Genomic DNA, 56553 nt, shown 5'->3' with positions numbered 1-56553 from the left:
CCGATATGTCCAGGCCCCGCTTCAGGGCCAGGGTTTCGATTTTGTCGAATCGTTCCAGAAATTTTTTGTTCGCCCTGCTCAAGCAGGTGTTGGCCTTGAGATTGTGCCTGCGGCCGTATTCCGTGAGGGTAAAGAGGTAATCCCCGAACTCCTCTTCCATCTGCTCAACGTTTCCAGCCTGTTTTGCCTCGATCCATTCCTGCCATTCTTCTGCTAGCTTTGTTTCCTGGTCCTCGTCCGTGTCCCAGGTGAATCCGATCCGGGCTGCCTTTGAATTGATCCGATAGGCCCGCAAGAGCGGAGGCAGGGAGGCGGGCAGGGAGGCAAAGACCTTTTTGGAACCGTTTGTTTTCTCGGCTTTTTCCTGTTTCTTGATCGCCTCCCAGGTGGCGTAGAGCTCCGAGGTGGTTGTGATGTCCTGATCACCGAAGACATGGGGATGCCTGCGGATCATCTTGGCGGCGTTTTCCTGCCAGACCTGGTCCAGGGAAAACGATCCTGCGCGGCCATACCATTGGCCGATGAACAGGAGGAGAAAAAAGACATCGCCGAGCTCTTCCCTGATTTCATCGATGTCCCTGTCCCGAATGGCCTCCACAAGTTCGAAACATTCCTCGATCAGATAATCGCACAGAGTTTCCGGGGTCTGCTTCTTGTCCCAGGGGCAGCCGTCCGGGGCGACCAGCCGCTCGATGACATCGAGAATGGGTTGGATGGTGGTATTACTGTTTTTCACGCAATTGATCCTGTTTGTCTTTTAATTTGTCCATCCAGTCGGCGTGCCAGAGTTCTTTGAGCGAAGAGCTCTTGGACTCGAATTCCTCCTGCATGTTTTCGGGGAGAAAGCCTGCCACGGCTTCGTTGACCATGCCGATATACGGAGCGACCCTGGATTCTGTGAGGATGGAGGCCTTGGATGAGAGAAAGGTGGTCAGAACGATGAGAATGACACTGCACAACAGCAACCCCTTGGCAAATCCCAGTCCTCCGCCGCCAATCCGATCGAGCCAGCCGAGCATGATCAGCTTGAGGAATTGTCGGAGCAGGGTGGAGATGATAAAGACTCCGAGCATGACACCGAAAAAGATGGCCAGATAGGCCACGGCCCGGGCATATCCGGGTGTTTCGATAAATTTTTGGACGGAGGGCAGCAGTTGAGCGTGAAAGGCGTTGGCCAGAACAAATGCGAGTACCAGCCCGAGAATCGAGGCGATCTCCCTGACCATGCCTCTGAAAATACCCCGCATACAAAGGATGCCCAGAATGATGATAAAAATGATGTCCAATGTATTCATGCGTTCCTCCTGAAAATGGCAAAATTGAAAGCCTGGCCGGGATTCTGCTCATCCAGAGCCATGAGCTGGTGAGGGCGTGAATCCTGATGGCAGGTGGTTTTGGGACACGGGATCGGAGATCGGGATGGGTAGAGGATTCCGGTGGCCACAACCAAAATCGGCCTTTAGTACGGAGTGATGCAAATGTACAGTCGATACCTTGAACATTGAAGGTGTGATTGGTTCTCAGGGCGTATCTGTCCTGGCGATCATCGGGGAGGATGGAAGATAGCGATGTGCGGACCGGGTTTTCCTGTGGCCACGGGATGTTTTGACGGTGCCGGAGGGTGACTCATTCTTGACTTGTTCCGTTCCATGTTTATATAGATTATTGGTTTGGCATAACAACCAACAATCATGCCCCGGATATGACTCTCGGGCAGCGAGATCGGTTCGTCTCGCTTCCACCTGCAACCAGAGGTAGTACATATGCTCAAAATACACGATTTGCATGTCAAAATCGGAGACAAGGAGGTCCTCAAGGGGATCAACCTGAACATAGAGGACGGGGAGACCTTTATTCTGTTCGGCCCCAACGGGTCGGGCAAGACAAGCCTTCTCATGACCATTATGGGCTTTGGCGGTTACCAAGTCACAGATGGTCAGATTATCTTCAGAGGCGAGGACATAACCCGTATGCCCACCTACGAGCGGGCCAGGCTCGGGATAGGCATGTCCTTCCAGCGTCCCCCCACCATTCACGGGTTGAAGACCAAGGATCTTGTTCGTCTCTGTGCCCGGGGCAGTGAATTCGATGTTCCGGCCATGGCCAGATCCGTGAATTTCGAGTCTTTTCTGGAGCGGGATATCAATGCGGGTTTTTCCGGAGGCGAGATCAAGCGTTCGGAACTTCTTCAGCTCATGGCCCAGGATCCGCGATTGGTCTTGTTTGACGAACCCGAGTCGGGGGTGGATCTGGAAAACATGGCCCTTGTCGGCAAGACCGCCCGCAAACTTCTGGATGGACCCTTGGAGCCTTCTCCCTTTGAAACCATGCGCGATCGCAAGGCGCGTCACACAACCTCGGGACTGATCATTACCCATACCGGACATATTCTGGATTATGTCAATGCCGATCGTGGTCAGGTCATGTATGACGGCAGATTGTGCTGTGATTCCAGGCCGAATCGTCCCCGGGATATTCTCGATCATATCAGTGAGTACGGTTACAAGGAGTGTGTCAGATGTCTGAACTAAAAACGAATCAGGAAAAGATCGAGGTGGATCTTGACCGGTATGCCTTTACCGGTGGTGAAGACGATGTCATCAGCGGTCTGGACAGGATCACGCCCGAAGAGCGTGAACAGCTGCTCATGGCCGGGGTGGATGTCTCCAGGCAGGGGCGCAGCGGAACCTTTTTGCAATTCGATCACGCCAAGGTTCATTGTTCATCGTGTCAGCAAGGGGTCGAAGTGCTCGGGATCAACGACGCGTTGGCCAAATACGACGGATTGCCCGAATATTTCTGGAAGGCCGTGGACAAGGATCAGGACGAATTCACCCGGGCCTCGGCTGATCAAAAGACCCAGGGCGGGTATTTTATCCGCACGGAAAAGGGTGCAAAGGTCACGGAACCGGTCCAGTCCTGTCTGTTCATCAAAGGCGAAAATACCGGGCAGAATGTGCACAATGTCGTGGTCGTGGAAGAGGATTCCGAGGTCCATATCATCACCGGGTGTGCCACGTCCCATGATGTGGTTTCGGCCATGCATCTGGGTATTTCCGAATTTTATATCAAGAAGGGCGGCAAGCTGACCTTCACCATGATCCACAATTGGGGAGAGGATGTGGTAGTCAGGCCCAGAACCGTGGGGATCGTGGAGGAAGACGGGGTCTTCCTGAACAATTACATCCTGCTGAAAAAGGTCAAATCCGTTCAATCCTATCCTACCATTCATCTCAACGGCCGTGGTGCCGTGGCCCGGTTCAATGCGGTCATTGTCACCCCGACCGGTTCCCACGTGGACACGGGCAACCGGATCATCCTCAATGCCCCGGATACCCGCGGAGAGATCATCTCCCGGACCATCACCACCGGCGGCATGAATATCGCCCGGGGTGAGATCGTGGGCAATGCGGTGCCTGCCAAAGGGCATCTCGAGTGCAAGGGGCTCATCCTGGGAGACGGGGTGATTCACGCCATCCCCGAACTCAAAGGGACCCGCACCGGGGTGGAGCTCTCCCACGAGGCCGCTGTGGGCAAGATCGCCCAGGAAGAGATCGAATACCTCATGGCCCGGGGGCTTGATGAGGACGAGGCTACCTCGACCATTGTTCGCGGATTTTTGAATGTGGACATCATGGGGTTGCCCAAGGAACTCAAGGAAAGCATCGATCGGACCATTGCCGAGCATGAGGGGGAAATGTTTTAGGATCTGACAGACAAAACAGTATCGCGCAGAGGCGCAGTGACGCAGAGAAAAACAAAAAACGTCATCTCGGGGTATCGGGATGACGTTTTTTTGAAGGTGCACAGCAATTTTCAGGAGGAAGACGTATGCCGGGATATCGGGGGCATTTGGCAGGGGGATTGATTCTGGGGGGTGGCACATTGGCCGGGTTGATCTGGTTCGGGGTGTATCAGCCGGATATCGAGGTGGCCCTGCTTCTGGTGAGCATCGTTCTGGCCGGAGCCCTTTTTCCGGATGTGGATACGGATTCCAAGGGGCAGAATCTTTTTTATTCCGTCCTTGCAGTGGTTGATCTGGCCCTCATGATCCAGGAAGAGTATAAATGGGCGGCCATCCTCGGATTCTGCGCCCTGCTGCCCGCCGTGGGGCATCACCGGGGCTGGACCCATACCTGGTGGGCCATGCTGGTCATTCCTCTGCCCATCCTGGTTCTGCCGATCCTTTTTTATCAGACCCCGTGGCAGCGGTTGCTCCCCTTTTATCTGGCAGCGGTGCTCGGCTATTTTTCGCATCTTTTGCTGGACAGGAAATTTTAGAAAACGCCGACAACCGAGAACGAAAAAAGGGATCATGCTTGCACATGATCCCTTGTTTTCTTGTGGCGGGGCCGATGGGACTCGAACCCACGGCCTCCGGCGTGACAGGCCGGCGTTATAACCAGCTTAACTACGACCCCGCGTGATGCATCCGTTTATTCAGACAGGTAGAGCTTGTCAAGTGTTTCTGTTTGGCGGGGCCGATGGGACTCGAACCCACGGCCTCCGGCGTGACAGGCCGGCGTTATAACCAGCTTAACTACGACCCCGCAAACAAACTTCCTGGTGGGCGGTACAGGGCTCGAACCTGTGACCCTCGGCTTGTAAGGCCGATGCTCTCCCAGCTGAGCTAACCGCCCTTTCGAACAACGGAGACCGCTTTCTATAGAAGCGGGGTGTGGGTGTCAACCCAAAAAACATCCTTTTCTCCATTTTTCCAGAGAAAATGAAAATGAGGGGGTTTCAACAGGTTAGGACTTTTGTTCGGGAATGAGAGCCTTTTGATCGCCAGGGGCTTGAAACCCTGTCGTATCGTGCTTAGTTATCCATATACGCAGACGACATCTTGAATGATACGGAAGGTCGATGAATCCGGATCATCCGGGTCCATGAAGGCAGAATCAGAAATGGAGGGAAGCAATGGAAGGTGGATTGTTTGATTCGTTGTCCGGGATTTTGGTCCTGGTATTTGTGGTCTTTATCCTGTTCAGAATTCTCACCGGCAAGGGTGGCTGAGGCATTGGTAGCGACAGCTGCTCCCTGGACGGGAGAAAGAAGAAGAACAAGAAATAAGGGCAAGTATTCTGGTCGAAAACTGGCTGCTTCGATCCAACGAAATGCAGGTGTGTTGATAAGCATCTGGAAATTTTTGAAAAATCTAAGAAATTGAAGAACGTTAAGAGCGTTAAGCGACTCAAGACGTTTTGAGGGAGGATGACCCCTGGAAGGATATGTGATCACGAGGGTACATTTTCCACAGAGGCCGACCATCTGGTCGGCCTCTGTGCGTGGTGCAAGGGGGCTGTTCCGACGATTCGGTCTGCATCGGGTGTGCAGGGTTTTTGACGGCACGTCGGTGGATCGCCGGGCATCTGTTTGGCGATCCCCGAGGCTTTTATGATCAGGAGCTTTGCGGGATGATGATTGTGAAGATATCCGCCCCGGATCGGTCTTCACCCATGCGTTGCCAGGATCACGGAAATCTGGCACCGCTTGCCCATGCGCGCTTTGGCTGTTCCCTTTACCGGGATCTCTCCGGCATCTTCCAGGGTGCTTGTCCGTTCCGGCACTGTTCTGACCATGTCCCCGCGTCTGGGTACCATTGACCAGGGCGGGGTGGTCGTTGCCCTGAACGGAGAAACCCCGCCCATGATCGAAGAGGTGGGCAGGGCCGTGGATCTTCAGCGCGGCCGTGATCTGCCGGTGATCGATTGCCGGGACGCACTGCTCATTCCCGGATTGATCAATTGTCATACCCATCTTGAATTATCCGCGCTTGCCGGGCGGACATGTCCTCATCAGGGATTTACTGCCTGGGCCAACAGTCTGCACCCCCTGTTGAAGGAGCGCATGGATGTGACGGCTATTGCCCATGCCCTGGAACGGATATGGGAAACCGGGACGGTCATGGCCGCGGACATGGGGGGATACGATGCCCCCCGGGTGGCCAGGGCCCTGGAGAGTGATCCCCGGATCGATCTGTTTTTCATGATCCAGCGAATGGGTTTTTCCAGGCCGAAGAATGATGTTTTGCGTCCCTATGCCTTTGCCAGGGATATTGCGGATGGCTATCTTTCCCGGCAGAGGTTTGCCTATGCCGGTCATGCCCTCTACTCCACCCATCCCAGGACCCTTCAATTGACCAAAGCGTGGTGCGACGCACACAACATGCCCTTTGCCATCCATCTTGCCGAGTCCCGGGATGAAGTGGAACTTTTGCGCGATGGTTCCGGCCCCCTTGCAGCAACACTTCGAGGATCCGGCCTCCTTCCCTCGGGATTTACTCGGCTGGGTTGCTCGCCCATTGTCTATGCCCATGAGTTGGGACTGCTTGGTCCGAGCACCCTGGCCATCCATTGCGTTCAGGCGAGTGACCGGGATATCGAGCTGCTGGCCGCGACCCAAACCTCGGTCTGTGTGTGTCCCTGCAGCAACGCCTATATCGGCGTGGGCGCGGCACCGGTGAACGCCATGCGCCAGGCCGGGATCAACCTCTGTCTGGGGACCGACGGACTCAGCTCCAACCATGATCTGGACCTCAGCCGGGATATGGATATGCTGCTGGCCATGGGCCACGATCTGGACATGGAAACGGTGGTCTCCATGGGAACGAAGAACGGTGCACGCATCCTGGGAGTTTCGGACCAATACGGCACCATCGAGCCGGGAAAACGAGCCGCTCTGGCAATGATTGCGTCCTCACAGGTTGAACCAGCGAGCAGGAAGAGGACAATGACTGCGTCCGGTGTGCATGGTCAGAAATCGTCTTGAAGGATGTGGTTGGTGCGGGTTGGGCTGATCGTCAATGATCGGGCCCTGGTTGGTATTCGCGAGCATGACAGGCTGTCCTGATTCGGCCTGGTGGGTATCCAGATCTCAAAAAGCCCCTGGTCACGGAAGTGACCTGGGGCTTTTTGAGATGGTGACCGTACCTATTGGTGACATGATGGGCGGTTGAAGCGCTTACATCCGTCAGCGGTGATCTATTCCGTGATGATCCGGGCGTTGAGGATGACCACAGGTTTGGCCGGGACATCCCTGTATCCCGACCGGGTCGTGGTGACCACCTCTTCGATGGCATCGACCACGTCCGCACCCCGGTAGACCTTGCCGAACACGGCATATCCCCATTTGGCTCCCTTGGTGTCCAGAAATCCGTTGTCGGCTGTGTTGATGAAGAATTGGGAGCTTGCAGAGTGAGGATTGTTTGTCCGGGCCATGGCAACGGTGTATTTGGTGTTTTTCAAGCCGTTTCTGCCCTCGTTCTTGATGGCGGAATCGGTGTCTTTGGGCTGCATGGCTGTATCGAGACCGCCGCCCTGGATCATGAATCCTTCAATGACCCGGTGGAAGATGGTTCCCTTGTAAAAATCTTTGCGCACATAGCCCAGGAAATTTTCCACACTGTGGGGGGCGTTTTCCCGGTCGAGTTCAAGGACAAAGGTTCCCTTGGTCGTTTCCAGTTCGACCAGGGGATTGTCCTGTGCCTGGAGGGTGCAGGGAATAAGCAGAAGAAGCAGGGAGATGATCCAGCGCATGATGCCTCCGAAAAGATGTGATATGAAGGTTGATTGTGATTTTTTTTTGAACGTCTAGCCGGATACTCGACCGTTATCAAGAGGATGGGGATCGCTTGCAGGGTGATCCAGTCATGATATGCCCGTCGCAGGGATGCGAACAACTTTGCCTCGGGTTCCCTTGACGTGGGCCGGGAAAAAACCTAAGGAGTCTTTCTGCATAGCAACTGTCTGCTTCCACCCCAGCCCATCGAGTAAAGAATGTCCAACCTGTCAGGAAACAAAAATGCAACCGTGTGGCCCTCCGTCGCCCTGCTTCTGGCCGTGTTTTTATGGGGAAGTTCCTACTCGGCCATGAAGGTGGTCGTGGCCTTTTTCGGCCCCATGGCCACGGTATGGGCCAGGATGGTCGTGGCCAGCATTCTGTTTGCCGCTATTGGATGGAAAGAGCTCCGTCGGATTCGGCTGGGGTCTGACTGGAAGTGGCTGGCCCTGCTCTTTCTCTGCCAGCCCTGCATGTATTTTCTGTGCGAAGGGTTTGCCGTCAAGCTGACCTCATCGGCACAGGCCGGGATGATTTCGGCCATTCTGCCCCTCATGGTCATGTTGGGGGCGTATAGTTTTCTCGGGGAAAAAAGCGGTCTCAACGTCTGGCTGGGGTGTTTGCTTTCTCTGGTCGGTGTTGTCTGGCTCACCTTTGAATCCGTTCCCACCGAGGCCGCTCCCCAGCCATTGCTGGGAAATCTCCTCGAGGTCGCAGCCATGTGTTTCGGGGCCGGGTACATGCTTCTGGTCAGAAAACTTTCAGGGTATTATCATCCCTTTGTGCTCACAGGGATGCAATTCATGGTTGGAAGCCTGTTTTTTCTCCCCGGAGTCATGGCCAGCGATATTGTATGGGAGGCCCCGATATGGGTGTATCTGCTGCTTATCTATCTTGGTTCTTTGGTCACATTGGGTGCCTTTGGGTTGTATAATTGGGGCATATCTCGCGTGCCTGCGGGACGGGCCTCGGTGTTCGTCAATCTCGTGCCGGTGATCGCATTGAGTCTCGGGGTGCTGTTTATGGATGAAACCATGAATGTCGCCCAGACCATGGCCTGTGTGGTCGTCTTTTCCGGAGTGCTTCTCTCCCAGGTGCGTCCCTTGAGGCCCAAACCTGGATCAACGGTCATGGCCTCCAGCGAGGTGAGTTGATCGGGATGGTGTGCATTTTGTTTTTCGATTTTCTGTTGGCCACCAAAAAAGGCAGACGCAATGCGCGTCTGCCTTTTTTGGTGGCCAACAGAATTTGACCTGCTGCTTTATTTGCCAAAAGAACGGACAAAAAGATCCTCGATGGCCTGCTTGCCGTTTGCCTCGAGAAATCGTGTTCCCGTGCAGGAGATATGGTGATGGCTGATGACCGGAGGTTCGGCCGCGAGCCAGGCATTCTTGGCCCATTTGAACCAGGCATTTTTTTTCTGCCCAAACACGAAGAGCGGCTTGTTGCAGATCTTGGCGTATTCCGCTCCCCAACCGGTTCCGCCCTTGACAGTCCCGTCTTCCTGGATGGTTCCAACGACATAGATTTCATGTCCGCTTGCGATCTGCCAGCAGATGGACTGAAGGACCTTGCGAAAAATAGGGGCCCGTGAATAATCGCGGTTCATGAGTTTGGAGACATAGGAGAGGCTGACGTCCTTTTTGGCAAGTTCTTCGGACGTGAGAATCCGACGACCGCGTTCCCGGGCTATCTTATGACCTTCAAAGGAGAAATTGACTTCCTGGAGACCGTATTTTTCGGCCATGATGCCGAAGGATGCTTCGGCCCCTTGAGCTCCGCCGCTGTAGACAATGCAATTCTTTGGATCGAGCATGATATCCTCATTGAATGAAGTGGTTGGTAACAAATATAAATATACTTCCAATTGATGGATTTGTACAGTTTCTGAAAAAACGGATGAAAAGTGGCCAACAGCTTACGAGGATTGGAACTTTCGGTTGCAAAAGGGATGCTTGCCCCGTTGTTTCGGTGGTTTGGCCTTGACCACCAGGGGTTTTTTCCCCCGTCCCTGTTTTTTGAACACTTCGAGGATGACTCCCGCCTCACGGAAGGGAACGGTGATGAAAGAAAAGGTATCCAGGATCTGAACCTCCTGAATGGCATTTTTCCATACCCCGGTTTCCTGGTGAATCATATTGACCATTTTTTGGGGCGTCATCCCGTTTGCTCTACCCTGGGCGACAAAAAGACGAGTTTTGCCCTTCTTGTCCACCAGAACGTCGCGGATTTCATGGTAACTGGATTCATCGAGTTCATCCTTGAAGGCATGCTGCAAAACTGCGGCCAGGACGTCTTCCTCGGGGGTATCTTCGATAAGTTCTGCGGCCATCTCTCGGAAATGGTCCTTGATCCCCGACTCGATACCCTCCTTGAGCAAAGAGACGATCCGGTTCTTTTTGTTTTTTATGATATCCTCGACCTTGGGCAGACGTTCCTTGCGGATCGTGCTCTTGGTCACCCGCTGGATGAGCAGGAGCCGTTTGGACTGGGCCGGTGTAATAAAGGTGATGGCGGTCCCTTCCTTGCCGGCACGCCCTGTACGTCCAATGCGGTGTACATAGGACTCCGGGTCCTGGGGAAGGGCGTAATTGATGACATGGGTCAGGTCGTTGATGTCGATGCCCCGGGCGGCCACATCCGTGGCCACCAGGATGTTGATATGGTGTTTCTTGAATTTGTTCAGGATTTTTTCCCGCTGAACCTGGGAAATATCTCCGTGCAACCCCTCGGCATCGTACCCGCGATCCATGAGCCGTCCAGCGGTCTGGTCCACATCGTTTTTGGTCCGGCAAAAGACGATCCCGTAAAATTCTTCCGCCATGTCGATGATCCGACACAATGCCTCGAATTTGTCACTTTCATTGACCTCGAAATAGATCTGGTCGGTCAGTTCCGTGGTCATTTCCTGTTTGCGTACAGAGACCACATCATATTCCCGCATGTATCTCTTGGCAATGTTCAGGATTTCCCGGGGCATGGTCGCGGAGAAGAGCAGGGTGGTCTTGTCCGTATTGGTGGCCTTGAGGATCGTTTCGATATCATCGATAAAGCCCATGTTGAGCATCTCGTCGGCTTCGTCGAGAACAAAATGGGAGATGGCGTCAAGGCGAAGGGTCTTGCGTTTGATATGATCCAGAATCCGACCGGGGGTTCCCACCACGATATCCACACCCTGGCGAAATCCCCTGAGCTGATGGGTGATGGCCTGACCACCATAAACCGGCATGACCCGGATTTTTTTTCTGCCCTTGAGGGAATTGATCTCTTCGGCCACCTGGATGGCCAGTTCCCGGGTGGGGGTGAGCACAATGGCCTGGACAACGCCGAGATTTTCAACGGCCTTTTCTATGATCGGCAGACCAAAGGCTGCGGTTTTGCCCGTTCCTGTCTGAGCCTGACCTATGAGATCCCTGGTGCCCGCAAGGAGCAGGGGGATGGTTTTTTCCTGAATGGGGGTGGGCTCTTCAAATCCCTTGTTGATAAGGGCGGTAATGGTGTTGTCGGAAAGACCGAGTGCCTGGAATCGTTCTGTAGGACGCATATGTGGGAGATACCTTTTGTGGGGAATGCTTGCTATTCCGAAATGTTAGGTTATATATAACCGGAATCATTTTCAGGAAAGATCAAGGATTCGCGGATGAAGTGATGAGAACGGAAGCAGGTTTCGAAAAACGGGTGCCTGCTCGTTTGCAGAGTTGTGCATGGAAATCAAAAAAATCCGGTGTCCGTTTGGAGCCCGGACACCGGATTGATTCCAACAAACTTGATAACAATATATATACATGGATGGTCAATGCGCGTCAAGTAAAAGCCAGGGGCTTCAGGGCCGATTCGATTTTCTGGCTGGTTTGCCCTGTTCTGGGCTGTATGAAACTCCCTGGTCGACTGCGTACCATCATGCCGTTACTCACGACACGCGGGACGTTCCGGCAGGAAATCGGGCACCGGGGTGATAACCGATGCCTGGTTCGGTCAGACAGTCAGGCCGTTCCACATGGTGCGACCGGGCCATATCATTTTAAACGGGGAACAGATCTGCCTTGCTGGATGGTTCAGCCCGTGACGAGGGTAAGGGGATCTTTTGCGCTTGTTTCGGCGAAGAAAAATTCCTTGTCAAAGGGACCGAAACCTCCGGTTTCAGCGATTTGTGTAAAAAAGACTACCCGTTCATATCGTTTGGACCGTTCATCGGTCGCTTGGGTCCGCTCGTAATAAGCCTCTTTGGAAAAGGGCTCGTTGGAAAGGGTCAGGTCGTAGATGCCTATTTCTCCCTCGCCGGCAGGGATTTCGACCCAGGCGTGGACAAACCAGCCCTCTTCACCGGGAAGCCAGCCATGAACGACCGTGCACGCTTCACTCTCGCTGGCCACTTCCATGGCCGCTGTAAAACATTGTTTCTTGAATTTCATGATTTCTCCATGATGAACTGTTCAAAAAAATATGCGGAACTATTGAGGCGTGTTCCTGTGTTTGCAATGCAGCGATTGGTCCTCACATCCTTTGCTTCAGTCCAGACTGTCCAGGCCGAGCCATGCTGCACCGACCGCATTGCCGACATCGTAACTTTCAGGGAAAGACACCGTGGTCCCGAGTCGGTCGGCCACCCGGGGAAGTACAAAGGGAGAACATGCCCCTATGCCGATGATCGACGCCTTGATCCTGACGGTGATGTCCAGGAGGGAATTCTCGTTTTTTGTGTGTAAAAATGAGTTGAGTCCCTGGTTGACCTCCCGGCCGGCTACATATTCCAGGATGGTCGAGGCGATTTTTTCTTCTGCCAGGGAGAGAACATAGTCGGAAAAGGAGGAGGCATCCTTGTTGTGGGTTTTACCCAGTATGTGAGCCCCTTGCCTGGCATATGCACGGTTGCCGATGCAGATTTTCCCCAGACAGTGCAGGGCATCGGTGGGCGTGAATCCGGCCTGGATGATCGATTGGGTCGTGAGGAGTTTTCCCACTTCCTTTTCCACGCCGATCTCACTCATACCAAGGCGGTCTTTGATTGTTTTGGGAGTAGCCGGTCCGTTTTTCATGAGCCAGTCCACAATGGGGCTTTGTGGCCTTGCGTTCGTGTCGGGAACCGCAAAGATCAGACTGGATTGCAGGTCGGGACCGAGCCGGCCAATGGCCGCATCGAGCAGACCCACATCCTGTTCGCGGATATGGTTCTCCACCTGGCACAGAGGGATAACTCGTGACGGGCCCAATGCGTGGGCATGGTTTCGAAGGGGGGTGACCAGGCTGTCGCCGCCTGCTCCGACGGTGAACATTTCCACCGCCTGGACATGGGTCTGCCATCCGCCGATGGTCATCCCGGTGGTGTCCATGACGGGTTTGCCGTTTTCCACAAGGGTGATGTCCGTTGTGGTTCCCCCCATATCCACCACCAGGACCGTATCGGCTGCCGTGATGTGGGAACCAAACCAAGCCGTGGCCGCAGGACCGCTGGCAAAGGTGGAGGCGGATTGTCGGATGGCCTGGGAAAGTTCGATCTCCGTGCAATCCCCGCAGACCATGCGCACGTCTCCTTGAATACCCAGTTCCTCCAGGGAGGCGGTGACCCCGTGGACAAAGGTCTGCATGACCGGGAGGAGTTTGGCATTGAGGAGGGCTGTTGTGGCCCTTTCCTTCATGCCCGGTCGTGTGGATGCCTGGTGGGAGCAGAATACGGGTTTGTCGTCCAGTAGGGACAGGGCCTTGGCTGCAACAAGTTCGTGGGAGGGATCGGCAAAACTCATCAGGGATGCAATGCCGTAGGCCTGGACATAACCCTTCATGGCCCCGATCCCGTCATAGAGATATTCGATGCCCAGGGGTTCCTTCTCTATCCCTTTTGCCTTGTGTCCGCCGGGGATGTAACGCATCTCCTCTGCAGGAACATCGATTCGCTGGTTGAAGCCGATCACGAAAAGCCCCACCTCCGCACCTTTGCCCTCCACCAGGGCATTGGTGGCCAGGGTGGTGGAGATGACGGTGCGAGCAATGGTTTCCACAGGTATGGTGCTCTGTTCAAGAAGTTGTCTGATGCCCTGGACAATGCCGATACCCGGGTTGGCATGGGTCGTGGGCACCTTGACGCTTGCTCTGACCGTTCGGGTTGCGCGGTCCATGATGACCGCGTCGGTATAGGTTCCGCCGGCGTCCACGCCAATGATGCTGGATGATTTATTCATGACAGAAGGATTCACTTTGAAAGGTAATGGGGTTGATTGGTTCACACAACGCGGGATCTAATGTAGCCATTGTGTTCTTGGCAGTCACGGAAAAACTGGAAGCGTGTCCGGGAGAGATGGATCGAGGCTGCAGGGATGAAGGTACCGCACAGACGAACCTGGTTCTGCTCGGCGGGATATGCTGCGGCGAGGCGAACCGCGGTCCCAACGAGTCCTGCCTGGCTCGGTGTGGCGTCCATCCTGGTTATGACGTTTTGATTGTCGCTGGTCGGCAATGCGTCACGACCCGTGCCGCCTCACCTTGGGTAAAGGGCGCTTTTTCACACAGGTGAGCTTTAAATGACTATAAAAAAAGAATATATGATACAGATTGCCGGAGTGCATACTCTTGAAGAGGCCATGGTGCTGGCCCATGCCGGGGTAACCCACATAGGATTTCCCTTGTGCCTCGATGTTCACAAGGAGGACATGGACGCGCCCGCAACGCGCTCGGTCATCGCACACTTGCCAAAAAATGTTATTCCCGTCCTGATTACCTACCTGCAAACGGCCGCAGAAATCATCGCTTTGAGTGGGTACCTCAAGGTAGGGTTTGTGCAACTTCATGGTAGGGTTTCGCGTAAAGAAGTGATTGCATTACGATCTCTGAAACCGGATTTGTCGATCATCAAAAGTCTGATAATTGGGGACAGATCCCTGAGTGAAATGTGTGATCTGGTCCATGCGTATGCCCCTTTTGTGGATGCTTTTTTAACGGATACCTATGATTTTTCAACCGGTGCCACGGGGGCTACTGGTAGAGTACATGATTGGAATATAAGTAGAAAAATAGTCGAAATCAGTTCCCTTCCCGTCATTTTGGCTGGAGGGCTGACACCGGAAAATGTACGTTTAGGCATCGATTTTGTAAGACCTCATGGAGTGGATGCGCATACCGGTGTGGAAGATGATTTTGGGATAAAAGATCCCGCCTTGGTTGCCCGGTTTGTGGAGCAATCCATGGTAGGGTTCAGGAGTAAAAAACTACAGTGTGGCTGTACATGAATTCCGAGTTTGCTAGAAGTGTTGTCTTTTTTGATCAGAAGATGCTAATGAATGTCATACGTTTTTCTACCAATTGTATGATAATCGGGTGTTCATCTTAACGTACACTGTTAGCAGTTCAACCCTGGGGGATGTATGGGCAAAGATGTCATGATTTCATTTCGTACCAACGGAAAATTGCGTGAAGCACTCAAACGTAGGGCCAAGGACGAGAAACGTTCTCTTTCAGCCATGATCGAGGTCATTCTTTACCAGAAAATGGCTGGTTTTCCTGTGGCCAAACCCGCTGATCGCCGAGGATATCCCAGAAAAAAGGACACGTTGCCGGTGATTATCCGTGCAGGAAACGGGAATGGCAAGATTATCGAGGGGGGAACGATCACAAATATATCATTCGGAGGGGTACGCATCAATATGCCCAAGGATCTTGGTCAACGCATCGAAGAGGAAGTGGAGAAGGATTTTAATATTCTGTTTACCTTGCCCGATGAACCCAGACCGGTTTCTTTGAAGTGTGAAATCAAGAATATTGCAGAGGCCGGCGAAAACCTGATTGTGGGTGCCAGATTTCTGCAACCTGATTCACCGAGTTGCCAATCGGTCCAGCGACATCTCATGTAGATCGAATCAGCAGGGCTTGGGCATGTGAGATCGAGATCTTTCGTGTCCTTATTGTTCAAAAAAGTTGCCCCGTCTTGCATGCGTCCACAGTCGTGGCATGGAAGACGGGGCAAACGTTTTCTGGGAAGGAAGAAATACAATGAGCCAACGAAGCAGCGGAATTGCGATGAGTACCTTACTCGTGAAAGTCTGCCATAAAAAACAAGAAAATTTTATAACCGCTTGAACTTAAAACTTAAAACCTAAAAATTAAAACTGCGGCTTGGCCGCATTAGTTCATTCTGCTGACGGTTCGTTCGAGCTGCATGCCGATGTGGGTTTTGTTGGCCATCTCACGCTGGACATAGTTGATTCCCTTGAGAACGGTCGAGTGTCTTCTGTTGAATTGTTTCCCGATAGCTTCAAGGGAGAGATCCGTGTATTTGCGGGCAAGAAAAAAAGCTGTGTTTCTGGCCAGGACATTTTTTTTCTTGCGGCTTCGCGAGGCCAGTTCCTGGCTGGAGAGATCATAGGCCTTGCAGATGAAGGAAACAATCTGCTGCAAATCCAATTCATTTATGTCACAGTCGTAGTTTTCAAGAATCTGTAGGGCCATTTCCTTGCAGATATCCTGTCTGAGCAAGCGGGCCTTGAGAATCAGATTTTGCAGGCAGCTTTCCAGTTGTCGAACATCCGAGCTGAGTTTGTAGGCAAGGAGCTCTTCGACATCCACGGGAATGGAAATGCGATGGCTCCTGGATTTTGCCCTGATGATCCGGGCACGCGTTTCGAAATCAGGTGGTTCGATAGTGCTGATGAACCCCTGGCAGAATCGCGACGAAAGGTCGGGATTGATCCGATCAAGCTCCTTGGGCAGACAGGAAGAGGTCAGGACTATTTTTTTTCCATGCGATTGCAGAGACTTGATGGTTGCAAGCAATTCGTCCTGCATTTTTTCCTTGCCCTGCAGGAAGTTGATATCTTCCAAAAGAAGGATGTCCGTGTGATCCCTGTAAAGCGCCTTGAACTGATCGATGGTCCGGGATTTGAGTGCATGGACCATCTGATTGGCGAATTCCTCGGCTGTCAGATAGATGGTTTTGACACTATCGCGGTTGGAGGTCTTGGCCACGGATTGTCCAATAGCCTGAATGAGATGGGTCTTGCCGAGTCCGGGGCCTGAACTCAGGAAGAGCTGGTCTGAGGCAAACGTCTGGGTGGCGAAATTATGTGAGGCCATAAATGCCATTTCATTGCTCTGGCCTACAACAAAATCATCAAAGGAGAATCTCCACGCATACTCCGTGTGCATTTTTGTCTGGGGGAGGATGGGAAGACTGATGCGGGATTCATGAACTTTTTTGGGTGAATTTTCCACGGGCCGGGGGGTGTTGGCTCCCTTTTTTGGGGAGCTTTGCCCTTGGATGGAAATTTCTGGAACAAAATCGAGAGTTTCTTCGGCTGCCTGACGAATTGTTTCGAGAAGTCTGTCTCTTACCCAGGACGCCACAAAGGAATTGGGAGCTGTCAGACGAATTGCTTGAGAGCTGCATTCGGCTGACAACGGCTTAATCCAGACTTGATATATGCCCGGGTTGAGGCGGTTCTGGAGATTTGTTTGTATGGCTGTCCATGAATTGTTCAACATAAGGAGTGTCTTTATGGGCAAACCATTATCCCGGCAAATCGAATTACTCTTTACTGTCTGAACTTGGTGATTTTTTTTTTTACAAGTTAACTGTTTTTCTTTATTAACTATTTTTGGTATCCCGCATGAATGGCGCAAAAATGACACAATCCTCTAAAGCCCTGTATACTGTGGGTTACGAGTGGCAATAATTTTTTTTTCCACACCATGTTGGAAATTTATCCACATGTTGGTCTTTAATTTTCTTGAGTTTGCTTTATTTTTCTATATTTTTTTGTGAAAAGGGTCCGGGGGAAGATGGGTATCCACTACCTTGGATGCGATAAAATCCCCCGGACCGTGCGATTCATGAGATGTTCAGCGGTCTGGGTGGTCAAAAGTCCCTGACCGTTCTTGAGGTATTATGGGTGTTCCTCCCGTGGCTCGAACAATTTCACAAGTTCCTCGAAAAGACGGGGTATTTTTTCAGGATCTGCGGATGCCGAACCCGCATAGATTTTGGTAATGGCCAGGGCATGATCGATACCGGTGGTTTTTCCGAACCCTGAATCAAAATAGTCGTCCATGCGTTTGAGTAGGTATTCTTCCATTGGTCCTCCGTGAAAAAATATAATGTGGATTGAGATAAGGATGGTCGGCAATAGTCTCAATGCATACTGTAATCATTCAGGTGGGGTTTCCAAAAATTCAGAAAAATGTATGCAACCGGAATGCGCGTCGTCAATCTCATTGATTTCTTAACCCATTGATTCCTGCAGCGTACTGTTTGCTGCTCAAATGTAGCCTTGAATATCGACTTTTCGAACAGCTCGATTTCGACCTGAACAGGGACTGAATAATTACAGATTCTCTACCCCTAATCAGTGGCGAGAACAATAGCTTTCAGGGATTTTTCCCGCTCTTTTCATGGATGACCCGTGCTGCTCGTTCCGGAATCGCCTGCCAATTGGTGGTTTTGTTGACCCCGACAAAGGAGAAAACTCCACGTGATATGTGGTAAGAGAGTTTGACATGATATCGGCAAGACGTCTGTTTGTGGGTATTTCCTTGCCCCAAGAGTATGCAAGGATTGTCGCTCGGTTGCAGCAGAGCTTGCAATCTCTTGGTTGTTCCGGGATAGGCTGGGTACCACCCCCGCAGGTTCATGTGACCCTGTGCTTTCTTGGCCAGATTGAGGGTGTGCGGTTAAAAGCACTGATTGATTCGCTTGCAGGGATTAGAAGTAAGCCGTATCAACTCTGTGCAGGGGGTGGTGGTTTTTTTCCCAGAAATCCACCTTTTCGAGTGATTTGGGCAGGTTGTGCCACTGGTTCCCAGGAGACCGGAAAACTGGCCGCAACGATCGGTGACCGGATGGTACGGTCCGGTTATATCACAGCAGCACCGGCTATTACTCCCCATCTGACCCTGGGGAGGATCAGAAAGTCGGGTTCTGCTCCTTGGGAACTCGTACGCCGGGCAATCGACAAGCAGAAATGGCCGCAGTTCATTGTAGATGATTTCACCCTCTGGGAAAGCGCTCTTGGGCCAGAAAAAGCTGTGCACCATGTTCTTGAGACCTTTTCCCTGGCAGATAGCCGAGGCTGTTTGTAGGTCAGGAACGAGTACACCTTTCCCAACGAGTGCATCGATCAGGAAATGTACCATATCTCAACGCGATGGAGGTGGATGTGGAAAATAAGACAACCCTGGTAGTAGGTGCCAGTCCGAAGAAAGAACGATATTCGAACAAGGCGTTGCATATGCTCAAGGAGTATGGACATACGGTTATTCCAGTGCATCCCGCACTGGACGAGATCGATGGTGTGCCCACCAGACGGCAACTCGGGGATGTCGATCAGAAGGTTCACACGGTTACCCTGTATGTTGCTCCCCAACGGAGCGAAGCGATGCAGGATGCGATTATTGCCTTGCAGCCCAAAAGGGTCATCTTCAACCCCGGCGCAGAATGCGAACCGCTCAAGGCCAGACTTGAACAAGAGGGAATCGATTGGGAAGAGGCCTGTACCCTGGTTCTGCTCAAGACAGGTCAATATTGAGACTGATCCGTTGAGTCGTTTGGGTCATCGTGATCGGAACCGGTCCAACGGGTTCACTGTCAATCCGGTTGCAAGACGATGAACGTGGTGCTCGGTACACATTCCTATGGAAGAGCGTAGAGGTGATTGTTTTGGGATTTTTGTGGTGGCATGTTCCGGACTCAGAGGTCACCAAGGGCGAAGCGGATTGAGGCCATGATTCTGCATCTTGATATGGACGCCTTTTTTGCCTCGGTCGAGCAGGCGGACAATCCCGCATTGCAGGGTCGGCCCGTTATCATCGGAACCGGGGACCGGGCGGTTGCCTCCACCTGTTCCTATGAGGCCCGGGCCTTTGGGGTTCGCTCTGCCATGCCCTTGTACATGGCGCGAAGACTCTGTCCCCAGGGGATTTTTCTGCCCGGCAGGATGAAGAGGTACAAAGAGGTTTCCCGGACCATTTTCAATCTGTTGGAGGATTTTTCACCGGTTATCGAAAAGGCCTCCATTGATGAATGTTATCTGGATATCACGGGCACGGAGCGGATTTTTGGACCACCCCAAGAAATAGCCAAAGCCATGCAGGATCGTATCTTTGCAACCTGCCAGCTCACCTGTTCCATTGGTGTCGCCCCGGTGAAATTCCTGGCCAAGATCGCCTCGGACTGGCATAAACCCCGGGGCATCACAGTCATTGGACACGAACAGGTTCCTTTGTTTCTTGAAAGACTTCCCGTGTCCAAAATTCCTGGAATTGGCCCCAAAACCCTGCCCTTGCTCGAACGACTGGGTATCTCCTACGCTGCTCAAATTCTTTCATTTTCAGAACAGTTTTGGGAAGAACGAATGGGCAAACAGGGGCTGGTCCTCTATGCCCGGGCCCAGGGAAAAGATTCCGGTCAGGTTGTTGGACAAACCGGCAGGAAATCCTGTAGCGCCGAAAACACTCTGACCGAAGATACATCGGATACAGAGGTTTTGAAGAAGTGGATTCTGGCCCAAAGTCAGGAGGTTGGAACCCACCTGCGTCGATTGGGGGTTATGGGGAAAACCGTTACCCTGAAGATCAAGTTTGCTGATTTTACAGGTCTGACCCGGAGCAGAACCCTGACTTCCCCGACTCATTCAACCCAGATTATCCGTGAACAGGCACTGATTCTTCTCCATGGCGTGAATATAACAAAGAAAGTTCGTTTGATAGGCGTGGGTGTTTCCCATTTTGCCGGCAAAAGTCCTCACCTGCCGTTTTTGAACGATCCCAAGACAGACAAGCTCGACAAACTCGATGAGGCCATGGATTCCATTGCCCAACGCTTTGGGGCGTCCGTGGTCCAATCGGCCGCTTTGCTCGATCCCCGAACCGATAAACATGATTGATATTTTCAGAGGAATCCATGTTTGAGGCAGCTCTATACAGACAGCGACGTGAACAATTATGTACGACCATGGAGTCAGGCATCCTGCTGTTTATCGGACACGAGTCCATGCCGGTGAATGCTCCGGATAATGTGTTTCCCTTCAGGCAGGACAGTTCCTTTCTCTATTATTTCGGGCACAATATCCCCGGTCTTGTGGGGATGGTGGATGTCGGATCCGGGGAGCATCTGCTCTTTGGGCCGCAGCCTGATTCTGAAACGTTTATCTGGTCAGGACCTCAGCCCAGCCTGGAACAGCTCGCCCACGAGGTCGGGGCGGACAAGGGCCTGGATATCATTTCACTGGTGGATCATATCAATGAGCTCATCCATAAGGGGATTCACATCCATTTTTTGCCTCCCTACCGGCCAGATACCAGAATGGTGCTCGCGAAATTGTCCGGTTTTTCCGTGCAGAATGTTTATAAAAAATCCTCGGAAGAACTGACCCGGGCGGTCATTGCCCAGCGAAGCATCAAGACGAGCCGGGAAATCGACGAGATAGGCGCTGCCCTTGATATTTCTTCGGCCATGTATGCCAAGGTCTTTGAACATGTCTGTTCCGGAAGGACCGAGCAGGAAATCAAGGGCCTTCTCGAAGGCGAAGTCCTCATCCGGGGCAGCAGAACCTCCTTTGCGAGTATCGTGACCACACGCGGAAATATCCTGCACAACCAGGATGCCAACCATAGGCTGGAAAACGGCGATCTCCTGCTCATCGATTCGGGTGCCGAATCTCCCATGGGATACGCTTCGGACATAACACGGACCTTTCCTGTTTCAGGGCGTTTTTCTTCTTTGCAGAAGGAAATCTATGCCATTGTACTCGAGGCCCAGAAACAGGCAGTTGCCATCCTTGCTCCCGGAGTTCTGTTCCGTCACGCCCATGATGCGGCCGCTCGGGCGATTGTCGAGGGATTCAAGCAAATGGGGCTGATGCAGGGTGACGTTGACGATGCTGTCCGAGCCGGTGCGCACGCCCTTTTTTTCGTGCATGGACTCGGTCATATGCTTGGCCTTGATGTTCATGACATGGAAAGTCTGGGCGAGGATCTCGTGGGATATGATGATACGATCATGAGGAGTTCCAGGTTCGGCTTGCGTTCCCTTCGTCTTGCCCGCAGGGTCGAACCTGGGTTCGTGGTCACTGTGGAACCAGGGGTGTATGTCATCCCCGATTTGATCGAGAGATGGAAAAACGAGAAACGCTGTGCAGATTTTATCCGATATGACAAACTTGAGTCCCTGCAAGGATTCACTGGAATCCGCATCGAGGATGACGTTCTTGTTGAACAGACAGGGGCCCGTATTCTCAGCGAGTCAATCCCCAAGGGGATCGGGGAACTCGAACAAATTTTGGGTTGATTTTTCGGCCGGAGCAGGACATTGCTTGTCATGTACGACCTAACAACCGTAGATGAAATCCGTGACGCCTATCATATTTTGAGGAGGAATCTCATATGCTTGTAAAGAATTGGATGACTGAAGGAAGCATCAACCTCAGTGTCGATACAACGGTCCTTGATGCCAGCGACATCATGCGCCGATCAAACGTTCGCCAGTTTCCTGTCATCGATGGCGATGCCGCACTCGTGGGGATTGTTTCTGATCGGGATATTCGTGATGCCATGCCTTCCAAGTATCTGCCAGGCGATGTGGTTCCCAACCATGAAACCAATCTGGTGACCCTGAAGGTCAAGGATGTCATGTCCGTTGATCCTCTGGTCACGAATCCTGATGAAACCGTGGAAACCGTTGCCGCCATCCTGTTGCAGAATAAGATCGGCGCCCTGCCTGTAGTGGGAAAAGATAATCATCTCGTGGGGATCATTACCGAGGTGGATGTTCTCAGGTATCTCTGTGCAACCTCTGGTGGATCCATCATGGACGGTATCCAGCTGATTTTTGAAATCGAGGATACCCCGGGCGCGGTCATTGATTTGTTGAGTTATCTACGGGGTGAAAAGATCAGACTCACCAGTGTTCTCACCTCCTACAAAAATGTGGAAAAAGGCAATCGCCGGGTCTCCATTCGTGTTCAGAGTACGGGTGATCATTCCCTGGAGTCTCTGGCCAAACTTTTGAAAGAACAATTCACCCTTACCCATTATGTTAAGGATGGACGAGCCGTAGAGGTCACTGACTAGGCCCACCTCAAGCGGTATGTCGAGAATGTGTCCGGTAGTATGGCATACCCAGCCTTTCACAAAGCACCATGAGCGTCATTTTCAACGAGTCAACCTGCACAGCCCGTTTGTCTGGACCTTGCATCAGGCGGGCTGTTTCTGATACAACCGTTTTAACCGGTCAGCGAGGAGTGTGAGCGTCTTGACGAAGCCATTGGATCAATTGTCATTATATGTGTTCTCCGATGTTCTCCAGCGCATGGAGCAACTTTTTGTAACCGATCCCGAGCTCTACGAGGATTTTCTCGGTGAAATCTGCGCCGAGTTTCCCCTGGTCAGGGATTACATGCTTGCCATCGAACATATGACCAGCCAGGGAGCCGATGAGAGGGCCGTCAAGCAGGCCGATCTGAACATGCGTCACCTGATGGCCCTCTGGGTCATGGCCGAGGAAAAGGATATTCCCAGCAGCACGGAAAGCGGCTCCCCGTACTCTTCGACCATGTAACCAGAGGGAAAACGGGGTACGCGTTCGGGGCGGTTACCGGATCTTTTTTCGCCTTACGAACACACAGCCTCGTGTTGAAGGATTGTGCTCAGACATGCCGGCTCGCTCGGTGGCGGTCGGAAGGTGATAGCGGTGGTGGTGAAGGATCGGCAGGGGAGAAGCACGAGACAATGTTCTTTGGGAATGGACTAGAGGTTCATTCCGGCCAGGGCCATGAGCACGGCGGGTTTGCTGTATTCCATCCTGGTGATCCGTCCTCTGGTCATGATGCCGATGATTCCCTGATCATAGCCGATGCGTGGATTGTCCGACATGCCTGCTGCGCAAACTGCCTGATCAAGCTCGAGTCCTTGATCGACAACCCCGTCAGCGACCTCCTGGGGAAGTTCAAAGGCGGGGCCGAGACCTGTATACAGCAATCTCCCCTCGAAGATGGCGCAGGCGGTCAGATTCATGTACCCGGTTTGGGTCAGTGGAACGGGAATGATTCCGGATTCAAGACCGATGCCCATATCCCCGTGGATGAAAGCCTCTTTGGAACGATTTTGGGCGCCGCGGATGGTTTCCTCAAGTCCGCAAGGTTGACCGGAAACGCCGGAATCTGCTTCGATGGCCCGAATTGTGGCAGCTGCGAAGCGGGGTATGGTTTGGAAAACCTCTTGAACCGCCTGGAGTTTGATCGGATTTTTGGAGCCGAGGATAATTTTCATGTCGTTTTCTTGACAGATGGCTTCCCCAAAGGGCGTCAAAATGTAGGGAACAACCTGTTTACTCGGTGCTACTAGAATTTTAATTATCTGAAATTATTTCATTAACTGTTCGTGGAACAATGCTTGTATTACGATTCTCCAAAACAGGGAGGTATCATGATACAAAGTGTAGGCATACAAACAGCAACAAACGGTACAGCGACCAGCCATGGCCCGAACGATCGTCTGGAAAAAAAGCAGCCCAGCGATATGCCTTCAAGGGATCAGATTGAGGTGCGTTCCCTCTCGGATACCTTTGAGGACATTGACCCGTCCGCCCTCAAGTGGGAGGAAACGGCCATGAAAGAGACTCTGTCAATGATACGAAAGGGGGCAGGATTGGGGATTCACGGAGCTCTTAATCCTGCCAGGGCCGCCAGCCTGCTTGCAGATCCCGGTCTTGCAATGGCCTGAGGCTTAACGACATAGTGTCGAACATGGATGGGGCAGGACAAGCAGATTCTGTTCACTGTCTGGGAGTTGACAGGATTTCAAATGCCGCGCGGCAGATTGCCGTTGCGGCATTTTCGTGTTCTTCACGGATGATCGTACCCTGTTCATCCGTGAAGATGGCTGCCCATTTGTCATGGTCGATGTCTTTGGGGCAAAGGTCCTTGAGTTTGAATCCATATCCAAGTGATTGCAGCTTTTCCGCCACGGAAAGCCCTTTGCTTATATCGCTGTCAAAAGGAGTCTCTGTTTCCGTATTCATGAACGCAGCTATGACCTGATGCTGTGTTTGTTGTTCTTGATCTGACATGAGGTATCCTCATTCTGAGAATGGGTTTAAAAAAAGAATTGATCGTCGGCTCATGATTCCTTTCGGATTGAGTGAGTTGTTCTTTGTCACCGGGGGTACCCGCCGTCAACCCTTGATTGCGTATTGTAATGGTATGCGGCGACTATACGCTCATTCAACCACTTGAAATAGTATAGATGGGACGGTTCTATTTCTTGACAAATTGGCACATCCATGTGTGTGGTCAGTATGTGTGCGGGCGGCGATTGCAAACTGTCGCGCACTGTGATCATCATCGGAAAATGATTGGTCATCCTCGCTGACACAATTATGTTCTTGATTTCACAATATCTTGGACCTATGAGGGGGTTGGAGGAATAATGGGGATAGAAAAACAATTGGTTACGGAACACGAAATGCAAAGGACCATTGAACGGCTTGCCTGCGAGGTGCTTGAGCGCATGGGCGATGACAATGATTTTCTGCTCGTTGGCATACAGCGAAGGGGCGTTGAAATCGCCGATAGATTGCGTGCGATCATGGAAGCAAAGACCAAAAAGCAATTTGGCATGGGCAAACTCGACATCAACCTTTACCGGGATGACTGGACATCGAGAAGCGGTGTGCCATCCATAAACAGCACCCACCTTCCCGGGAGTATCAAGGACAAGGATATTCTTCTCGTGGATGATGTGCTTTTTACCGGCCGAACCATCCGGGCCGCCTTGGAGGCCATCCTTGATTTCGGGCGTCCCCGGAGTGTCCGCCTCCTCGTTCTTGTGGATCGCGGGAATAGAGAACTGCCTATTCAGGCTGATTTTATCGGTAAAAAAATATCCACTGCCCTGGATGAGCAGGTGGATGTTCTTGTGCGCGAAATCGACGGCAGGGACAAGGTTCTCGTGCGTTCCTCGAATCGCTGAGCCGTTTTACGCACGACCAATTGCAGTTGTCCGGAGTCGGCGGCCCAGGTCGAGTGAGCTTGCGAACGGGCGTCTCGTGATCGCAGTGGGATGCGGGTGTATGTCGGCCGTTTTGTTATGCGATCCGGCATGTAAGCTGGTTGTTGAAGGGGGTCGTCCTGTGGGGCTGATCGGGTCTATCGACCAGATATCTGCGAAGTGCTGTGGGTTCGTTACGAATGTATGAATTTTTGAAGCTGTATGCTGATGTTGCATGGAGACGTGGTGAACCGTTCTCGATATTTTTTCGATAATAGAGATTATCAGCTTTTGGCCATTGTACGCGATGTCCTTGAGCGGGATCCCTCGCTGCAGGAGGTACGGAGTCTGCTCGGGTCGCATCTCCATCCCCATGGGATCAAGGAAATGGCGGCCTCGAGCGGTTTGCGTATCGCGTATGCAGCTATTCATCTTCTGGGGTCGCTGCAAAAGGGACAGGCCAAGCAGCGCCTCGAAGCTCTCCGTTCCCTGCATGTTGAGGCCCTTTCAAGGGCTCACAGCACCCTGCGCAAGAATACGGCCCGGGTTCTTTTGCAGATCATGAAGGAGCTGGTCAGGACCGAGGGAGACGACGAACTCAGACTTATGCTTGCAAGAGATTTTCGGGCAGCGGCTTCAGGCAAGCCCAGAATTATCAAAAACGAACTTGCCAAATACCATCTTTTGGAGATGCCTGAAGAGTGGAATCAGCTGGCCTTTGATCACCATGTTCATGATTTCAACACAAAAGGACGCAAATCGCCCACCCATCTGATCATGGATGCCTGGATCAAGGGGATCAGGAATCTAACCGTTGTTTACTACAATTACGTCAAGCCCGACGTGGTTACCGAATTGCTCGAAGCAGCCTCGATCATGGATATCAAGGTGCGTATCGGCATCGAGCTCCCAGCGCTTTTTAGAGGGAAATACATCCAGATCGTCTGGGCCCCGCGCGGATTCACTGATCAGCAGGATTTTATCAATTTTTTCTCCAAGATGCCGGTCAAGGAGTTTTTCAAGGAACAGCAAGGCGTTTTTGAATTCCAACAGCGGTATACCTTTGAGCTGCTCAAGGTATTCAATGCCCGTCATCGCAAGGAGATTTCCACATTTTACGGGATCGACTGCCCCAAACTCGACAAGGAGGGATTTCTCGAGTTTGTGGGCATTGGTCAGGTCTCTCTCTATCATCTGGCCAAATACATCTATACCCTTGTCATGCCTCTGATGCACGAGCGGGTTGCCGAGCTTCGAGCCGTGTACCGGGAGGCCGATACGGACGAGCGGCAGAGGATTTTTTCCCTGGTCTCCGAGATGAATTGTATTGACTCGGAATTGATCATCGAGCGGTGGCTGTCTCCACGAAACAATCCTGAGGTCCCTGATCCTCATGTTCACCGGGAGACACCTGATCTTCCTCCCCTGCTCCGGCTTTCGGCCCATGAGCTCTTGACCATGCTTGCCCATCTCCATTCCGGATACAAGGCGACCCTGAAGCTTACCAACCTGTTAGTGGAGGACGTGTTCGAGCTTCTCTATGACTGCAAGGGAATGATCACCCATCTGGAAATATTCAATCTCAAGGATGTCACCGAAGAAAAAACATCACCCGATCTTGAAATTATCAATGAGTTACAGCTCGCTCTCAATCATGGAAATGTCATTGAACTGAAACGAATTGTCCATTCCATTATTGAAAAGCTCGACACCGTTGCCACGGGTCGGCCGGAAGACCCCAATACAGCGAGAAAGGTCAAGATGGTCGAGATTCTCTTTGATATCGAAACGCTGCAGTCCTATTATCGTGATCTGGCCCTCAAATCGAGAATAGGAAGTGATTCAACCGGGCGCTCACGACATCTCCATGGCATGGGGCTTGTGATCCAGGAAACCGTTCCGAAACTCGACAAGGGCAGGGATGCCCGGAGCCGGGAACGGATCTCGGTCACAGCCACGCTGTACAAACGTATCACCTACATTCCCAAAACGAGTTTCATGCATCTGGCCAATGTCAGCTACAGAGTCATGCGTATGCTGCCGGGAGGGGGGCAGTTGGGATATGTCCGCATCAAGGATTGGGTGGTCCAAGACTATGCCCTTCACCCGGGAACCCAGGGAAACATTGCCCTTCTTGGCGGTATTCAGAAAGAATGTAACAATGGATTGGTTCTTGAAGAACAAAAAGAGAAAACCAAACGAACATCGTTTAAATATTTGAATAGTGGTCTTAAAAACGTTCTCAAGGTGCTTGTCGGTTTTATTCCCGCCTTCTTGACCTTTGCCCTGACAAAGGACTGGTGGCTTCTGGCCTATTGCGGTGCCTTCATCTGGTTCGGAATCACGGGGCTGCGCAATATTGTTCAATCGGTACTGGGAGGAGGAGGCTTCAAACGTTCCCCGCTTCTGCGCTGGAATAGCTATGTGAGTTGGGATCGAATCACGGATTCGCTCTTTTTTACCGGTTTTTCCGTTCCTCTGTTGGATTATCTGGTCAAATCCCTTTTGCTGGACACGACCTTTGGCATCAATACGACCACAAGTCCGACCATTCTCTATACAATCATGGCATTGGCCAATGGATTGTACATAACCAGCCACAATCTGTTCAGGGGATTGCCCAAGAGTGCGGCATTTGCGAATTTTTTCAGATCCATATTGTCCATTCCCTTGGCATTGGCCTTTAACGGGATTGTCGGAGGCATACTGACCTTTGCCCAGGTGGGCGGGGTAGCCATGATTTTGCAGTTGTGGGCTGCGATCATCTCCAAGGCCGCCTCGGATTGTGTGGCCGGAGTCATTGAAGGGTTGGCCGATCGCGGGAACAATATGCGGATGCGCTATCTGGACTACCGGGAAAAGCTCAATCAGCTTTTTGAGACCTTCTCCTGCCTTGAACTCCAATGCCCGGAGGTCGACCTCCTGGAAGTCCTCAAATCTCCCAAGGAATTTTTGTGTCTCATCTCGACCCAGGGGAAGGAACTTGAAAATCTGCTCTGTGTCCATGCCCTGGATTTTCTGCATTTCTGGATGTATCAACCACGATCCCGGAGTATGCTCAAACGACTCATGCAAAACATGTCACCGGATGAGCGGCGTATTTTTGTGGGATCGCAGAAAATTCTTTTGCGGAAACGGGAGATCAGTCAGATTTTTCTCGATGGACTGGTGGGCAAGAATTTTTCCAAGCCCCTGGCGTTCTATCTGGACAGTTCCGGTGACTATCTTGAATCCCTGAATCGGATGAATTGTAAGATCGAACAGGCCCGGAAACAATCTACAGCGCGGATCGGGTTTGTTTCAGCGCTGTTTGTCAGGTAGCAGGGCATTTTCCTTGATGAAAACGAAAAAAGGACGTTCGCTTGAACGTCCTTTTTTTATGTCTTGGATGTGGGATTTGAGAAGGTCTACGACCCGTTAGACGAGACCGTGTCGTTTAAGGGTAGTTTTGAGAATCTCAAGGTGTTCGGCTGAGAGCGGGGTCATGGGCAACCGCAGGGTTGGCTCCATTTTACCCATAAGGGAAAGTGCTGTCTTGACCGGGATGGGATTGGCTTCAAGAAACAGGGTTCGATTCAGGGGAGCCAGCTCATAGAACAGGGATCTGGCGGTGTTCCAATCGTTTTCCCGGCACGCAGCACACATCTTGCTCGTCTTTGTGGGTTCGATGTTTGAGATGACCGAGATGACCCCTTTGCCCCCGAGGGCCAGGAAGGGAAGTATGGTGAAATCATCACCTGAAAGCAGGGTAAAGTCTTCGCCGCATTCCTCAACGATCATGGAGGCCTGTTTCATGTCGCCGGTTGCTTCCTTGATCCCGACTACCGTGGGGATCTCTTTGACCATACGGCCAAGGGTTGCAGGCAGAAGGTTGGAACCGGTTCGTCCCGGCACATTGTAGACGATCATGGGAAGGGAAACCTCGTCGGCAATGGCCTTGAAATGGGCAATGATTCCATCCTGGGTCGGTTTGTTGTAGTAGGGGGTGATCATGAGCGCCCCGTCGGCTCCAGCGGATTTGGCAAATTGTGTAAGTTCTGCTGCTTCCCTGGTGTTGTTCGAACCGGAGCCTGCAAGAACAGGAACCCTTTTTTTGGCCTGATCGATACAGATGCGAATGACTTCTTTATGCTCTTCATGGCTCAGTGTGGCTGATTCACCCGTGGTGCCGCAGGGTACCAGCCCGTCTATCCCGGATTCGATCTGCCATTCGATGAAGCCTCGGTAGGCTTCCTCATCGATTCCACCGTTCTTGAAAGGGGTCACGAGGGCGGTCAGTGCGCCTTGTAATTTCATAGGTTCCTCCTGTTGATGCTGATTGAAGGATTAATAAAGCTCGACAGCATGATGGATCCGGGCTGCCGGGGTCATAGATTGTCCGGGTACTTCTGTTGTTCAGCCGGAAAGGTGACTGCGTCTTTGAGATATTTGAGCATCGGTGGCTGCGGACTCATGTGAAATGAGTGAATAATCGATGTCCGAGGTTTTACTCGCACGGAAGATCAAAAAAATCGGGATAGAGATTTCCTGTATACACGATGATCGCATCTCCCTGCAGAAAAATGTCATCGTTTTCAAGGTGAACCTCAAGCTTTTCTCCGCCAGATGTGGTTACGGACACATGCTTGGAACATTTGTCCAGGGCGTGGGCCACATAGACGGATGCGCTGGCTCCGGTACCACAGGCATAGGTTTCATTTTCAACGCCGCGCTCATAGGTGCGCAACAGCAAGTGATCCCTGTTTTCGATCTGAACAAAATTCACGTTGGTTCCGAAGGGAGCGAATCTGGGATTGAATCTGATCGAGCTGCCAAGGCTTTTCACGTCGATTTTTTTGAGATTGCTGGTCAGCAAAACCGCATGGGGAACTCCTGTGTTCACAAAATGAACCTGCATGGTCTCTCCATTGTCCTTGGAAATCGTCATGTCGAGTTCCAGGTCGGCCGCCTTGGTCAACTGTACCTTGATCTGTCCGGTTTCTTCAATGAACTGGGCCTGGATAGGACCAGCATCCGTCAAAAAAACCTGATTTTTTCCGGCAATACCCAGTTCAAAGGCCAGGCGGGCAACACATCGCGATCCATTGCCACACATCTCTGCCCGCGATCCGTCAGCGTTATAAAAATGCCACATGTAATCAACAGCCATGTCCTTGGGGGCGGAATCGATAAAAATGAGTCCATCGGCACCGATGCCAAAGGCCCGGGTACAGAGTGATTTGGCCCATGTATTCATGTGCTGCGTCGATAGCCGGAGCGAACGGTTGTCGATGAGTATGAAGTCGTTGCCACTGCCCTGTAATTTGAAAAAAGGGATGGCCTGGCCAAGAGAAGTAATCATAATCGTGTTTCCTTTGCGTAGAAAGGGGTTGGGATGATGCCTCACCGAAGTAAGACCGAGCTATGGATGCAACCGCAGGCCCTGGTCACCACCGATTCGGAGAAGGCCTGTGAAGGCCAGACCAAAGGGCGTGACGTATGCACCGAGCGAGAAAAGATCGTTCCCATGGAAAGGATTGTAATTTATTTGCCGCACGGCCTGCGTTTCTGGCGTGAAGCAGAAACCTTTGCAACAACGTTGAGCGGTGCGAGAATCGCGTCCATGGCAGGATTTTCCTGAATTTTTTCACCTAGAAGAACGAGTTGCGCGGAAATGTTGCGACCGGTGATCCAGCTTAACGGTGCGTCAGCTGTGGGGAATTCCCTGATTTCGATCTTGGTCACTGTTCTTCCTTTACTATAGGCCCGGGTCCACAGCGTCAGCGCGTGTGTGGAAAAGGTCGAGGTCAACCCGGGTCCTGGGCCGCTTCCCAGGAGGATATTGCAGCTTCCCTCGTGTTTCTTGACAAATTGTCTTTCGTTTTCACGACCCCAGGAACTGATGCCCACAATAAGCGCGTTGGGATGATCACTCCGGAGTTCGCTCAGAGTGGCCACAAGATTCTGGATCATTGAAGTTGAGGGGGCTGTGTTGAGTTCAGGCGTTGGAAAAACCACGGCAATGATTAACCCCTTGTCGGTTTGCAAGGAGTGAACCTGCGGGTAGGACGCAACCTGGAACCATTTTTCGGGTTGAGTACCAGAAAGGAGGGACAGAACATGTGATTCGGATGTCCCAAGGACACCGAGATCATAGGAAAGGTGTTCATACCCTCGGATCAAGGGGGTAATACGCTCGGGATTCAGCGGATGAGCTGGATTCCATTTGGCGAACTCATAGGGCCCTGCTATGCGCAGGGTAGTGGAATCGTCGAATTGGGAAAAAATGGTGGCCCGCCGGGCCATGCCGCCGATGGTCTCACCCCTTCAGGCCCGAGTCCCGCTGTAGTGGCCCCAGGAATTGGCAGTATAGAGAATGGTCAGGGATGGTTGTGCCCATGCCGTTTGCTGGCATATGGTCAGAACCAGAAAGCATATCCAAACAGGTAGCTGCAACAAGCGCATGAAATGGATAACAGCCTTATTTGTTGAGGAATTCCTTGAGTTCCTTGCCAGGACGGAAAAAAGGAAGTTTTTTGGGTTTGACATTGACTTTTTCTCCGGACTTGGGATTGCGGCCTCTGTAACCTTCATATTCCTTGATCTTGAAACTACCGAATCCCCGGATTTCAACCCGATTTCCCTGTAGCAGTTCATCCCGGATAGAGTCGAAAAAGGTGTTCACTACAATGATGGCCTCATCCATGGAGATATCATTCTGTTCTGCCACTGTTTTGATCAATTCGCTCTTGTTCATGACATCATCCTCAGTATGGAAGGTTAATGGGTGGCAAAGGGCCTTCAAACGATCTTACTATTTAAAATATTGCTGATAATTAATGTCAAGGTCAAGTATTTTCTAAGAAACGGAGAATTCCTGGCAGGATTGACGATGCATACCAGAAATAATTTTACAGTTAAGCTATATATTTCAGGATAATATAATTTTATTCGTAATATTTGACTCTCAGGATCGGGGATTTGGCAATAAGGTGGGAGAGGGCTGCTCGCTGTTTGTGGAGCGAGTTGGCCAGGGCGATGATGTCCTGGGCCGCAGGACTTTGAGGCGCCCATTTGATGAGCGGCTCCTGTTTGCGTACGGATTCGGTCACTGTCTTGTCATGACGGACCAGCCCCAGATATTGGAGCTTGATGCTCAGGAAATGCTCACAGGCAGCGTAAAGGCGATTAAAGGTCTGCTTGGCTTCCTGCTGCGACCCGGCCATGTTCACAATGACCTGGAAATTTTTGACCCCATACTCGGCAGCCAGGATTTTGATCAGGGCGTAGCTGTCTGTCAGTGATGTCGGTTCAGGAGTGAGGATGATCAGCCTCTCTTGAGACATGGAGGCAAAGGAAAGAACCGTGGGACTGATTCCGGCACCCAGATCGAGGAGAAGAAAATCGTACCCCTGAAAGAGCGTGTGGAGTTTGTGCAAAAGCAGGGACTGGACATCCTCATCGAGTTCCACGAGGTCGGCAATGCCTGAGGCTGCAGGCAGAAGGTCGAGTCCGAGGTCATTGATGGGGACTACGACATCCTCTGGGGGGGCATCCTGGGTAATGATGTCCTGGATGTTTTTTTGTGGTGAAATTCCAAGCAAAACGTCCATGTTCGCAAGACCGAGGTCGGCATCCATGATCAGTGCTGAATGATCAATCTGGGAGAGGGCATAGCCGAGATTCAGGGAAATGTTGGTCTTGCCGACCCCTCCCTTGCCGCTGACTATGGATATGCTCATGGTAGTGTTGGGTGCAGTCATGATTCGATCCGAATGGTATTATGTTTTGGCAAATAAAAAATGCTTTTCTTCCTGCAGGACAAGCGTGTCCTGTCGTATGGGCGTGAGATCCATGAGAGGCGCGGTTTCAAAAGTATCCTTGCCTTTGTTCTTGGCCCGATAGAGCGCCTGGTCCGCTGCGGCATACAGTTTTGCCGGCAGCAAACGTTGCTTGCCCCTGCATGTGGCCAGCCCCATGGAACAGGTGATTCTGATGGGGGTCTCATGCTCAGGACACATGATACGCAGGGCACGAATGCCAGACTGGAGACGATGAATGAGTTGTTGTGATCTCACCAATCCGGTGCCCGGAAGAATAATCGCAAACTCCTCACCGCCGATGCGGGTGGGGATATCGGTCTGTCTGAGAATATGAGTCATTATCCCGGCTACCTCCTTGAGGACGCAATCTCCACAGGGATGGCCGTAGGTATCGTTTATCTTCTTGAAATTATCGAGATCGATGACGCACAGGCTGAGGGCATGCTTGAATCGATATGCCCGTTCCAGCTCGCGTTGCAGGGTGATTTCGAAAACATGCCGATTGGGTAATTCTGTGAGAGGATCATGGTTCTTTTGAAAGGCCAAACGGTCCAATTGATCTTGAATATGCTGTAAAGACAGGCTGTTGTCATGCCCCATGGGCACAGCAAACCATTTGGGAAAATGTTCCTCTCCGCCAATCTCTTGCCATTGTTCGGGCGTCATGCCTCGTATGATCCGGACGAGAGCCATGATTTCTTCTGAATTGTCCTTGGTGACAATCGTGGCCTCATGTTCTTCGATCTTTTGACTGAGCGTATGAAGGTCCCTCAGGATATGTTTGAGACTCTGGTCCATTGATCTGTCAGGGCTATGAGTTTTCATGCAAAAAAAGCAGATACGATTGGATCAAGCCATCGATATCTCCGTCAAGGACTGCATCAACATTGCTGATTTCAAAGTTGGTTCTGTGGTCCTTGACCAGGCGATAGGGGTGCAGTGTGTAGGTTCGTATCTGACTTCCCCAGGAAATGGCCGTCTTGGAATCATATTCCGCCTGTTTGGCGCGTTCCAGTTTTTCAAGTTCCTGTTCGTAGAGTCGTGAGCGCAGGATCTTCATACAGGTTTCCCTGTTTTTGAGCTGGGAGCGTTCGCTTTGGCATTGGACCACGATATTGGTCGGCAGGTGGGTGATCCGGACAGCGGAACTTGTTTTGTTCACATGCTGTCCGCCAGGGCCGCTTGATCGGAAGATGTCGATACGCAGGTCATCTTCCTTGATCTCTATTTCAATGTCCTGTCCGACCTGGGGACAGACATCCAGGGAGGCAAAGGAGGTGTGACGGCGGCCCGATGTGTCAAAAGGGGAAATGCGGATCAATCGATGGATCCCCTTCTCACCCTTGAGGAGGCCATAGGCATGGGGACCGGTTATCTGGAGGGTGACGCTTTTCACCCCCGCTTCATCGCCGGGAATATAGTTTAAAAACTCAAGCTTGAACCCCTTGGTTTCAGCCCATCGCCGGTACATGCGCAACAGCATTTCCGCCCAGTCCTGGGAATCAGTCCCTCCGGCGCCTGGGTGGATGTCGATAATGGCGGCCGCGTTGTCATGGGGACCGGAGAGCAGGGTCTCCATTTCCGCCAGGCGCAGACGATTTTCAAGCTGATCGATTTCATCCTCGAGTACCTCAAGGTTTTCGTCGACAGGCTCATCCTCGGTCAGTTCAAGCCATTCCTGCACATTGATCTTGGACTGCTCGAGCTGGGTCCATTTTTCGAGTTCTTCCTGGAGTTGGGTTTTTTCCTGGAGAACCGGGGTCAGGGCATCGGGGGTATCCCATGCACCCGGTCGGGAGAGCTGTGCCTCGATTTCCTGGAGTCGTTCCTGCTTGCCCTTCAGGTCAAAGACGCCTCCAAATGGATGAAAAGGAGTCAAAGAGGACAAGGGCGCGATTTTTCAAATCTGCAAATTGGAGCATAATAGGAGTTCTATGGTTATGGGAGGTGGTTAAGTGATAGCGAGCAAGGAGGCATTCACGAAAAAGAGATCAAGATCGGCAGGCCTGCTATCATCCGTGAGTTTGAGGTTTGCGGGTCCACGCCCACAATCCGATGCACAGGGGAAGAATCGCATAGCTGGAGTGGATGTACTCATACCAATCATGATACCATGTTGTGGCCTCGATGGGGGTTATGGTATTCTGAACAAGAGTCTGCTCGGCAAAGAGTTCGGAAGTATCAAGGATATGACCCTGATTGTCAACGAATGCCGAAATCCCGGTGTTTGTGCACCTGACAAGAAACCGGTTTTGCTCGATGGCCCTGAGAACGCTCAGATAGAGATGCTGCCGGGGGGCCGAAGAGGCTCCGAACCAGGTGTCATTGCTTATGTTTACCAGGATATTGGCTCCCTGACGGACACTTTCCTGGGCAAGACCGGGAAAGATAGCTTCGTAACAGATGAGCAGGCCAAGCGAGGTATGCTCATTAACCAGGGGACGTGGTGAATTTCCTGGCGAGAAATCCATGGCCCCGACAACGAGTTTTTGAATGAACGGAAACCACGAACCCAGAGGGATGTATTCGCCAAAAGGGACGAGATGGCGTTTGTCATACCATGACCGAATCCTACCGTCTGAGGTGACCAGAAAGGCCCGGTTGAACAGTGAATAGCCCGGGGATTGCACGGGGGTTTTCGTGTATCCTGGTGCCCCGAGTACCAGGGTTGCGTTTGTCTGGCGCGCGAGATCAAGAATCTTGCTCTGGAGTTCGGATTCTTCCTGAAAATAAAAAGGCATGGATGTCTCTGGCCAGATGACGAGTTTGGACCCTGGTGCGTGTGCGGCTTCGCGTGTCATGCGGGTATACGTGGCCACCGTGGCATTCTGGAATGCCGGATCCCACTTGTGATCCTGGTCAATGCCCCCCTGAACGATGATTGTACGCAGGGGGTGGCCGTGAGTCCGGGAATCGGTTGGATGGAGAAGAAACAGCGCAAGCAGGATGATGACCACGGTCAAACCTGGCCAACGCGTGCCTCCCCGGAACTGATAGAGAGCCAAAAGGGCCAGTGCGGCCAGAACGCCGGAAAGACCATATGTGCCAATGAATGCGATACTGCTTACGGCCCATGGCCAGACGCTCAGGGCCCCGGGAAGGGTCAGCCAGGGAAATCCTGTGAGTATAAACCCCTGGATCATGTCCAGACATGCCCACAGGGAACCGGCAAAGACAACATGCAGGGGCCAGGTCAGGCGGGATTTCGTCAGATGAACAAGAAACGCGTACAAGGAACCGTGAAGACCGAGGACGCTTCCTAGAATAAAGGGACAGGGGAGTGCCAGAATCAAAGGGATATGGCCATAGCGGTGGATGGGGATGACGACCCAGTAGAGACACAATGTGGCAATGGACATGCTTAGAATCCAACCGCTCACCAATGCCTGCCTGGGCGACCTGGAGGCCAGGGCAATCGCTGCAAGGCCCGCAGGAAAGACAAGGACCAGTGGCGGAAGATGAAGAAGGGGGTTGGCGAATCCAAGCCATGTTCCCAGGGTCGTCAGGATGACAACCATCCAGAAAGGCACGCCACCCAGACGGTTGATGACTGAGCTCATGGGGTGACAGATCCTGTGGGACCAGAATTTTTAAAGACGAAAGCTGGAATCATTGGGTATTCGTGGATATGGTTTGGGAAGTGGGGGTTACCAGAACCCAGAGGATATGCTTGTTGTCAGCTTCCTTGATTTCAAAATCATGACCGGCAATAATCAGATGATCTCCCTTTTGCGGGACCTTACCGGCATTTTCACAGAGCAATCCGCCGATGGTTTCGACCTGTTCTGAATTGAGCTCGATGGAACATTCTTCCCTGATCGAATCGAGAGAGGTTCTTCCGGCGATGAGAATCCTTCTTTCATCGAGAAACTGGATCTCATCGGGTTTGGGGATATCGTATTCGTCTTCGATTTCGCCAACGATTTCTTCGAGAACGTCTTCCAGGGTGACCAGTCCCGAAGTGCCTCCATATTCATCAATGGCAATAGCCAGATGAATTTTTTTTGCCTGGAATTCAAGAAGGATATCCCTGACATTTTTGGTGTCCGGGATAAACAGCGGAGGACGGATGATGGTTGTCGGCTCGCCATCGTGTTTTTCGGGATCTATGAAAAAGGGAAGCAGGTCCTTGGCATGAATGAGTCCGATGATGTTATCCTTACTCTGGCGGTAGACAGGGATACGCGAATGTCCACTCTCAATGATCAGCTCGGCGATTTCCTTGAGGGATTCGTTTTCCTCGGCGCAAATCATCTCGGTCCTCGGAACCATGATTTCCGTGACCTGCTTACTGTCGAGGCGCAGAATGTTGAGAAGCATGGAGACCTCGTCGTTTTCGATCTCCCCGTCCTCGTTGGCCTCCATGATGAATTCCTCTATCGGAGTATCCTGGCGATAGCCGAATAATTTTTGCAATTTATTCCAGAAGTTACCATGTTCTGGGCCGTCTTCCATCCCTTCTCCCTTGTTGCTGTTGGTTCTCACGGCGTCTCAAAGGCCGTAGTGTGAAAAAACTGCTTCTATCCAAATATACCCTAACTCTTCATATTGGAAAACAATTAGATTAAATGCTTGATATTAAAGTACAAAATCATGCAATGCTCAGGAAGATTACGCCCTGTCTTCCTGTTTGTCCTTTTCCTGCTGTCTGAAAAGGGCCAGATGCTGTTTGAAAATCCAGTTTCCCATTTTGGGATGACCTTCATCCCGGGATAGGGAGGTCCAGGTGATGTGCTGTCCGGATTTATCGTTTGTCTGTCCGTTCATCGTGAATTCAATGCCCAAGGAGCGTGAATTACTCACAGGATCACAGACAATGACTCGAATCTTGCCCAAAAGATAGATTTCCAGATTTCCGGATTCTCGATCGAGCAGCCTGAAAAACAGAAAGACATCCGGCGACCTGTTGTTGTCCAGATATGAATTGATCCGTGCATTGTTTGTGACCGCCAGTCGACAACCTCCTGCGGATATATCTAAAATTTTCAGAGAGGCCTGTGTATTTTTTCGGGTCAGAAGGTGATGGTGGGCCATGGGCGGCCCCCATCTGGCGGGTCCTGTATGGTCTTTGGCCCGGGGCTGGTGCTGGGCAAACCATACTTTGACCTCGAGAATGGTTGCTGGATCGGGAACCAGGCGAAAATGCATCCTTCGTTGTCCAAGACTGATCGCCTTGGGCAGTGAAATGTGCAGGTAGGCGGTTCCCGAACCTTGACGCTCAATGGATTCTACAGATGATTCAAATGTATAATAGGTTTTGGTATTTCCCCGACTGGCCAGGGAAAAATAGGCCTCCAGGGGACGGCCAATCCAGGCCTGTCTGGGGGTGGCGTATTCGGGCACCTCAAGAAGAAGTTCGTTTTTGTCCACGGCCACGAGGGTACAGAAGATTCCCCTGGTTTTGAGGACCTTCTCCCTGAACGAAATCTCGAACCGGCTCCGTTCGGTCAGACTTTGTCCGAGCAGGTCGATGATTCGCCGGGGATCATCGAGTCGTTCGACGGGCTTGGGGGGACGGAACTGTTTTCGTATGAATTGTATGAGGATACCCAGGACAAGAATGCTCCCGGCAATGGTCAGAACCCACGTAATGATGGTCAATAATTCCGGATTCAGGCCCGTAGAGGCAAAGGAATCCTTGAATTGTCCTGAGAAAATGAATGACTCTATCAGAATGACCATGTGCGTTAAGGCTCGATGATGGGCTGTGTGAACGGAGTGACAAGTTCAAAAAGCGTCTTGATACGCTCTTGGATGTATCCTTTTTTTGCGGGATCAGTTTCAATTTTTTGCTGCAACTTCCAGTCTTCGATCAGGAAAAGTACCCATCCGTGATTCCTGTCGACGATATGGGCCTGTTTGATAAATACGCGCGTCCAGTTGCGGTCATTCCCGTCAGATGATTCTCCCGCTTTGACCGCCGCTTTTCGGGCGTAAACAGACACAGCGAGTGGATCGTCAAGCTGATCCAGATAGGCATGGATTGTGTGCCAATCACCCTGTTGAAGCAGGAGTTGGATTTTGGTGTCTCTGGAGTTTGGCAAAATGGTATGACGGTCACCGACCATTTTGCTACACTCCATTCCCTGCTGTGAAAAATCAAGGGCTTTGTCAAGAAGATGTGGATATTTAACGCCAAGATACGCATGGAGCCTATAGGCCAGAACGTACAATTGGGCCACGGAGCAGAAATCATCCTGACGCAGGAGATTTTCCTGTGTCTGGAGAAAAAGGGATCGAGCCGTGGGCCATTGTCCCTGAAGAAATTCCTGGATGAAATCCTGACGCAGAGACGCGGTCTGGGAAAGAATTTCCGGTCTGGGATATGGGCTCTTGGTTCCACCGCTCAGGCTGCATCCTTGAAGGAGGATCGCTCCAAGAAGGGCGCAGGATATGAGCGAAAAAAAACGTGAGCAATGAGTTGGATCCGGGTACATGGATGCTCCGGGTTGAATCAGGTCATGGGGCCGGATAGGCAGGTGCTTCCTGGATTTCCTTGCGCACAAAAGGCCAGGTATCCTTGAGTCGTTGCAAAAGTTCCGTGCCGAGGCGGATGGTGTATTCGCTCTGACGGCGGAGGCGCACAAGATCGGTCGTGGCGTTTTTGACTTCCCCACTGATCGCTTCGATGTTGGCCAGGGTCGGATCAATTTCCTGGCGCAGGGACTCGAGTCCTTTGATAAAGCTTTGCCCTTCCTGCAGAATCAAGACCAGTTCGTCCTGGATGGGTTCGAGATCCTCCACCCGGGTTGTGGCGTTTTGAAGGAGACGGTCGATGCTCAAAACCGCATGATCGGTTTTGGCCAGAATGGCGTCCATTTTCTGGACCGGTCTGGGGTCCTGGGTCAGGTAGTACAGAAGCCCCCGGTTATGGAGAATGAGATCGGTAATCTCCTCGGCATTGGCCAGGATGGATTGGACATGGCCTTCCTCATCGATGAAGCTTTCGGTAATATCCCGGATATTGGCCACGATTTCCTTGAGATTCGCAATGACAGGCTCTGCCTCCTGAATGAGTTCACTCAGCCCCGCAACCTTGGACAGGGTCAGGGTCGCTCCCTCCTGAAGCAGAGGACTCTCATCGGTCCCCGGAATGAGCTTGAAGTAGGGATTGCCGATGATTCCTTCCTGATCGAGGATAAATTTCGAGTCCTGGCGGAACCATTTTTGATATCTGGACAGGATTTCGAGTTCGACCTTGATGTAACCAACATTGTCCAGATAGACTTTTTCCACGTTGCCTATCTTGAATCCGGACAGCCGCACCGGAATACCCCGTTCGATGTTCTCGCCGGTCGTGCTGATCACGTAGTAGGTGACGCGTTCGGCAAAAAGATCTTTTTTTATACCGATATAGATGACCAGACTGACGAGGGCTACAATGACGACGAGCAGGAAGAGTCCGACTCGAAATTCCATGGTCTTGAATTCCAGGGCCATAGGCTATCCCTCGAGATAAAAGGTTGAAAATCCGAGGCGATCGTAGGTCACGGCATCTTTTTCGTTACAGGCTATCCATACGGTAAGGGGATGCCTGAGCGTTTCTATCGCCTGGATCACGGTTTCGGCCATGGTGAACGCGGGGGACGGCAACAAGACAATACTGTTGCCACCAGAGATGGAGCGCAGGAGCTGGCAAAGAACCATTGTCCGTGAATCGAGGTGTTCCTTGCGCTGATTCATCCATTTGCCAAGTTCCAGTGCGTGGATGTGTTCCCGTATAGGGGCGCAGGCCTTTTCCAGGGAAATGTTTTGTCGGTACATGGTGCCAAGGACGATGTTCTCCATGACACTCAGGTTGGATAGAAACGGGAAATCGTCGCCAAGAATACCGATGTGGTCTTGTGACTGGGCGATCCAGGACACCAATTCGCTGGTCAGGGACTCCTTGTGGCCAATGACCAGGAGTCGCGGGTGGTGATCGAGCAGCAGGGAGTGAAGGTTTTGAATGGGCATAATAAAAACATTACAACTGATTGAACACGATTTCAATGACAATAATGCATCCTGCCGTGTGCATCATCCCTCGGATAAGTTTGATGGGAACTTCAGTGAACGAGTTGCGTACAGTCATTCCTTTTTCCATGGCGATAAGTACCACGGCCAGTCCCATGAAGAAGGGTTTGAGGGTCAGGGGGATGATGCTTTGCAGGTCGATGGCAGTCAGGAGCTGATCGACATAATTGTCAAAGGTGATATCGTGAAAATAGCCCAGAGTGAAATACCCACCAAGCAGGGCCACAAGGGAGAAGATGATCGTCAGACACGGACCGCCGATGGCAAAAGCAACGATCCGCGGGAGATACAAATAATCTTCGATGGGAATACCGAGCATGGACAGGGTGTCCATTTCCCGGTTGATTTTCATCAGGGCCATTTCGGAAAGCACTGCGGACCCGGATCGAAGCAGCAAGACGGTCGTGCACACGAGTGGAGCGAGTACGTGCATGATCGCCTGGATAAGATATTTTCCAATCTGATCGTAGGCGTTGAGGTTGGTCAGTAGATTGAGCAGGTGATCGACAGTGATGGAGCCTATGAGCAATGCCGAAATACAGACGACGGGGATGGCCTGGAAGGCGGTAAAGTACAATTGGCGCACAATGACCCGAAACACAGCATGGTTCAAGAATGCGAGCCTGAAAAGCGAACCCGTAGTGCGTTGCACAATGGTGGCGATGACCAGCCACATGCGGGTGCTTTCCAGAAAGCGGCTTCCAAGTCGGGCGACAAAGGATGTGGACATGATGGGCGGCGGTGCAAAGCTACAGGCAAGAGATTGCAGTCACGATACTCCACGGGGACGCGCTGTCAACAAGGGAGCATCCTTGGCAGATTTTCAGATGGAGAGGAATGCGCAAGAACCCCTTGGTTTGTGCAGCTTCGCTGGGTGGATGTCGTCCCACGGTGCGTTCACAGAGTATTTTGAGGTTGTATGCTGGATCAGAGCAGACCCAATTTTTTGAGATGGATCTCCAGACAGGAGATGGCAGCCGGAGTCACTCCGGAAATTCGTCCCGCCTGTCCCAGGGTTCGTGGGTCAACGGCGGTGAGTTTTTCGACAACCTCTCTGGAGAGACCCGGTATGTCCGCATAACTGAGCCCCTCGGGGATGAGAGTTTGTTCCAGACGGCTCGTTCGTTGGACCAATTCCTTTTGTCGCATCAAATAGCCCTGATACTTGCATTCGATCTCCGCTTCTTCCAGGGCATCCGGAGAGAAGGTGGCGAGTTCCGGCCAAAAGGGTTCCAGGGCTGAAAGGGTGAGGGCTGGTTGCCGGAGAATATCTTTCAAGAATACGGTTTTTTTGGGCGTGGCAGCTCCAATGGCCTGCAACCTGTCGCGGGTACCCCCGTCAGGCCGGATCCGGATGGTCGAAAGACCCTGCATGATCGTTTCAATGGCCTTTTTTTTGTGGGAAAAGATCTCCCATTGGGCATCCGAAACAAGACCGAGTTTTCTTCCTGTGGGGGTCAGCCGCAAATCGGCATTGTCTTCACGCAGGAGCAGACGGTGTTCGGCACGGGAGGTAAACATACGGTACGGTTCCCTGGTCCCCTTGGTCACCAGATCGTCGGCCAGCACGGCCATGTAGGCCTGGTCGCGGGACAGCAGGAACGGAGGTTCCCCCTTCAGGGCGCAAAAGGCGTTGATCGCTGCCCAGAGTCCCTGGGCAGCCGCTTCCTCGTAGCCGGATGTCCCGTTGATCTGACCTGCCAGGTACAGCCCGGACACCACCTTGGTCTCAAAGGTCGGTTTGAGCTGGGTCGGGGGGATGTAATCGTATTCTATGGCATACCCGGGCCGGACGATGATCGCCTTTTCCAGACCGGGAATGGTGGCGAGCATCTCTTTTTGGATGTCCAGAGGGAGACTGGTGGGGATGCCATTGGGATAGACCTCGGGATTGTCCACCCCTTCAGGTTCGATGAAAATTTGATGGCGTTCCTTCTCGGGAAACCGCGCCACCTTGTCTTCGATGGATGGACAGTACCGAGCGCCGGTTCCTTTGATCACTCCCTGGAAAAGTGGAGACCGGTCAAACCCTTTTTTGATGATTTCGTGGGTCGCTTCGTTGGTGTAGGTCACGTGGCAGGGAAGCTGGGGAAGACGGGGACCCTTGAAATGGAAACTGAAACGGGGCAGGGGGGCGTCACCGTATTGGGCTTCAAGTGCTGAGGTATCAATACTCTCCTTGAGGAGTCGGGGGACCGTACCTGTTTTCAGTCGACCGAGTTCGAGGCCTGCCTTTCTAAGCGATGCGGACAGTCCCTGGCTGGCGGGATCGCCAAAGCGTCCCCCGGCATAATGGGACAAACCTATATGAATGAGCCCCTGCATGAATGTCCCGGTGGTCAGGAGAACCGTGCGGGCCATGATGGTTTCACCGATGAGGGTCTTGACTCCCTGCACGGTTTTGTCGCGTACCAGGATTTCTTCGACCATGGCCTGACGTACGTACAGGTTGTCAGTGGCAAAAATATCCTTTTTGACGACCTGCATATAGGTCTCGCGGTCCATCTGGGCCCTGGTGGCCCGGACGGCTGGCCCCTTCCGGGTATTGAGAATCCTGAATTGAATCCCGGCCTGATCGGCCCATTTTCCCATCATGGAACCGAGGGCGTCCATCTCTTTGACCATGTGACCCTTGGCCAGTCCGCCGATGGCCGGGTTGCAGGAAAGATGGCCGATGCGGTCGATATTGTTGGTCAGGAGCAGGGTCACAAGGCCGAGACGTGAGGCTGCCATGGCCGCTTCACATCCGGCATGACCGGCACCTACCACAACAAGATCGAACCTCTCGGGAGGGGATGGTTTCATGGAACTAGAGGAGAAGACAGGCCATGACCTGTGCGTCTTTGATGGTATTGGTTATGGAGGATTGTTCATTGGGCTGGTGCGCATAATCTTCCAGTGTGCTCCAGACAACGGCATCATATCCCTTGCGGCGCAGAAAGGCGGCCACGGTTCCCCCGCCAATTCCCTGAGGTTTTGCCTCGACATGATAGATCTGTTGGATGGCCTTTTTGAGCCTGGTGACGATCTCACTTTCAGGATCGGTGACCGGGGCGGCATCTTCCCGTTGGATGACCTCGAAATCGATGGTGACCGAATATTCTGCAGCCACTTCGTCTCCGAGACGTTTCATGGCCTCGATGACGTCATCGACAGGGATCTGGGGTAAAATGCGTGAATCGATATAGACCACGTCCCGTCCGGGAATGGTATTGATGTTTTCTACGTTGGCGTCTTTCTTGGTCGGGGCGAAGGTGGAGATAGGGGGAACAAAAATGGGGTTCTTAAGGGGAAAGATGTCATGGAGCCGGTCCATTTTCAGAATCAGGGCGGCAACCCCGCGCAAGCTGTTTACCCCGAGCTGGGGCCTGGAGGCGTGGCATTGTTTGCCCGTTACGGTTGCCTTGACCCAGAGCTGACTTTTTTCCGCGATTTCGATTTTATCCGAATGGGGGGCCCCTCCGTCCGGAATGAGGAACAGATCGTTTGGGGAGAACAGGTCTTCGTGTTCGCGCAGCAATGCATCCAGACCGTATTTGCTGCCGGTTTCCTCATCGGCCACGAACGCCAGACCCAGGTTGATCGCCGGAGTGATGGCGTTGTCCATGAGTGTCTTGGCCAGCAGGAGGGAAGAGACCAGACCCTGGTGGTTGTCCTCCACGCCCCGACCGAAGAGGAGATCGCCATCCTGGTGGAGTTCAAAGGGAGGGGTTTTCCACAGGGACTCGTCGCCTACGGGAACCACGTCCGTATGACTCATGATCCACAGAGTTCGTGATGTGTCGTGTCCGGGAATTCTGGCCACGATGTTCGGTCGGTACCCGCAATCGACCCGATTGTCCGGGATCTTGATCTCAAGCACATCCTGGATTCCAATCTGCCCGAGATAGGTAAGAAGATACGCCGCTTTGTTTTTTTCTCCCTGACCACCACTCATGGGGCCCAGGGCAGGTATGGCAACGAGATCGCGTTGCAGGGACACCACGAGGTCGGCGGTCTTTTCAAGATGATCGATAACGGGTTTAAGCATGGTCTGACCTCAATTATGTATGATTGAAGGCATGAAGAAAGGGGTCGGATACGTCCGGTAATGAAAAATCCGGCAGGGTCAACCTGCCGGATTTGCTTGTGAGGCTATCTGTTACGGGCTGCCCGTTTCGAGGCCTTCAACGGGTTGATCTTGACCTTGCCGGCCTTGTCGACGCTGGCCTTGACGTGGGTCGCGAAATTACAGGCTCCGTGAGCCCATTTCTTGGATGGCTGCGGGTAGCTCATGCAGTATTTTTCACCCTCGAATTCGGCGATGCGGTCACACCCATTACATTTTTCATCAATGGGTTCCAGGATAACGCCTTTGAATTGCAGTCCTTCTTCTGTCTTGACAGCGCCTTCGAAATAATTGCTTGCCATGGGAAATTCCTCCTGATTCTTGCGAAAATATATGCCGCACGTTGGGCCTCGGGGTGCGGCCAGTCTTTGTAGATGTCCCCAAGGCGAACATTGTTTGTGTGCTGCGACCGAAATCGAGCAAACTATTTTTGCCTACCGGGTTTTGTCAAGAAGAAAGTGAAACTCCGGTACCAATCTGATCCTCATCCCTTCAATCCTGTAGTCGGCAGCAATCTGATCGCTCTTGATGACCAACTCTGCCGGACATCATTCATATACTCTTAAAAATGAGTTTGTTGGGTACCTCCGTTCTCCACAGATCCGTCTTGCCCGTTGCCAGGATCCCGTGGGACCGACAGTATTTGGGAAGGAGAGGATGTGAACCACCGATCGCTCTTGAATGCTTACTCGGGTGCGTAAAAACAGAGTTGTCATATATGCAAGATCTGCCTATACATATCATGTTCTTCTGGTTGTCCAGATCCCTGGAGAGCATCCGCCTCAGATATGGCCAGCAGTTGGAACCGTTTTGTGAGTATTTTTCCTTTCAACCAAACCCGGTTTGAGAGACAACGATTTGGAAACCGAAGGATATTTTTTCCAGGACCATTGCATCAGGCTACGACCAATCTTTTTAGGTAATTTCACACTTCAAACAGGTCTTGGTTGCATGTTACCCCTACCCATAAGGAGTCGACAATGGATTTGACAACAGATTTGACGAAAATGATCGAAGAAATCCGGCAGCACCCACGTTCTGAAGATGTGGGCATGGTTTTGTCCCATTCAGGATATGTACGGCGGCTTTCGAGAAATGGTCGTCAGGTGACCGGTTTTCGGGTCGATGTGGATGAGGCCAAGTGCAAGGCGGTCATCGAGCAGGGGCTGGACGATCCAGGGATCGTGGATATCAAATTGGCCTTTAACGGTGGCAAGGTTCTCAAAATCGGTGATCCCGTCATGCTCTTGGTTGTTGCCGGCGATATCCGCGACAATGTCTTTGCCTGCCTGGAAAAGACCCTCAGTCGACTTGAAGAGGTCGGGGCCAAGAAAAAGCAGGAGTTTTTTGATTAGCTTTCGGCCTCGTTGGTCTTCTTGGATCTGTTTCAGGGTGGTGTATACGCTGTTTCGTTTATTTCCAGGAATGATATTTTTCTGCACTGTCACAAGCAGCAAGCAGCAAGGAGGCAGCATGAGATGTGCCTGTCTGTTATTCTGTTTTGTCATGGCGTTCCCCGCTTGGGCTGGCGAGGGTTTTTTCGCCGCTGATAGAGAGTCGATTCTAGAAGGGCTGACCGGTGGTTCCAGAATGTCGTCACGGGGGCTTCAGCCCTCTGGAACGGTCAGGGCGCTGCGAGTTCGTCCTGGTACAGGGGCGAGCGAAACGGTCACTGTCGATGTTGATGCAACAGCCCCCTCAGTCCGGATGCGTATCGAGTTCGACACAGGAAGTGATGTGCTTCGTCCGTCTGCAAAGCCGCTTTTGCACGAGCTTGGGGCAGCCCTGCGGGATCCTCTGCTTCTGGACAAGACAATTCGCATTGCCGGCCATACAGACTCTGATGGTGATGCAGGCTTTAATCTCGATTTGAGCCTGCGCCGTGCTGAAAGGGTTGCTGAGTGGTTGACGACCAATGAGCAGATTGCCCCCAATTTTCTGGAAGTCATGGGGTTTGGAGAAGGGGTTCCTTTGGTCGAGAATGCCGGTCCCGCCAGCAAGCAGAAGAACAGGCGCGTGGAAATCAGTATCAGCACCCTTGGATTTGAGAAAGAGGGTTTGGACTCGACCTATGGCCAGGAGCAGACCCAGCCTGGAAAGAAGATGGCCTGGTAGATAGGGAAACGCTGGTGAACGCGTCGTATTTTGATGCTAGTGTCGCGTCATACAATCATTCCACACAGTACTTTCTCCCTGCTAGGGCGTGTTCGATGAGCCGTTTTTTTCATCCAGGGATATATCGAGTTCCTCGAGGTCGATCTCCTGGTGGTCCAAATGGGAAGATGCAGACTGTCTGGATTCAGAGGGAAAAGAGGTTTTGTTTGCTGGTTCCTCGAAGAATATTTCCAGAACCTCCTCGTCGGTGTCGTGTACCCGAGTTTCTTGTGTTCCGGTTTTTGGAGTCGGAGCTTCTGGCTGGCCGGAGGCCCTGATTTTTTCGTCGAGACCGGGAACCTCAAGATCTTCCGAGTGGAGGATCAGATCCTCGGACGATTTATCATCATTATCCGGAAGAGATGATCCTTGCGATTTTTCACTTTCTGCCTTGGCACAAGGCGTATCTTCTTCCAAAGAGACGCAAAGAGGCTCCTGACTGTCTTGTGGGCTGGGTCCTGTTTCGGGAGTTTCACTGTCTACAGGACCCACATGTTTTTCCTTGAGCATTTCCTCCAGCCCGGGTACCAGCAGGTCGTCGTCAGGTAACCCGGGCTGTTCTTTTGTTCTGTTTTCTTGAGATGTTGCTGGTCGTTCTGATGCGATCGCTGTGTTTGCCCCTTTGTGTGGGATTGTTTCTTCCGCTGCCGGATCCTGCGCGTCCTCATCGAACACGAAAGTTTCTTCAGCCAGGGACGCCTCGCCGAGTTCTGCTTCCGAAGATAATTCCCATTCCTCTTCAAGTACAAAGTCGTCCTCAGCTCCCGTAAAAGCGGTGGATTCAAATGGTTGTGGGATGACTGTCACCAAACGGTCAGAATCGTTTTCTGTTTTTTCCGGGAGGGCAAGCCAGTTTTCTTGGGGTTCTTCAATCCATTGCAGGCCGAGGATCTTTCGGGTTGTTTCCCAATTCTGCCCACATTTGGGACAACTCTGCAAGTGGTCGAACGAATGAAATCCACATTGTTTGCAATACATGACTCCCTGCTCCCATGGTTACGGATTACTACTGATCCCGTTTGAGAATCTGGTCGTTCCAGAAATGTATCCCCAGGCAGAGTACGGCTGCCGTCTCCCAGCGAAGGATACGCTTGCCGAGTGAGAAAGGAACACAATGTGTCTGTTGCAAAAGGGCTGATTCTTGATCGGAAAAACCACCCTCCGGACCCAGGACGACCAGCACGTCTCCCTGGCCGGCAATATCGTCTGGGTTGAGAATCCTTGGACAATCAGGATCTTCCCACAGAAAAATCCGATCCTGAAAGTGATCAGTCGCTTCAAGGAGTTGTCCCAACCCCTGGTGGTAGGTCATCACCTGGGGCAACCAGGGATTTCCACATTGTTTGGCAGCCGCGATGCATTGATTTCGCCAGGTATCCTTGGGTTCTTTTGGGGTCTTTCCTTGGGAAAAGGCGGCCTGCCAGAAGGCTATCCCCCAGGCCCCCAATTCCACGGCCTTTTCCAAAAACCACCCCCGTCGTGTCGCCCTGTTCCATCCCGGAGCAATCCACAATCGGCAGTCAGGCTTTTTATGCTCGCGGATGCCTTCCTGTTCGAGAATGATTTTTTTTTTGGCAGTGGAAAGGACTCGAAAACGTCCTTCTTTTCCCTGGCCGTCAAAAAGGACAATGTGTTCGTCTGGCTCGGTTCGAAGAACCGTGATCAGATGATGCGCCTCGCTTCCTTCGAGAATGAATGGGGCCGACCATCTGTCAGCGGGGAGAAAGAAACGATTTGTTCGGGACATAAGCTGTTCAGACCCTCAGGTTGTCGTGGAACAAGGAAAAACATCCCTGCACAATGAGACTCAAAAAGGGGCTACACTCCTGGCCGATTGTCACGCGAATCCGTGGTGAGAGAACCGTTGGGCAGGATGTGATCCTCGTACCTCCCCCAGCCCCTGTCCGCGCGAGTTGTTCCAGTTGCACAGTACCTTACTCGTGAAACTCTGCCATAAAAAACATGAAAATTTTATAACCGCTTGAACTTAAGACTTAAAACTTAAAACCTAAAACTGCGGTTGCCCGCATTAGAGTTTTATTCGCGCGGTTCCTTTGGTATAGAACGGTGTGGTGGTTTTTTGAGCCGTGAGAGTGGATCTGCCCCGGATTTCAAACTGGTCATTGGTGTCGGCGTGTTCGGCCTTGATATAGGCAAGAGCAATGCTTGTTCCCAGGGAAGGGGCAAAAGAACCACTGGTGACTCTGCCCACCAATGTGCCGTCGGGAAGAAAGACCTCATCGCCATGGCGGGCGGCGCGGCGGCCTGGAATGGTCAAAGGAATGAGTTTCTCGGAGACCGTGTCCTGATAGTCCTTGCCGATATATTCGGCTTCGGATTTGAGGAAAAAGCCGTATCCCGCCTCGACTGGAGTATGTTTGGCATCCAGGTCCTGGCCATAGAGAGGAAGACCGATCTCCAGTCGGAGGGTATCTCTGGCTCCCAGTCCTGCCGGTTCAACATCCGGGTGGTCGATGAAACGTTCCCAAATTTCGAGGGTCTTGTCCGCATCCATGTATAATTCATAGCCGAGTTCCCCGGTGTACCCGGTTCTGCTGATCAGAATGGATGTATTTTCGAGGGTGGCCCTGGTAAAACGAAAATATCCGAGGTCCTTCCATGGGCCAGGACTGATTGATGCGAGAACCTCCATGGACAAGGGGCCCTGGAGATCGATTTTGCCTGTACGTTGCGAACGGTTTTCAAAAATGAGGTTTTCGGGAAGATGCGAAGTGAACCAGTCAAAGTCACTGTCGATGCATGCTCCATTGACCACGATCATGAAATCATTCTCTGCCAAACGGTAGACAATCAAATCATCGAGAATACCCCCAAGCTGATTGAGGATGAATCCGTACCTGCATTGGCCAGGTGCCAAGGTCTTGAGGTTGTGGGTGACAATTTTGCCAAGGGCCGTTGCCGCCTGGGGGCCTGAGAGAAAAAATTCTCCCATGTGGCAAATATCGAAAAGCGAGCTTTTGGATCGGGTATGGTTGTGTTCACTCAATATGCCGGTATACTGAACCGGCATTTCCCATCCGGCAAAGGGAACCAGTTTGCCGCCGTTGTTGCTGTGCCACTTGGTCAAAGGGGTCGTCAGAAGTTTTGTTGTATCCTGTTGCATGGTTGATGTCTCCTTTGTCGCCGGAAGTGTGTACCGGCTGTTGATGCTGTCAGGTTTGATGTAACCGCGTGCAGGGTAGGGTAGAGGCCCTTTTCCTAGGTATCCATTCGGGTCTTGCGTATGGCCTTGAGTTCGTCGAGTTGGGACACCAGACGCCCATAGAGTTTGCGGATCGTCGAGCCATATAAACTCAGACTCTCTTCTTTTGGTTCGATATATTTTTTGAGAAGATATCGATCGTTGATAGTGGCTTCGCCTATGGCTATGGCCTTGACGACGAGGGGGTCGAAATACTGGACAATCTCGAATTTCAAGACCGCCAGAGTCTCTACCATCTTTTTGATCATTTCCTGGTAGGTAATTTTTTTACCCTGATAATTTCTGTGGTGGAGATTTTCAAGATGCTGGACCTTTCGTGCCTGTTGGATATAGCTGTAGGTAGCCATGACCTCATGATATAATTCTCGATTGTCTGCAAAAATTTCATTGTTGTTCGGGGCGAGCAGATACTGATCGAGTACCTTGGTCACGTTGGCATAGAATTCATCAGAATAACCGATGATCCTGCGTTGATGTTTGTTGAGCCAGGCATAAAGGAATTTGAGGCGGTTGGTATGCGAGTCCGTGTTTTCGACAACATCGTGTCTCTTGTATTTGATTTTGCCTTTGAACTCCCCGCGTACGATATCGTTGAGCTGCAGGGTCATTGCATACGAATCCTTGATGATATTGCGGGACGTGCAGCACATGCCCGTGCGTGGATGGATGATCTCCTGTTTGAGGACGGACAGCGCCCGGTCCTGTCGGACGTTGTCACGACCATATTTGTGCTGGATATACGTGACTCGCAGGATGATGGCTTTTCTCTGGGGATGGATGAGATATCCGTGGTCCCGTAAAAACTCGACAACGTCCTTATGCTGCTGCGAGATGTCCACAAGGGCCAGTTTTTCGACCCGGGGATACCCTTTGTTGTCCGAGTGGGGATAGTAGGTGGTTATGGTTCGATCAGACTGGCCCAATACGCGGATGAGAAAATGCTCTCCGGATTTGAACAGACGCCGTGCAAAAAGAGCCGCCGAGGTCCTCCTTTCGGATACCACGGGGAATCCATAGAGTTCCATCAGAAATTGATACACGAAATCTCTGTTTTGTTCATATTTTTTATTGTTGTTTGGCGAAAACTTCCCGATCCGCAAACCAAAACGCTTGAGCTCCGCATCGATATCAGAAGGAAATGACGCAAAAATGCCAGAAAGATAGTACTGATACTCTGCATCCAGGGCCATGACGTGTCCCCTGTCCATTTTAAAAAGGAAGGAAAGCAGTTCGCCATAATGATCCAGGGACGTCAGATCTTTGCTGGTAGTGAATTTTTTGAAATTTTCGTGAAATCTTTTGGGGAGGCGATCTAAAAAAACTTGGACATTCTTTGAGTGGATGGATAGTTCAAGCGGACAGGTTTCACCCTTGATGAAATCGGGTTCGTCTGCCAGAGAATGCAGGATATCGAACTGGAAGATCTCATTGAAATAGGAAAGAGGACGGTCGAAGGCGACCATGGAAAATCCGGGCAGGTCGGGATATTCAAACAGGTCAGACTCAAAGGACGGCAAAAGCTCTCTGGGTTCGACCAATGGGTATTTGCGATGCTGAAAAAAGGGGCGGATAAGGCAATATTTGGCTTGGACCAAATCAAGAAATGTCTTCAGACTCTCGATGGAGTCGAGATGGGTGCTCCCGCACTTGTGTAACGTCGGTTTGGGAACCTCGTTGAAAAATGATTTCCAGGGCGTTCTTGATTTGCCTGACATGTATTTGTCTCCATGTTAAGGGAGACAAATAGCAATAAAGACAAAAGCTTTCAACAGGAAAATGAAATTGACAGATTCGTAAAAAACCTCTTATCCCTCTTTTTTGCTGGTAAACCTTCCTTGGTGATCGGATCATGTCATATTGATCAGTTTTTGTTCGGACAGCCTCATCTTTGGCAGGGTATCCATGGTATCGGTTGTACCGGCTGCGTTCCTTCAAGAACATGTCTGCAGGGTTCGTGCATGTGTCCCTGTATTTCAATAGAATAAGCAGTATTTTTTTGGTGCTATGACAATGAAGTGTGATACGAGTCTCGAAAATCTTACCCAGATTGTAGGCAATATCTTTGACGCCTATTCGGTTGCCATCTTTCTTCCCCGTGAGGAAGACTTTGAACTTGGATCCTGGTTCAGTCTTGGTGACAATATTGCGGTCAATACCAGGATTACCCCTGGCCAGGGGATTGTCGGCTGGATCATCCGTAATAAAAAACCCCTTTTGGTCCGCCATTTTGATCAGACGAAAAGTTTTCTTGGATATTATCTGCGAGGTGAAGAAAAAAACATCAAGGCGTTCATGGGGTGCCCCATCCCCCATCTTGGGGGCGCATTATGTGTCGACAGCAAGACCACCCATTCCTTTGGAGAAAAGGATCAAAAGATTTTAGGGCAATTTTCCAGTCTGATCGCCATGATCACCGGGGATGGGCGTGAGCAGGGTTTTTCCGAGAAGGAATCGTGTCTGTTCAAATATATGCAAATTCTTCCTGAACTCCGGGAGAAATTTCCTCGATGGTCATCCTTTTTAAAGCATTTTTTGGTTCTCCTGTCTCAAAGCTCTTCTTTTCCTTATTGTTTTTTGGCGGTGAGAGATGAATGGGGCAAGGGATATTTTTTGGAAGGGTGGAATGAACGGGGATTTGTAGACTGCAACCATATGGAAGAAAAATTCAAGATCGGCAGCGGTGTGGTAGGGTGGACGTTCAAGCATCATCAGCCTGTCTTTACGGAGGATGCCAGGACGTCTTCCGAGGGAGTCTCTTTGTTTGGCAAGGATCTTGGCCCGCAAATGAAATCAGTGATCTGTCTTCCACTCGTTGTTCACAAGAGAACCCGTGGGGTATTGGTGCTGGCCGATGAAAATGGCCGAGACATTGATGGTACGTTGAAGCGTTTTGCCGTGACCATAGCCGATTATTTGGCCTTGTTTTTGGAGAACCTTTATCTTAAAAATCGTCTCCAGCAACAGCGCATGGAGTTGAAAAGTCAGGAATAGGGTGCGGGAGCTCTCATGGGGCAACCACCTGATCTGACTGATATCTTTTCATGTCATAAGAAGGCTGCATCAAAAGACATACATTCCATGTCGAAGTGGGTGCCAAGCAAGAAATTGCAGGATTGAAGAAGGCCAAGCAATTGAAGACGTGCATTCGGTCCACGCAGCATATCTGAACTCCCTTGAATTTCTTCAAGTCATAATACGAAAGTTACCTGCAACGCATCTGAATGGTTACCTCTGTTTTTTTGTCCTGCATGAAGGCTGATCACGATCAACCTTGTTTCATACATTGAGTGATGCGTTCGTAATGGGATGGTTGTTCCTCCAAGGATGTCATCCAAATAACAAAGAGAGCCAAAACATGTTTTTGAGCCGTTTTTTCGGATTCATGGGAAAGAATCTGGCGATGGATCTGGGTACTGCCAATACCCTCATGTATACCCCCAAAGATGGTATTGTTTTGAATGAACCATCCGTGGTTGCCCTGGATAGCCGGACAGATGCCGTGCTCGCAGTGGGCAAGGAGGCCAAGGATTATCTGGGACGGACTCCCGAAAGAATCAGAGCTGTTCGTCCACTCAAGGATGGGGTCATTGCGGATTTTGAAGTCACCCGATCGATGATAGCCTATTTCGTCCATAAGGTTATCACGGGTATGAATCTGGTCAAACCCAAGATGGTCATTTGTGTGCCCACTGGGATTACCCAGGTTGAAAAAAGGGCGGTCATTGAATCCGCACAACAGGCAGGGGCCAGAGATGTCAAGCTGGTTGAGGAACCCATGGCCGCGGCGATCGGTGCCGGACTGCCCATTGAAGAGCCTTTGGGCAATATGGTGGTGGATATCGGCGGTGGAACTACGGAGGTGGCAGTTATTTCACTTTCAGCCGTGGCATATTCCGAATCGGTTCGTATTGCGGGCGATGAAATGAATGAAGCTGTGCAGCGCTATCTCCAGGACGAACATCAACTTCTTATCGGTGAGAATATGGCCGAGGCCACGAAGATTCATCTTGGCTCTGCCTACCCCCTGAAAGAACCTCTGCAGTACAGGATTTCGGGCAAAAACATCGTGGATGGCACACCCGGATCGGTGATCCTCACGGATACGCATGTCCGAGCGGCCATCAAAGAGCCTGTCAACGCTATTCTTATGGCCGTCAAAAGGGCGCTTGAAAAAACGCCTCCCGAGCTTGTCTCCGATATCGCCAATAATGGTCTGCTACTGGCGGGTGGAGGGGCTCTTTTAAGGGGACTCGATGAATTGATTATGGAGCATACCCATATTCGAGTGATTGTGGACGAAGATCCCTTGACCACGGTATGCCGGGGTACCGGCCTGGCCATGGCTGAGGAGCGGACCTACAGCAAGGTGTATATCAATTAACGCCTCAGCCTTTGGACCAGACGGTGCGGACATCTCCTGGCTCCGTTGAAAAATGTTTTGTGTGGCTGGGTTACGATTAGAAGACAGTAAAAAGTCGTCTCTGCTCCCATAGGGATATCACCCAGTCCGTGAGAAGTTCGGGGCAATGGGTGACAAGTCCTGCTAACTCGTCGTGGTCAACCAGGATGACATCGTCGCCGGGTACGTTCAAAAATGCGGTATCACAATTGTCCAGTCTGTAGAGAGAGACAAAAACACGTTGTGGTGTCAATGGCGCCAATGTGCCGACAAATCGTAATTTTCCCACTTTCATGCCCATACATCCATCAATCTCCCTGTAGGCCCCATCCATTGTACTTTCCCCGGGACGGAGAAAGGTTTTCAGACTGATGTCCCAACGGTAGTGGGGCGACCGTTTATCACCCTTCTTTTTGACGAGGTACAACTTGCCGTTTTGGTCATACATCGAAACCAGGACCATGCGATGGAAGAGGTTTTGTCGGCGTGCCTCGTCCAGAGGCATCGCTCCCAGAGGACGATTGTTCGAGTCGACGATTTCAACTATCTGCCGGCTTTTTGTTTCTTTTGAATGAGATAATAGGAAAGACATAGACTCGATTCAGCTCGGGCGTTGGCTGGGACCAACAGCAGCGGTAAAACGTGATCGTTTGAAGGAGATTGCCTGGTGTCGGATCGCTTTGATGTGCAGGCCGTTGATGATTGTATGCCTTGTCATGCACGGATTTTGACGTGTTCTCATATCCCTGAACTTGTGGAATTGGAAGCGGCCTGTTTTCCCAGTCCGTGGACATCGCGTGAATTCGAGCTCTGCCTGGGGCAGGATCACTTTCATGCCTGGGGAATTGTGCGTCACAATACGATCATCGCCTATCTTACCTATTTTATTTTGATTGATGAAATTGAAATAGTCAATCTTGCGGTCCGTGAGGACCGGCGGCGGTGTGGATGGGGTCAACGTCTTCTTGATGATTTGCTGCACCTGGCAGAGGATCAGGGGGTGCAGCGGATTGTGCTTGAGGTCCGGAAATCGAATCAGATCGCCCGGCGGCTGTATGAAAAAAACGGATTCATGGTCGTTGGTGAGCGCAAAAGATATTATCCTCCTACCGGGGAGGATGCCCTTGTGATGGCGTGGGCTCCAACCAGGACATGACAAGCGTATGATACATCTTTTTGGGAGCATTTTTTTGAATATTCTGGCTCCTCGCTATTTCGTGTGGGTAGGGGGAAATTCGAGCTTGCCCCCGAGGAGGTAAATCATGGTGATGAGATTACGAGTTGAACGGTATCCACGGGCTTTAGCTTTTGCTGCTTGAATGAGACT

54 protein-coding genes and 3 tRNA genes (1 of these 57 only partly in view) are annotated in these 56553 nt (G+C 51.6%); 21 read left to right on the top strand and 36 right to left on the bottom strand.

The window, feature by feature from the left end:
* Together mazG and ACTVJH_RS10450 are read right to left on the bottom strand one after the other, a co-directional pair.
* Positions 1-736, bottom strand: the 5' portion of a protein-coding gene (mazG, locus tag ACTVJH_RS10455) for a nucleoside triphosphate pyrophosphohydrolase (protein ID WP_455990117.1). It extends 65 nt beyond the left edge of the window; 736 of the gene's 801 nt are visible here — the first part of the coding sequence; its start codon is at positions 734-736; its stop codon lies beyond the left edge, outside the window.
* Positions 723-1295 (bottom strand): CvpA family protein, encoded by a 573-nt coding sequence (locus ACTVJH_RS10450; protein WP_455990115.1) that lies wholly within the window; start codon positions 1293-1295, stop codon positions 723-725. The genes mazG and ACTVJH_RS10450 overlap by 14 nt, the downstream gene beginning before the upstream one ends.
* 468 nt (positions 1296-1763) lie before the next feature.
* Between ACTVJH_RS10450 and ACTVJH_RS10445 the strand changes: the two genes are divergently transcribed.
* The 3 genes from ACTVJH_RS10445 to ACTVJH_RS10435 all read left to right on the top strand — a co-directional run bounded on the left by ACTVJH_RS10445 (position 1764) and on the right by ACTVJH_RS10435 (position 4281).
* The gene (locus tag ACTVJH_RS10445) at positions 1764-2531 is read left to right on the top strand and encodes an ABC transporter ATP-binding protein (RefSeq protein ID WP_455990113.1); all 768 of its coding nucleotides are present in this window, start codon (positions 1764-1766) and stop codon (positions 2529-2531) included.
* A complete protein-coding gene (locus ACTVJH_RS10440; RefSeq protein ID WP_455990111.1) occupies positions 2519-3706 on the top strand; it encodes a SufB/SufD family protein in 1188 nt (395 codons plus the stop codon). Before ACTVJH_RS10445 ends, ACTVJH_RS10440 begins: the two co-directional genes overlap by 13 nt.
* Positions 3707-3831: 125 nt before the next feature.
* A complete protein-coding gene (locus ACTVJH_RS10435; protein WP_455990109.1) occupies positions 3832-4281 on the top strand; it encodes a metal-dependent hydrolase in 450 nt (149 codons plus the stop codon).
* 63 nt (positions 4282-4344) lie between these two features.
* On the opposite strand, the gene ACTVJH_RS10430 is transcribed toward ACTVJH_RS10435, so the two are convergent.
* From ACTVJH_RS10430 to ACTVJH_RS10420, 3 genes are all read right to left on the bottom strand, one after another.
* A tRNA-Asp gene (locus ACTVJH_RS10430) sits at positions 4345-4421 on the bottom strand.
* A gap of 52 nt (positions 4422-4473) precedes the next feature.
* Positions 4474-4550: transfer RNA gene (locus ACTVJH_RS10425), tRNA-Asp, on the bottom strand.
* A gap of 14 nt (positions 4551-4564) precedes the next feature.
* Positions 4565-4640: transfer RNA gene (locus tag ACTVJH_RS10420), tRNA-Val, on the bottom strand.
* 859 nt (positions 4641-5499) lie between these two features.
* Here ACTVJH_RS10420 and ACTVJH_RS10415 point away from each other — a divergent pair.
* Entirely contained in the window at positions 5500-6771 is a 1272-nt protein-coding gene (locus ACTVJH_RS10415) for an amidohydrolase family protein (RefSeq protein ID WP_455990143.1), read from the top strand.
* A gap of 212 nt (positions 6772-6983) precedes the next feature.
* Here the strand turns inward: ACTVJH_RS10415 and ACTVJH_RS10410 are convergent, their stop codons facing one another.
* Positions 6984-7538, bottom strand: a complete 555-nt coding sequence (locus tag ACTVJH_RS10410) for a peptidylprolyl isomerase (protein ID WP_455990107.1) — start codon at positions 7536-7538, stop codon at positions 6984-6986.
* 240 nt (positions 7539-7778) lie between these two features.
* Between ACTVJH_RS10410 and ACTVJH_RS10405 the strand changes: the two genes are divergently transcribed.
* On the top strand, positions 7779-8714 hold the full coding sequence (locus tag ACTVJH_RS10405) for a DMT family transporter (protein WP_455990105.1): 936 nt from the start codon (positions 7779-7781) through the stop codon (positions 8712-8714).
* 107 nt (positions 8715-8821) lie between these two features.
* Here the strand turns inward: ACTVJH_RS10405 and ACTVJH_RS10400 are convergent, their stop codons facing one another.
* The 4 genes from ACTVJH_RS10400 to ACTVJH_RS10385 all read right to left on the bottom strand — a co-directional run bounded on the left by ACTVJH_RS10400 (position 8822) and on the right by ACTVJH_RS10385 (position 13736).
* On the bottom strand, positions 8822-9376 hold the full coding sequence (locus ACTVJH_RS10400) for a hypothetical protein (protein WP_455990103.1): 555 nt from the start codon (positions 9374-9376) through the stop codon (positions 8822-8824).
* 102 nt (positions 9377-9478) lie between these two features.
* On the bottom strand, positions 9479-11104 hold the full coding sequence (locus ACTVJH_RS10395; protein WP_455990101.1) for a DEAD/DEAH box helicase: 1626 nt from the start codon (positions 11102-11104) through the stop codon (positions 9479-9481).
* Between the two features lie 511 nt (positions 11105-11615).
* Positions 11616-11972: a hypothetical protein gene (locus ACTVJH_RS10390; RefSeq protein ID WP_455990099.1), complete on the bottom strand. Its 357-nt coding sequence runs from the start codon at positions 11970-11972 to the stop codon at positions 11616-11618.
* Positions 11973-12068: 96 nt separating this feature from the next.
* Entirely contained in the window at positions 12069-13736 is a 1668-nt protein-coding gene (locus tag ACTVJH_RS10385) for a hydantoinase/oxoprolinase N-terminal domain-containing protein (RefSeq protein WP_455990097.1), read from the bottom strand.
* 339 nt (positions 13737-14075) lie between these two features.
* Between ACTVJH_RS10385 and ACTVJH_RS10380 the strand changes: the two genes are divergently transcribed.
* Positions 14076-14780 (top strand): phosphoribosylanthranilate isomerase, encoded by a 705-nt coding sequence (locus ACTVJH_RS10380; RefSeq protein ID WP_455990095.1) that lies wholly within the window; start codon positions 14076-14078, stop codon positions 14778-14780.
* A gap of 150 nt (positions 14781-14930) precedes the next feature.
* Positions 14931-15401, top strand: coding sequence for a PilZ domain-containing protein (locus ACTVJH_RS10375; protein WP_455990093.1), 471 nt, complete (start codon positions 14931-14933; stop codon positions 15399-15401).
* A 271-nt stretch (positions 15402-15672) separates the two neighbouring features.
* Here ACTVJH_RS10375 and dnaA read toward each other — a convergent pair whose 3' ends face one another.
* Together dnaA and ACTVJH_RS10365 are read right to left on the bottom strand one after the other, a co-directional pair.
* The gene (dnaA, locus tag ACTVJH_RS10370) at positions 15673-17028 is read right to left on the bottom strand and encodes a chromosomal replication initiator protein DnaA (protein WP_455990091.1); all 1356 of its coding nucleotides are present in this window, start codon (positions 17026-17028) and stop codon (positions 15673-15675) included.
* A gap of 401 nt (positions 17029-17429) precedes the next feature.
* Positions 17430-17618 (bottom strand): hypothetical protein, encoded by a 189-nt coding sequence (locus ACTVJH_RS10365; RefSeq protein ID WP_455990089.1) that lies wholly within the window; start codon positions 17616-17618, stop codon positions 17430-17432.
* Positions 17619-18039: 421 nt separating this feature from the next.
* Here ACTVJH_RS10365 and thpR point away from each other — a divergent pair, with 421 nt between their 5' ends.
* From thpR to ACTVJH_RS10335, 6 genes are all read left to right on the top strand, one after another.
* Positions 18040-18621, top strand: coding sequence for an RNA 2',3'-cyclic phosphodiesterase (gene thpR, locus ACTVJH_RS10360; RefSeq protein WP_455990087.1), 582 nt, complete (start codon positions 18040-18042; stop codon positions 18619-18621).
* Positions 18622-18698: 77 nt separating this feature from the next.
* The gene (locus ACTVJH_RS10355) at positions 18699-19067 is read left to right on the top strand and encodes a CoA-binding protein (RefSeq protein WP_455990085.1); all 369 of its coding nucleotides are present in this window, start codon (positions 18699-18701) and stop codon (positions 19065-19067) included.
* A 195-nt stretch (positions 19068-19262) separates the two neighbouring features.
* Positions 19263-20423: a DNA polymerase IV gene (locus ACTVJH_RS10350; RefSeq protein WP_455990083.1), complete on the top strand. Its 1161-nt coding sequence runs from the start codon at positions 19263-19265 to the stop codon at positions 20421-20423.
* A 17-nt stretch (positions 20424-20440) separates the two neighbouring features.
* Positions 20441-21826: an aminopeptidase P family protein gene (locus tag ACTVJH_RS10345; protein ID WP_455990081.1), complete on the top strand. Its 1386-nt coding sequence runs from the start codon at positions 20441-20443 to the stop codon at positions 21824-21826.
* A 95-nt stretch (positions 21827-21921) separates the two neighbouring features.
* Positions 21922-22608 (top strand): CBS and ACT domain-containing protein, encoded by a 687-nt coding sequence (locus tag ACTVJH_RS10340; protein ID WP_455990079.1) that lies wholly within the window; start codon positions 21922-21924, stop codon positions 22606-22608.
* A 181-nt stretch (positions 22609-22789) separates the two neighbouring features.
* Positions 22790-23095, top strand: a complete 306-nt coding sequence (locus tag ACTVJH_RS10335) for a hypothetical protein (RefSeq protein ID WP_455990077.1) — start codon at positions 22790-22792, stop codon at positions 23093-23095.
* A gap of 188 nt (positions 23096-23283) precedes the next feature.
* Here ACTVJH_RS10335 and ACTVJH_RS10330 read toward each other — a convergent pair whose 3' ends face one another.
* The gene (locus tag ACTVJH_RS10330; protein ID WP_455990075.1) at positions 23284-23805 is read right to left on the bottom strand and encodes a DUF84 family protein; all 522 of its coding nucleotides are present in this window, start codon (positions 23803-23805) and stop codon (positions 23284-23286) included.
* Positions 23806-23961: 156 nt separating this feature from the next.
* Between ACTVJH_RS10330 and ACTVJH_RS10325 the strand changes: the two genes are divergently transcribed.
* Complete coding sequence (locus ACTVJH_RS10325; RefSeq protein ID WP_455990073.1) at positions 23962-24258, top strand: hypothetical protein; 297 nt, start codon at positions 23962-23964, stop codon at positions 24256-24258.
* A gap of 52 nt (positions 24259-24310) precedes the next feature.
* Here ACTVJH_RS10325 and ACTVJH_RS10320 read toward each other — a convergent pair whose 3' ends face one another.
* Positions 24311-24604: a hypothetical protein gene (locus tag ACTVJH_RS10320; RefSeq protein WP_455990071.1), complete on the bottom strand. Its 294-nt coding sequence runs from the start codon at positions 24602-24604 to the stop codon at positions 24311-24313.
* 359 nt (positions 24605-24963) lie between these two features.
* Here ACTVJH_RS10320 and pyrR point away from each other — a divergent pair, with 359 nt between their 5' ends.
* Both pyrR and ACTVJH_RS10310 read left to right on the top strand, forming a co-directional pair.
* A complete protein-coding gene (gene pyrR / locus ACTVJH_RS10315; RefSeq protein ID WP_455990069.1) occupies positions 24964-25506 on the top strand; it encodes a bifunctional pyr operon transcriptional regulator/uracil phosphoribosyltransferase PyrR in 543 nt (180 codons plus the stop codon).
* A 264-nt stretch (positions 25507-25770) separates the two neighbouring features.
* A complete protein-coding gene (locus tag ACTVJH_RS10310; protein WP_455990067.1) occupies positions 25771-28845 on the top strand; it encodes a hypothetical protein in 3075 nt (1024 codons plus the stop codon).
* Between the two features lie 96 nt (positions 28846-28941).
* Here ACTVJH_RS10310 and dapA read toward each other — a convergent pair whose 3' ends face one another.
* The 17 genes from dapA to ACTVJH_RS10225 form a co-directional block, all read right to left on the bottom strand.
* Positions 28942-29820, bottom strand: a complete 879-nt coding sequence (gene dapA, locus ACTVJH_RS10305; RefSeq protein ID WP_455990065.1) for a 4-hydroxy-tetrahydrodipicolinate synthase — start codon at positions 29818-29820, stop codon at positions 28942-28944.
* Positions 29821-30010: 190 nt separating this feature from the next.
* Positions 30011-30865 carry a diaminopimelate epimerase gene (gene dapF, locus ACTVJH_RS10300; protein WP_455990063.1) on the bottom strand — a complete coding sequence of 285 codons (855 nt, stop codon included), beginning with the start codon at positions 30863-30865 and terminating at the stop codon, positions 30011-30013.
* A 182-nt stretch (positions 30866-31047) separates the two neighbouring features.
* A complete protein-coding gene (locus ACTVJH_RS10295) occupies positions 31048-31818 on the bottom strand; it encodes a UshA-like (seleno)protein family 2 (RefSeq protein ID WP_455990139.1) in 771 nt (256 codons plus the stop codon).
* Between the two features lie 166 nt (positions 31819-31984).
* Entirely contained in the window at positions 31985-32260 is a 276-nt protein-coding gene (locus ACTVJH_RS10290; protein WP_455990061.1) for an HU family DNA-binding protein, read from the bottom strand.
* A 190-nt stretch (positions 32261-32450) separates the two neighbouring features.
* Positions 32451-33266 carry a MinD/ParA family protein gene (locus ACTVJH_RS10285; protein ID WP_455990059.1) on the bottom strand — a complete coding sequence of 272 codons (816 nt, stop codon included), beginning with the start codon at positions 33264-33266 and terminating at the stop codon, positions 32451-32453.
* Between the two features lie 18 nt (positions 33267-33284).
* Complete coding sequence (locus tag ACTVJH_RS10280) at positions 33285-34124, bottom strand: GGDEF domain-containing protein (protein WP_455990057.1); 840 nt, start codon at positions 34122-34124, stop codon at positions 33285-33287.
* A gap of 13 nt (positions 34125-34137) precedes the next feature.
* Positions 34138-35248 (bottom strand): peptide chain release factor 2 gene (prfB, locus tag ACTVJH_RS10275; protein WP_455990055.1). Its coding sequence is split into 2 segments (ribosomal slippage): positions 34138-35172 and positions 35174-35248, totalling 1110 coding nucleotides; the frame shifts between segments, so codons are not numbered across the junction.
* Positions 35249-35338: 90 nt separating this feature from the next.
* Positions 35339-36886: an apolipoprotein N-acyltransferase gene (gene lnt / locus ACTVJH_RS10270; RefSeq protein WP_455990053.1), complete on the bottom strand. Its 1548-nt coding sequence runs from the start codon at positions 36884-36886 to the stop codon at positions 35339-35341.
* 49 nt (positions 36887-36935) lie between these two features.
* Positions 36936-37781: a hemolysin family protein gene (locus ACTVJH_RS10265; RefSeq protein WP_455990051.1), complete on the bottom strand. Its 846-nt coding sequence runs from the start codon at positions 37779-37781 to the stop codon at positions 36936-36938.
* A 156-nt stretch (positions 37782-37937) separates the two neighbouring features.
* Positions 37938-39008, bottom strand: coding sequence for a hypothetical protein (locus ACTVJH_RS10260; protein ID WP_455990049.1), 1071 nt, complete (start codon positions 39006-39008; stop codon positions 37938-37940).
* A 5-nt stretch (positions 39009-39013) separates the two neighbouring features.
* Positions 39014-39763: a hypothetical protein gene (locus tag ACTVJH_RS10255; RefSeq protein WP_455990047.1), complete on the bottom strand. Its 750-nt coding sequence runs from the start codon at positions 39761-39763 to the stop codon at positions 39014-39016.
* A gap of 22 nt (positions 39764-39785) precedes the next feature.
* Positions 39786-40766, bottom strand: a complete 981-nt coding sequence (locus tag ACTVJH_RS10250; protein WP_455990045.1) for an MlaD family protein — start codon at positions 40764-40766, stop codon at positions 39786-39788.
* 3 nt (positions 40767-40769) lie between these two features.
* Complete coding sequence (locus tag ACTVJH_RS10245; protein ID WP_455990043.1) at positions 40770-41282, bottom strand: hypothetical protein; 513 nt, start codon at positions 41280-41282, stop codon at positions 40770-40772.
* Positions 41283-41292: 10 nt separating this feature from the next.
* Positions 41293-42072: an ABC transporter permease gene (locus ACTVJH_RS10240; protein WP_455990041.1), complete on the bottom strand. Its 780-nt coding sequence runs from the start codon at positions 42070-42072 to the stop codon at positions 41293-41295.
* 197 nt (positions 42073-42269) lie between these two features.
* A complete protein-coding gene (gene mnmG, locus ACTVJH_RS10235; RefSeq protein ID WP_455990039.1) occupies positions 42270-44147 on the bottom strand; it encodes a tRNA uridine-5-carboxymethylaminomethyl(34) synthesis enzyme MnmG in 1878 nt (625 codons plus the stop codon).
* 4 nt (positions 44148-44151) lie between these two features.
* Positions 44152-45372, bottom strand: coding sequence for a M20 family metallo-hydrolase (locus ACTVJH_RS10230; protein ID WP_455990037.1), 1221 nt, complete (start codon positions 45370-45372; stop codon positions 44152-44154).
* A 104-nt stretch (positions 45373-45476) separates the two neighbouring features.
* The gene (locus ACTVJH_RS10225; RefSeq protein ID WP_455990035.1) at positions 45477-45752 is read right to left on the bottom strand and encodes a PxxKW family cysteine-rich protein; all 276 of its coding nucleotides are present in this window, start codon (positions 45750-45752) and stop codon (positions 45477-45479) included.
* Positions 45753-46430: 678 nt separating this feature from the next.
* Here ACTVJH_RS10225 and ACTVJH_RS10220 point away from each other — a divergent pair.
* Together ACTVJH_RS10220 and ACTVJH_RS10215 are read left to right on the top strand one after the other, a co-directional pair.
* Positions 46431-46805 carry a molybdenum cofactor biosynthesis protein MoaE gene (locus tag ACTVJH_RS10220; RefSeq protein WP_455990033.1) on the top strand — a complete coding sequence of 125 codons (375 nt, stop codon included), beginning with the start codon at positions 46431-46433 and terminating at the stop codon, positions 46803-46805.
* A gap of 118 nt (positions 46806-46923) precedes the next feature.
* Positions 46924-47565 carry an OmpA family protein gene (locus ACTVJH_RS10215; protein WP_455990031.1) on the top strand — a complete coding sequence of 214 codons (642 nt, stop codon included), beginning with the start codon at positions 46924-46926 and terminating at the stop codon, positions 47563-47565.
* Positions 47566-47646: 81 nt separating this feature from the next.
* On the opposite strand, the gene ACTVJH_RS10210 is transcribed toward ACTVJH_RS10215, so the two are convergent.
* The 4 genes from ACTVJH_RS10210 to ACTVJH_RS10195 all read right to left on the bottom strand — a co-directional run bounded on the left by ACTVJH_RS10210 (position 47647) and on the right by ACTVJH_RS10195 (position 52542).
* Entirely contained in the window at positions 47647-48582 is a 936-nt protein-coding gene (locus ACTVJH_RS10210; protein WP_455990029.1) for a hypothetical protein, read from the bottom strand.
* 28 nt (positions 48583-48610) lie between these two features.
* Positions 48611-49351, bottom strand: coding sequence for a 16S rRNA (uracil(1498)-N(3))-methyltransferase (locus ACTVJH_RS10205; RefSeq protein ID WP_455990027.1), 741 nt, complete (start codon positions 49349-49351; stop codon positions 48611-48613).
* Between the two features lie 282 nt (positions 49352-49633).
* On the bottom strand, positions 49634-50728 hold the full coding sequence (gene gcvT, locus ACTVJH_RS10200) for a glycine cleavage system aminomethyltransferase GcvT (RefSeq protein WP_455990025.1): 1095 nt from the start codon (positions 50726-50728) through the stop codon (positions 49634-49636).
* A gap of 95 nt (positions 50729-50823) precedes the next feature.
* Entirely contained in the window at positions 50824-52542 is a 1719-nt protein-coding gene (locus ACTVJH_RS10195; protein WP_455990023.1) for a hypothetical protein, read from the bottom strand.
* A 295-nt stretch (positions 52543-52837) separates the two neighbouring features.
* Here ACTVJH_RS10195 and ACTVJH_RS10190 point away from each other — a divergent pair, with 295 nt between their 5' ends.
* Both ACTVJH_RS10190 and mreB read left to right on the top strand, forming a co-directional pair.
* A complete protein-coding gene (locus ACTVJH_RS10190; RefSeq protein ID WP_455990021.1) occupies positions 52838-53818 on the top strand; it encodes a GAF domain-containing protein in 981 nt (326 codons plus the stop codon).
* 364 nt (positions 53819-54182) lie between these two features.
* Entirely contained in the window at positions 54183-55208 is a 1026-nt protein-coding gene (mreB, locus tag ACTVJH_RS10185) for a rod shape-determining protein MreB (RefSeq protein WP_455990019.1), read from the top strand.
* A 76-nt stretch (positions 55209-55284) separates the two neighbouring features.
* Here mreB and ACTVJH_RS10180 read toward each other — a convergent pair whose 3' ends face one another.
* Positions 55285-55689 (bottom strand): NUDIX domain-containing protein, encoded by a 405-nt coding sequence (locus ACTVJH_RS10180; RefSeq protein WP_455990136.1) that lies wholly within the window; start codon positions 55687-55689, stop codon positions 55285-55287.
* 204 nt (positions 55690-55893) lie between these two features.
* Here ACTVJH_RS10180 and rimI point away from each other — a divergent pair, with 204 nt between their 5' ends.
* Positions 55894-56382, top strand: coding sequence for a ribosomal protein S18-alanine N-acetyltransferase (gene rimI, locus ACTVJH_RS10175; RefSeq protein WP_455990017.1), 489 nt, complete (start codon positions 55894-55896; stop codon positions 56380-56382).
* The last annotated feature ends 171 nt before the right edge of the window (positions 56383-56553 follow it).

It is taken from the genome of Desulfoplanes sp. PS50 (assembly GCF_053851535.1).
The sequence above is the reverse complement of the archived record's forward strand: the minus strand, read 5'-3'. Positions and strand labels throughout refer to the sequence as shown.

What these genes read in the sequence shown, in the direction of transcription:
- ACTVJH_RS10440 (WP_455990111.1), top strand. Translation starts at nt 2,519, where the DNA reads ATGTCTGAACTAAAAACGAATCAGGAAAAGATCGAGGTGGATCTTGAC.
- ACTVJH_RS10325 (WP_455990073.1), top strand. Translation starts at nt 23,962, where the DNA reads ATGATACAAAGTGTAGGCATACAAACAGCAACAAACGGTACAGCGACC.
- ACTVJH_RS10290 (WP_455990061.1), bottom strand. Translation starts at nt 32,260, where the DNA reads ATGAACAAGAGCGAATTGATCAAAACAGTGGCAGAACAGAATGATATC.
- ACTVJH_RS10445 (WP_455990113.1), top strand. Translation starts at nt 1,764, where the DNA reads ATGCTCAAAATACACGATTTGCATGTCAAAATCGGAGACAAGGAGGTC.
- ACTVJH_RS10340 (WP_455990079.1), top strand. Translation starts at nt 21,922, where the DNA reads ATGCTTGTAAAGAATTGGATGACTGAAGGAAGCATCAACCTCAGTGTC.
- ACTVJH_RS10280 (WP_455990057.1), bottom strand. Translation starts at nt 34,124, where the DNA reads ATGGACCAGAGTCTCAAACATATCCTGAGGGACCTTCATACGCTCAGT.
- ACTVJH_RS10375 (WP_455990093.1), top strand. Translation starts at nt 14,931, where the DNA reads ATGATTTCATTTCGTACCAACGGAAAATTGCGTGAAGCACTCAAACGT.
- ACTVJH_RS10190 (WP_455990021.1), top strand. Translation starts at nt 52,838, where the DNA reads ATGAAGTGTGATACGAGTCTCGAAAATCTTACCCAGATTGTAGGCAAT.
- dnaA (WP_455990091.1), bottom strand. Translation starts at nt 17,028, where the DNA reads ATGTTGAACAATTCATGGACAGCCATACAAACAAATCTCCAGAACCGC.
- dapF (WP_455990063.1), bottom strand. Translation starts at nt 30,865, where the DNA reads ATGATTACTTCTCTTGGCCAGGCCATCCCTTTTTTCAAATTACAGGGC.
- ACTVJH_RS10205 (WP_455990027.1), bottom strand. Translation starts at nt 49,351, where the DNA reads ATGTCCCGAACAAATCGTTTCTTTCTCCCCGCTGACAGATGGTCGGCC.
- ACTVJH_RS10405 (WP_455990105.1), top strand. Translation starts at nt 7,779, where the DNA reads ATGTCCAACCTGTCAGGAAACAAAAATGCAACCGTGTGGCCCTCCGTC.
- pyrR (WP_455990069.1), top strand. Translation starts at nt 24,964, where the DNA reads ATGGGGATAGAAAAACAATTGGTTACGGAACACGAAATGCAAAGGACC.
- ACTVJH_RS10380 (WP_455990095.1), top strand. Translation starts at nt 14,076, where the DNA reads ATGACTATAAAAAAAGAATATATGATACAGATTGCCGGAGTGCATACT.
- ACTVJH_RS10240 (WP_455990041.1), bottom strand. Translation starts at nt 42,072, where the DNA reads ATGTCCACATCCTTTGTCGCCCGACTTGGAAGCCGCTTTCTGGAAAGC.
- ACTVJH_RS10220 (WP_455990033.1), top strand. Translation starts at nt 46,431, where the DNA reads ATGGATTTGACAACAGATTTGACGAAAATGATCGAAGAAATCCGGCAG.
- ACTVJH_RS10180 (WP_455990136.1), bottom strand. Translation starts at nt 55,689, where the DNA reads ATGGTCCTGGTTTCGATGTATGACCAAAACGGCAAGTTGTACCTCGTC.
- dapA (WP_455990065.1), bottom strand. Translation starts at nt 29,820, where the DNA reads ATGAAATTACAAGGCGCACTGACCGCCCTCGTGACCCCTTTCAAGAAC.
- mnmG (WP_455990039.1), bottom strand. Translation starts at nt 44,147, where the DNA reads ATGAAACCATCCCCTCCCGAGAGGTTCGATCTTGTTGTGGTAGGTGCC.
- ACTVJH_RS10385 (WP_455990097.1), bottom strand. Translation starts at nt 13,736, where the DNA reads ATGAATAAATCATCCAGCATCATTGGCGTGGACGCCGGCGGAACCTAT.
- ACTVJH_RS10390 (WP_455990099.1), bottom strand. Translation starts at nt 11,972, where the DNA reads ATGAAATTCAAGAAACAATGTTTTACAGCGGCCATGGAAGTGGCCAGC.
- ACTVJH_RS10245 (WP_455990043.1), bottom strand. Translation starts at nt 41,282, where the DNA reads ATGCCCATTCAAAACCTTCACTCCCTGCTGCTCGATCACCACCCGCGA.
- ACTVJH_RS10195 (WP_455990023.1), bottom strand. Translation starts at nt 52,542, where the DNA reads ATGTCAGGCAAATCAAGAACGCCCTGGAAATCATTTTTCAACGAGGTT.
- ACTVJH_RS10395 (WP_455990101.1), bottom strand. Translation starts at nt 11,104, where the DNA reads ATGCGTCCTACAGAACGATTCCAGGCACTCGGTCTTTCCGACAACACC.
- ACTVJH_RS10450 (WP_455990115.1), bottom strand. Translation starts at nt 1,295, where the DNA reads ATGAATACATTGGACATCATTTTTATCATCATTCTGGGCATCCTTTGT.
- ACTVJH_RS10225 (WP_455990035.1), bottom strand. Translation starts at nt 45,752, where the DNA reads ATGGCAAGCAATTATTTCGAAGGCGCTGTCAAGACAGAAGAAGGACTG.
- mreB (WP_455990019.1), top strand. Translation starts at nt 54,183, where the DNA reads ATGTTTTTGAGCCGTTTTTTCGGATTCATGGGAAAGAATCTGGCGATG.
- lnt (WP_455990053.1), bottom strand. Translation starts at nt 36,886, where the DNA reads ATGAGCTCAGTCATCAACCGTCTGGGTGGCGTGCCTTTCTGGATGGTT.
- ACTVJH_RS10345 (WP_455990081.1), top strand. Translation starts at nt 20,441, where the DNA reads ATGTTTGAGGCAGCTCTATACAGACAGCGACGTGAACAATTATGTACG.
- ACTVJH_RS10330 (WP_455990075.1), bottom strand. Translation starts at nt 23,805, where the DNA reads ATGAAAATTATCCTCGGCTCCAAAAATCCGATCAAACTCCAGGCGGTT.
- ACTVJH_RS10435 (WP_455990109.1), top strand. Translation starts at nt 3,832, where the DNA reads ATGCCGGGATATCGGGGGCATTTGGCAGGGGGATTGATTCTGGGGGGT.
- ACTVJH_RS10265 (WP_455990051.1), bottom strand. Translation starts at nt 37,781, where the DNA reads ATGGAAGACGGCCCAGAACATGGTAACTTCTGGAATAAATTGCAAAAA.
- ACTVJH_RS10260 (WP_455990049.1), bottom strand. Translation starts at nt 39,008, where the DNA reads ATGGTCATTCTGATAGAGTCATTCATTTTCTCAGGACAATTCAAGGAT.
- ACTVJH_RS10210 (WP_455990029.1), bottom strand. Translation starts at nt 48,582, where the DNA reads ATGTATTGCAAACAATGTGGATTTCATTCGTTCGACCACTTGCAGAGT.
- ACTVJH_RS10415 (WP_455990143.1), top strand. Translation starts at nt 5,500, where the DNA reads ATGCGCGCTTTGGCTGTTCCCTTTACCGGGATCTCTCCGGCATCTTCC.
- ACTVJH_RS10350 (WP_455990083.1), top strand. Translation starts at nt 19,263, where the DNA reads ATGATTCTGCATCTTGATATGGACGCCTTTTTTGCCTCGGTCGAGCAG.
- ACTVJH_RS10230 (WP_455990037.1), bottom strand. Translation starts at nt 45,372, where the DNA reads ATGCTTAAACCCGTTATCGATCATCTTGAAAAGACCGCCGACCTCGTG.
- ACTVJH_RS10320 (WP_455990071.1), bottom strand. Translation starts at nt 24,604, where the DNA reads ATGTCAGATCAAGAACAACAAACACAGCATCAGGTCATAGCTGCGTTC.
- thpR (WP_455990087.1), top strand. Translation starts at nt 18,040, where the DNA reads ATGATATCGGCAAGACGTCTGTTTGTGGGTATTTCCTTGCCCCAAGAG.
- ACTVJH_RS10400 (WP_455990103.1), bottom strand. Translation starts at nt 9,376, where the DNA reads ATGCTCGATCCAAAGAATTGCATTGTCTACAGCGGCGGAGCTCAAGGG.
- ACTVJH_RS10410 (WP_455990107.1), bottom strand. Translation starts at nt 7,538, where the DNA reads ATGCGCTGGATCATCTCCCTGCTTCTTCTGCTTATTCCCTGCACCCTC.
- ACTVJH_RS10250 (WP_455990045.1), bottom strand. Translation starts at nt 40,766, where the DNA reads ATGGCCCTGGAATTCAAGACCATGGAATTTCGAGTCGGACTCTTCCTG.
- ACTVJH_RS10285 (WP_455990059.1), bottom strand. Translation starts at nt 33,266, where the DNA reads ATGACTGCACCCAACACTACCATGAGCATATCCATAGTCAGCGGCAAG.
- ACTVJH_RS10215 (WP_455990031.1), top strand. Translation starts at nt 46,924, where the DNA reads ATGAGATGTGCCTGTCTGTTATTCTGTTTTGTCATGGCGTTCCCCGCT.
- gcvT (WP_455990025.1), bottom strand. Translation starts at nt 50,728, where the DNA reads ATGCAACAGGATACAACAAAACTTCTGACGACCCCTTTGACCAAGTGG.
- ACTVJH_RS10255 (WP_455990047.1), bottom strand. Translation starts at nt 39,763, where the DNA reads ATGTACCCGGATCCAACTCATTGCTCACGTTTTTTTTCGCTCATATCC.
- ACTVJH_RS10365 (WP_455990089.1), bottom strand. Translation starts at nt 17,618, where the DNA reads ATGGAAGAATACCTACTCAAACGCATGGACGACTATTTTGATTCAGGG.